This is a genomic window from Escherichia sp. E4702, assembly GCF_963883545.1.
In the GTDB taxonomy this organism is placed as follows: domain Bacteria; phylum Pseudomonadota; class Gammaproteobacteria; order Enterobacterales; family Enterobacteriaceae; genus Escherichia.
Genome location: NZ_CAWORF010000015.1, coordinates 115343 through 173013, shown reverse-complemented (window position 1 = coordinate 173013; position 57671 = coordinate 115343). Strand labels below are relative to the sequence as shown.

The following is a 57671-nucleotide window of genomic DNA, read 5'->3' as shown; positions in this document are numbered from 1 at the left end:
TGAGTTTGGCAACGGTGTGATAAAAAAGGGATCGTAAGATCCCTTACTTTTCAGAACGGCATTGATTTTCGAATGGCGTTAATCATCAACTGACAACCGGAAGAGAGTGTTGCATCTACGCGGGTCAGTATTCCAATAGGTTCGCCTGCGCCATGCCCCGGAACAGGCAGGGCCACCAGCGTGGCATGACGCAGGTCGTCTTTCACAGCGCCAGAAGGAACAAACCACACATAGTCGTATTCAACCGTAAGCTGACGTGAAAGTGATGCAGACAACGTTTCAATACAGCCTGAAGGAATTTTACATCCCTGGCTTTTTACTAATGCCTCTGAATGCTGCCGTGGCGCGGTGCCTTCTGGTGATACGACAACAGGCCATTCCAGTACCCGACTTAACGTTACGTTCTCCTGAAGCAGGGGGTGATTAGGCCTAACAACTAACTTAAGTGATTCGAGAAACAGCAGCTCGTAATTAAGTCCGGTCATCAGTTCAGGATCTGACATCCGACCAACACCAATATCGATTTCCCCTGTTTTAATCCTGCCAGGATCATCGTGTTACTCATGGTGGCAACTTGCAGTGTGGTTTCTTTTTGTTGCTGATGAAACTGACCTATAACCGAAGGTAATATCCCTAGTGCCGCGGTAGGTAGCGCGCCCACTCTGACGACATCATTGTTAAGACCTTCTTTACGATTAAGTGATTGTCCAGCGGTGTTGATGGCGTCAAGAACTCTGACTGCGTGAGTTAAAAATTGCTCGCCAGGTAAGGTGAGCTGTGCGCCTTGACGTCCTCGGTCGAACAGGCGAGCCCCCGTCAATTGTTCCAGCTCATTCAATGTCTTAGAGAGTGCCGGTTGACTCAGATTAAGGGTTTCAGCCGCGCGCCCCAAAGTTCCTTGTTGTGCGACAGCTACGAATGTATGAAGGTGGCGCAAACGGATGCGCTGACTAAACAGACTATTTTTTTCCATAAGCGATGTTAAAAACGAAGCGGTGCCGCTGACAAGTGATGTTGTTTGATTATGATAACTTGATTGCAAAATATTATTAACATTTAAAGTAATTATGTTACATCGAAATCGATAATATTGATGATTTCGCGGCGAGATCACAGTTTGTAAATTCTTCCCACCAGAGTGAATGCGGTTACCTACACTCGAGATAATTGACCACTGGGGGTAGACATTATGGCGAACAGCATCACAGCGGATGAGATTCGGGAACAGTTTTCGCAGGCAATGTCAGCCATGTATCAACAAGAAGTTCCACAGTACGGTACGTTGCTGGAACTGGTCGCTGACGTGAATCTGGCTGTGCTGGAAAATAATCCCCAACTGCATGAAAAAATGGTGAATGCGGATGAACTGGCGAGGCTTAACGTTGAACGTCATGGGGCGATACGTGTGGGAACCGCGCAGGAACTTGCCACATTAAGGCGGATATTCGCCATTATGGGAATGTATCCGGTGAGTTATTACGATCTCTCGCAGGCTGGCGTGCCGGTACATTCTACGGCATTTCGGCCCATCGATGATGCCTCGCTTGCGCGTAATCCTTTCCGCGTTTTTACCTCATTGCTCCGCCTTGAGCTTATCGAAAACAAAACATTGCGCCAAAAGGCGGCGGAGATTTTACGCCAGCGCGATATCTTTACCCCACGTTGTCGGCAACTGTTAGATGAATATGATCGGGAGGGCGGTTTTAGCGAAGCGCAAGCGCGGGAGTTTGTGCGGGAAGCCCTGGAGACATTTCGTTGGCATCAGACAGCAACGGTAGATGAAGAAACCTATCACGCGTTGCATAACGAGCATCGACTGATCGCTGATGTAGTCTGTTTTCCGGGCTGTCATATCAATCACCTGACGCCACGCACGCTGGACATTGATCGGGTACAGTCGATGATGCCCGAATGCGGTATCGAACCAAAAATTCTCATCGAAGGGCCGCCGCGCCGCGAGGTGCCTATTTTATTGCGTCAAACCAGCTTTAAGGCACTGGAAGAAACGGTTCTGTTTGTGGGGCAACAGCAGGGGAGGCATACCGCGCGATTTGGTGAGATAGAACAGCGCGGAGTGGCGTTAACGCCGAAAGGGCGGCGACTGTATGATGAACTTCTGCATAATGCCGGAACTGGACAGGATAATCTCACTCATCAACTGCATTTGCAGGAAACCTTTCGCGCTTTCCCGGACAGCGAATTTTTGATGCGCCAGCAAGGGCTGGCATGGTTCCGTTATCGACTGACACCATCGGGTGAAGCGCATCGTCAGGCGATACATCCTGGGGACGATCCGCAACCTTTGATCGAACGTGGCTGGGTTGTCGCACAACCTATTACCTATGAGGATTTTTTGCCGGTGAGTGCGGCAGGGATCTTCCAGTCCAATCTCGGTAACGAAACGCAGACGCGCAGTCATGGTAATGCCAGTCGTGAGGCATTCGAGCAGGCGCTTGGCTGCCAGGTTTTTGATGAATTTCAGTTATACAAGGAAGCGGAAGAACGCAGTAAACGCCGCTGTGGATTGCTTTAAAATCGGGCCATCCTGCTTTGCAAAAATTTGCCTGATTTTACAAATGAATCAGGCTCTTCCCATCGACATAAAAAAATTGCCGATTTATGCATATTCTCTGAGTTCAACAATTGGATTATTAATAAATATTGTCTAGAGTGAGCGGTCATAAATAAGCACTTTCTTGCCGCTGAAAACGACCAGCGCGGGACCATTCACAACACCAGAAGGACTCACTTTCAGGTATGGATCGTAGACGATTTATTAAAGGTTCAATGGCTATGGCCGCCGTGTGCGGTACCAGCGGCATTGCTTCTCTTTTTTCTCAGGCGGCATTCGCGGCAGATTCTGATATTGCCGACGGGCAAACCCAGCGTTTTGACTTCTCCATTCTACAGTCAATGGCGCACGACTTAGCGCAAACAGCGTGGCGTGGTGCCCCGCGTCCGTTACCTGATACTCTGGCGACAATGACGCCGCAGGCTTATAACAGTATTCAATACGACGCCGAAAAATCGCTCTGGCATAACGTCGAGAACCGCCAGCTTGACGCTCAGTTCTTCCATATGGGGATGGGATTCCGTCGCCGCGTTCGTATGTTTTCTGTTGATCCAGCAACACATCTGGCGCGTGAAATTCACTTTCGCCCGGAGTTGTTCAAATACAACGATGCGGGTGTTGATACCAAACAATTAGAAGGGCAAAGCGATCTCGGCTTTGCCGGTTTTCGCGTGTTTAAAGCCCCCGAACTGGCGCGGCGTGATGTAGTATCATTCCTCGGAGCGAGTTATTTCCGCGCCGTTGATGACACGTATCAATACGGTTTGTCGGCCCGCGGCCTGGCGATCGACACTTATACCGACAGCAAAGAAGAGTTCCCCGACTTTACCGCTTTCTGGTTTGATACCGTAAAACCAGGCGCAACCACCTTTACCGTTTATGCCTTACTCGATAGCCCCAGTATTACCGGTGCCTACAAGTTCACCATCCAGTGTGAAAAGAGTCAGGTGATTATGGATGTTGAAAACCATCTGTATGCGCGTAAAGAGATCAAGCAATTGGGTATTGCGCCGATGACCAGTATGTTTAGTTGCGGCACTAACGAACGTCGTATGTGCGATACTATTCATCCGCAAATCCATGATTCCGACCGTCTTTCCATGTGGCGGGGCAACGGTGAGTGGATCTGCCGTCCGCTAAATAATCCGCAGAAATTGCAGTTCAATGCCTACACCGACAATAACCCGAAAGGCTTTGGTTTATTGCAACTGGATCGTGATTTCTCCCATTATCAAGACATCATGGGCTGGTACAACAAACGACCAAGTTTGTGGGTAGAGCCTCGTAATAAATGGGGCAAAGGCACCATTGGTCTGATGGAAATCCCAACAACGGGTGAAACGCTGGATAACATTGTCTGCTTCTGGCAGCCAGAAAAAGCAGTAAAAGCAGGGGACGAGTTTGCATTCCAGTATCGTCTGTACTGGAGCGCACATCCCCCTGTTCAATGTCCATTGGCACGTGTTATGGCGACGCGTACCGGCATGGGAGGTTTTCCGGAAGGTTGGGCGCCGGGTGAGCATTATCCAGAAAAATGGGCGCGTCGTTTTGCCGTCGATTTTGTTGGTGGTGACCTGAAAGCGGCTGCGCCTAAGGGGATTGAACCTGTTATTACGCTCTCCAGCGGTGAAGCGAAGCAAATCGAAATTCTCTACATTGAACCGATTGATGGTTACCGTATTCAATTTGACTGGTATCCGACTTCGGACTCTACTGATCCGGTTGATATGCGGATGTATCTCCGCTGTCAGGGCGATGCCATCAGTGAAACATGGCTGTATCAGTATTTTCCACCAGCTCCGGATAAGCGCAAATACGTTGACGATCGCGTGATGAATTGATCGTCATTTTTCGGCACCTTCTGACGGAAGGTGCCGTCTGGTGAAACTCGATCCCGCTCGCATTTTTCCCCAAACTATCTGAGTAATCTGATGATGTGTATTTCATGTACACTTTGTCAGCCACTAACAGGGAGTGCGTATGTTTCCAGAATACCGAGATTTAATATCCCGCCTGAAAAACGAAAATCCTCGCTTTATGTCCTTGTTCGATAAGCACAACAAACTTGATCATGAGATTGCCCGAATGGAAGGATCTGATGGTCGTGGATACAATGCGGAAGTGGTCCGCATGAAAAAACAGAAGCTCCAGTTGAAAGATGAGATGCTCAAAATCCTGCAACAGGAGAGCGTCAAAGAGATGTAAAATTCCTTAAGCCGCCTGGCGGGCGGCTTTTTAAATTGCCGCGCAGATTGACAGGAGGTGACATGACCGAGACGATAAAAGTTAGTGACTCAATTGAATTACGTTCCGTTGCAGAAAATCACATCACGCCGCTTCATCACTTAATCTGTAAAAATAAAAGCTGGTTACAGAATTCGCTAAACTGGCCACAGTCTGTTAATACCGAAGATGACACGCGAAAAACGGTGCAGGGTAATATGATGTTGCATCAGCGTGGATATGCCAAAATGTTCATGATCTTTAGTGAAGATGAACTTGTTGGCGTCCTGTCTTTTAACCGTATTGAACCGCAGAACAAAGCCGCAGAAATCGGTTACTGGCTGGACGAATCTCATCAGGGGCAGGGGATCATTTCTCAGGCGCTGCAGGCATTGATTCATCATTACGCTCAGTCTGGTGAACTCAGACGCTTCGTGATCAAATGTCGGGTGGACAATCCGCAAAGCAACCAGGTAGCTTTGCGCAATGGTTTTATCCTTGAAGGTTGCCTTAAACAGGCTGAGTTCCTGAATGATGCCTTTGATGATGTGAACTTATACGCGCGTATTATCGATTCACAATAACCCTACTAGCGGCGTTCGCGTAATGCGCTCCTCGCCGTTAATGACTTTTGGACCTCGGACATGAACTGTGTCGCCATCAAAGGCTGCAACGACGGCGTGGTCGGTTAACTCCACATGGTTTTCAATCATCACAGCACCTGTAATGCGGCTGTTCCCCTGTATGGTGACGTGATTGTCGAGTAAAATCGGGCCACCACGTACGACTGCATGACCACCCACCAGAACATGATGTTTTAACACACAATTGCCTTCCACCGAGGCATGTTCCGCTACCTGCGAACTGTAATGAAGCGTGGGAATGGCATCTTCTTCTGTTCCGGCGATCACACGTGCGTGTCCGTAGACTTTCGCGCAGTCACACAGCCAGACGTTGTTCTCTTCATTACCTTCAATACTTGCAAAATCAAAAACTTCGGCGCGATGCTCAATGAACGCAAATTTCACAATGGCATCACCATATATTTGCGCCTGATGAACAATGCGCGAGGCGCTGACTCTTGCGCGATCATAAATTTGCAACAGAAGATGGTGGTCGGGCGTTAAACCTTGCGCAGCGACAACCATTGAGTTCTGATCAATGCAGACATGACCAGAAATCCTGCAATTTCCGCATATTAATGAATCATTGATTGTGACGTTGTCACTTATCAGGGCACCCTGACTGATTTTGCTATTATCGATCCAGACGTTATCCTTCGCGCAAACATCGCCCCATAGCTCGCTGCTTCCGGTGATGCGTGTATTACCGGATATCACCGTTCCGGCAAACGCGATGGCATTCTGGTCATAGATCCAACAATTTCCGTCCTGGGCCAATACGGTTTCATTATCAATCCAGCCGCCAGGCGTTCCGGCTATTACGTCATTAAAATCAGCGATGGCAATAATCTGCCGCAATAAAACACTCTTTTTATCGCTATCTTCCTGATAACTAAAAGCTCGTTGTTCTTCACTAAGACGATATTTGCGCATAGCGTTTTCCCGCAGGTGACCTACTATAACCGTAGCAAATTCTGTGACTCTGGCTATGTTTAGCAAATTTCCATAAAATGCATTTCAAATATACTTTATAAATTCAACAAAATGAGTAAGAAGATGCAGAGCGATAAAGTGCTCAATTTACCGGCAGGTTACTTTGGCATTGTGTTGGGGACGATAGGGATGGGATTTGCCTGGCGCTATGCCAGCCAGGTTTGGCAGGTCAGTCACTGGTTGGGCGATGGGCTGGTGATTCTGGCGATGATCATTTGGGGATTACTGACTACGGCATTTATCACCCGACTGGTACGTTTTCCTCACAGCGTGCTGGCGGAAGTGCGTCATCCAGTGATGAGCAGTTTTGTGAGTTTGTTTCCGGCAACAACGATGCTGGTGGCAATTGGTTTTGTCCCCTGGTTTCGTCCGCTGGCGGTGGGCCTGTTCGGTATTGGTGTGGTGATACAACTGACTTATGCCGCCTGGCAAACAGCCGGTTTATGGCGCGGTTCCCATCCTGAGGAAGCTACGACACCCGGACTTTATTTACCTACTGTTGCCAACAACTTCATCAGTGCAATGGCCTGTGGAGCATTGGGCTACACCGATGCTGGTCTGGTATTTTTAGGGGCTGGTGTTTTCTCCTGGTTAAGTCTTGAGCCGGTGATCCTTCAGCGTCTGCGCAGCTCGGGAGAATTGCCCACGGCACTGCGTACATCGTTGGGTATTCAGCTTGCACCGGCGCTGGTGGCATGTAGTGCCTGGTTGAGCGTCAACGGTGGCGAGGGCGATACGCTGGCGAAAATGCTTTTCGGTTACGGTCTGCTGCAACTTCTTTTTATGTTACGCCTGATGCCGTGGTATCTCTCCCAGCCGTTTAATGCCTCATTCTGGAGTTTCTCGTTCGGCGTATCTGCACTGGCAACCACTGGTTTGCATTTAGGAAGCGGTAACGACAATGGCTTTTTCCATACCCTGGCTGTGCCGTTATTTATTTTTACCAATTTTATTATCGCATTACTGCTCATCCGTACTTTCGCGCTTCTGATGCAGGGAAAATTGTTAATCAGAACCGAGCGCGCCGTTTTAATGAAAGCTGAGGACAAAGAATGATCATTCGTGATGAAAACTACTTCACTGATAAATATGAATTAACCCGCACACACTCTGAAGTTCTGGAAGCGGTGAAAGTGGTTAAGCCGGGTAAAACGCTGGATCTGGGCTGTGGTAATGGCCGTAACAGCCTTTACCTGGCAGCCAATGGTTATGATGTCGAAGCATGGGATAAAAATGCCATGAGCATTGCCAACGTTGAACGCATCAAATCCATTGAAAAACTGGAAAATTTGCGCACCCAGGTTGTTGATCTAAATAGCCTGACCTTTGATGGACAATACGATTTTATTCTTTCTACCGTGGTGCTGATGTTCCTGGAGGCGAAAACCATTCCTGGACTGATTGCCAATATGCAGCGTTGCACCAAACCCGGTGGTTATAACTTGATTGTGGCAGCAATGGACACCGCTGATTTTCCATGTACCGTCGGGTTCCCCTTTGCCTTTAAAGAAGGGGAGTTACGTCAATATTATGAAGGCTGGGAGATGCTGAAATACAATGAAGACGTGGGGGAACTTCACCGCACCGACGCTAACGGCAATCGTATTAAACTACGTTTCGCCACGATGCTGGCACGTAAAAAATAAGCTAACAGGGCAAGGCGCATGAAAATGCCCACGTGAGATGTTTAACTGTTTTTTTCGGTAAACATATTTTTTATCGAGGTGATGTGAAATATATCACAGTGGTTGAAGTTTTTTATTGGCTTAACTGCCTGAAATTTAACAACTGGTGATTGACTCTGCCCCCTTTTCGTCATTGACTATATTGTCAGAAAAGGGGCTGGAAAATTTATTTTCACCAACACTTTTTTTGCCACAACACGAAGCGGTACTTTTTGCTATAACTTAAAAAGTAATATAATCATCTCAGGAAACTATTCATGCGTACCACATCAATTGCGAAAGTTGCGGCTTTATGCGGCTTGTTGGCTCTGTCAGGTTGTGCCTCTAAAATCACCCAGCCAGATAAATATTCTGGTTTTTTAAACAATTACTCCAACCTTCAAGAAACAACTTCAGCAACGGGCAAACCGGTATTACGCTGGGTTGATCCAAATTTTGATCAAAGTAAATATGACAGCATCGTCTGGAACCCAATCACCTATTATCCGGTGCCTAAACCTTCTACTCAGGTAGGGCAAAAAGTTCTGGATAGAATTTTGAGCTATACCAATACTGAAATGAAAGAAGCCATCTCACAGCGTAAACCACTGGTTACTACCGCTGGGCCTCGTAGTCTGATTTTCCGTGGTGCTATTACTGGTGTAGATACCAGCAACGAAGGGTTACAGTTCTATGAAGTTGTTCCTGTCGCATTAGTGGTAGCGGGGACGCAAATGGCGACGGGTCACCGTACCATGGATACCCGCCTGTACTTTGAAGGTGAGCTGATTGATGCGGCTACCAACAAACCGGTTATCAAAGTGGTTCGTCAGGGCGAAGGTAAGGACCTGAATAACGAAAGCACACCAATGGCTTTCGAAAATATTAAGCAAGTTATTGATGACATGGCGACCGACGCGACCATGTTTGACGTTAACAAAAAGTAATGCCAGTCGCGCCATCGCAAGATGGCGCTTCTGATTATCGGCTTCTGTCAGCGATCAAATTCAATACTACATAACAGACACCACCGGCAATTAACCCCCAAAATGCCGAGCCAATACCGACCAGCGTCAGCCCACTTGCCGTTACCAAAAAAGCCACCACAGCAGCATCGCGCTCACGCTCATTATGCAAAGCCTGATACAAACTGCCTCCGATGGTACTTAACAGCGCCAGACCAGCCAGCATCTGGATCCAACTTACGGGCAGGGCAGCCATCATCCCGGTAATGGCACTACCAAACAGACCTGCGAGCAAATAGAAAATGCCTGCAACGGCAGCTGCCAGCCAACGTTGATCTTTATCCGGATGCGCTTCCGGGCTTTGGCAAATAGCCGCGGTGATTGCCGCAATACCGACGGAATAAACGCCGAAAGGAGAAAACAGAAGCGCCAGTAATCCAGTAAATACAATCAATGGCGAAACAGGAGCTGAATACCCGGCGGCTTTCATCGCCGCAATCCCTGGCGCATTTTGCGATGCCATCGTCACCAGAAAAAGGGGGAGTGCAACGCTCAAACTGTGAGCAAACGAAAATTCAGGGGCGAGATAAGCGGGGAGAACTGGTTTGAAAACGATATCTTTTGTGACAACGTCACCTTGTGCGATAACGACCACGATCCCAACAATCATCGCCGCAATTACCGCATAACGCGGCGCAAAAGCCTTTGTCGCCAGCCACGCCAGCAACATACTACCGCATAACATAAACTGACCATCCAGGCTGGCAAACGCCTGTAAACCAAAGCGTAACAAAATTCCGGCCAGCATTGCCGCTGCCAGCGAGTGCGGAATAATACGCATCAGACGGGCGAATAATCCTGTCACACCACAGAGAACAATTAGCGCATTCGTGACAATAAAAACGCCGATGGCCTGGTTTAGCGTTAGTCCCTGTAACCCGGTGACCAGCAACGCAGCACCGGGTGTTGACCATGCGGTAAGAACAGGCACGCGATACCATAATGTCAGGGCAAGAGTACTGACGCCCATCGCCAGTCCCAGCGCCGTCATCCATCCGGAAATTTGCTCTGTGGTGGCTCCAGCGACGATCGCCGCTTGCCAGATTATTGCCGCAGAGCTGGCATAGCCAATCAGGACCGCCAGAAACCCTGCAAGCAGCGTGGGAGGAGGAATGGAAAACAGACGCATAGTTACCTCGTGCGTTATAGCGTACAGGCACCGTAGCATTTGTCCGTTATAACGCACAAGTGATAAACTCCCGTTTTGCAGGAGGAGTCGCATGGAAAATCTCGCTCGCTTTTTATCCACTACGCTTAAACATCTTCGTCAGCAGCGGGGCTGGAGTCTTTCGCGACTGGCAGAAGCGACGGGCGTTTCAAAAGCGATGTTAGGGCAGATTGAACGTAATGAATCCAGCCCGACGGTCGCAACATTATGGAAAATAGCTACCGGGATGAACGTACCGTTTTCGACGTTTATTTCGCCGCCGCAGACCGCTACGCCATCCGTTTATGATCCACAACAGCAGACAATGGTGATCACTTCTTTATTTCCTTATGATCCGCAACTCTGCTTTGAACATTTCTCGATCCTGATGGCCCCCGGTGCAATAAGCGAATCGACGCCGCACGAAAAGGGTGTTATCGAGCATGTTGTCGTCATTGATGGGCAGCTTGACCTGTGCGTTGGTGGTGAGTGGCGAAGCCTTAAAAGTGGAGAAGGTGAACGCTTTGCCGCAGATGTTGCCCATGCCTATTGCAACCGTGGCGAGCAAACCGTGCATTTTCATTCCATTATCCATTACCCGCGTAGTTGAACAGGAAAACTATTTCGCAACGTCGCGCTTGTGGCTAAAATAACCGCCTTTTTTCAGCTACTGGATAAGAAAGTGACCGTATCTTCTCATCGTCTTGAACTGTTAAGCCCGGCACGCGATGCTGCCATTGCCCGCGAAGCTATTTTGCACGGTGCCGATGCTGTTTATATCGGCGGCCCTGGTTTTGGTGCCCGTCATAACGCCAGTAATAGTCTGAAAGATATCGCCGAACTGGTGCCATTTGCCCATCGTTATGGTGCAAAAATTTTCGTCACGCTTAACACCATTTTGCATGACGACGAACTGGAACCGGCGCAACGACTGATTACCGATCTTTACCAGACAGGCGTAGATGCGCTGATTGTTCAGGACATGGGGATTCTGGAACTTGATATTCCGCCGATTGAACTGCACGCAAGTACGCAGTGTGATATTCGTACTGTAGAGAAAGCGAAGTTCCTCTCTGACGTTGGCTTTACCCAGATTGTGCTGGCGCGTGAACTTAACCTGGAGCAGATTCGTGCGATTCATCAGGCCACGGACGCGACTATTGAGTTCTTTATTCATGGCGCATTGTGTGTGGCATATTCAGGTCAGTGCTATATTTCTCATGCACAAACGGGACGTAGCGCCAACCGTGGTGATTGCTCCCAGGCGTGCCGTTTGCCATACACGTTGAAAGACGATCAGGGGCGGGTGGTTTCCTATGAAAAACATCTGCTGTCGATGAAAGATAACGATCAGACTGCCAACCTGGGCGCGTTGATCGATGCGGGCGTGCGTTCTTTCAAGATTGAAGGGCGTTACAAAGATATGAGCTACGTGAAGAATATCACCGCCCATTATCGCCAGATGCTGGATGCCATTATTGAAGAGCGCGGCGATCTGGCTCGTGCTTCATCAGGTCGTACTGAACATTTCTTTGTGCCATCGACGGAAAAGACTTTCCACCGTGGTAGCACAGATTATTTTGTGAATGCCCGTAAAGGCGATATTGGCGCGTTCGATTCGCCGAAATTTATCGGCCTGCCGGTGGGTGAAGTATTGAAAGTGGCGAAAGATCATCTCGATGTTGCCGTCACCGAGCCACTGGCAAATGGCGATGGCCTGAACGTAATGATTAAACGTGAAGTGGTTGGCTTTCGCGCCAATACGGTAGAGAAAACCGGAGAAAATCACTACCGCGTCTGGCCAAATGAAATGCCAGCAGATTTGCATAAAATTCGCCCACATCATCCGCTTAACCGTAACCTTGACCATAACTGGCAACAGGCACTGACGAAAACCTCCAGCGAGCGTCGGGTAGCGGTAGACATTGAACTGGGTGGCTGGCAAGAACAACTCATTCTGACGTTAACCAGCGAAGAGGGCGTGAGCATCACTCATACCCTGGATGGGCAGTTCGACGAAGCGAATAACGCCGAAAAAGCGCTGAATAACCTGAAAGATGGCCTGGCAAAACTGGGGCAAACCATCTATTACGCCCGCGATGTGCAAATTAATTTGCCGGGGGCGCTGTTTGTGCCAAACAGTCTGTTAAATCAGTTCCGCCGTGAAGCCGTCGAAATGCTGGATGCTGCACGTCTTGCCAGCTACCAGCGCGGCAGTCGTAAACCGGTTGCTGAACCTGCGCCGGTTTATCCGCAAACGCATTTGAGCTTCCTTGCTAACGTCTACAACCATAAAGCACGCGAGTTCTATCATCGCTATGGCGTACAACTGATTGATGCGGCGTATGAAGCGCATGAAGAGAAGGGCGAAGTCCCGGTGATGATCACCAAACACTGCCTGCGCTTTGCTTTCAATCTGTGTCCGAAACAGGCGAAAGGTAATATTAAAAGCTGGAAGGCAACGCCGATGCAACTGGTTAACGGTGATGAAGTACTAACGCTGAAGTTTGATTGCCGCCCGTGTGAGATGCACGTCATCGGAAAAATCAAAAATCATATTCTGAAAATGCCGTTACCGGGAAGCGTTGTCGCATCTGTAAGCCCGGATGATCTGCTGAAAACATTGCCGAAGCGGAAAGGATAAAACGCAAGCTTTCAGGGGTATTCACAACTCATTGAATCTGCATGATATTGTTGCCGGACAAGGCGTTCATGCCGCATCCGGCAACAAACGACTCAACGTTGTCCCGTTTCTGGTTTGCGTGATTTCTGCCAGTAATAATGCTCGCGCAAACCTTCCGCCGACTCTTCTGCCACAGCACGCAATTCATCGCTGTCCGCCTCATGACGCAGTTGATGATCCACATTCTTCACCCACAAAAATTCATGTCCTTTGTGTCCCGCCATGAGCTGTCCTGAGAACAGCGCACACGTTAATAAGACAACTGATAACGCTTTCGTAAACATCCCGCCACCCGTTTATTACACTTTGCCGCTATGATGCCGATAGTTTCTTTGAGTTATTATTCTGTTTTGCAAATTAGCGCAAAGAATTTCTGGAACCTGCCTTCCTGATTTGGCACTGCTTTCCACCATTGCGGCGAATTAGTGCTATTTTCGAGCAAATTAAAAAAGGAGGTAAACATTAATGTTTACTTTGTTGATATACTCAGCGGCAGGGAGGCGATGTGAAACAAAGCGAGTTCAGACGTTGGCTCGAATCTCAGGGCGTCGATGTGGCGAATGGCAGCCACCATTTGAAACTCAGGTTTCAGGGGCGACGTAGTGTCATGCCGCGTCACCCCAGTGACGAGATCAAAGAACCATTGCGTAAAGCAATCCTGAAACAACTCGGTTTAAATTAATCGCCATCAGAAGGTTAATGACATGCGAGAGACAGTCAAAATTATGCGTTATCCCGTCACTCTTACACCTGCGCCGGAAGGCGGTTATGTGGTTTCTTTTGTAGATATCCCTGAAGCGTTAACGCAGGGAGAAACTGTTGCTGAAGCGATGGAAGCAGCAAAAGATGCCTTACTCACCGCATTTGATTTTTATTTTGAAGATAACGAGCTAATTCCGTTACCTTCGCCATTAAATAACAACGATCACTTTATTGAAGTGCCTTTAAGTGTCGCTTCTAAGGTATTGCTGTTAAATGCTTTTTTACAGTCAGATATCACCCAGCAAGAGCTGGCGAGGCGGATTGGTAAACCCAGGCAGGAGATCACTCGCTTGTTTGATTTGCATCATGCGACAAAAATCGACGCCGTCCAGCTTGCGGCTAAAGCCCTGGGCAAAGAGTTATCGCTGGTAATGGTTTAATTACAGTTAACGTAAAGTTGTCATTTTTAACAACTGATATAGACTGCCGGATCACCTGCACATAATAACGATCCAATTAATGAAAAAATACCAGCAGCTCGCAGAACTATTACGTGAGCAAATTGCGTCAGGCATCTGGCAACCCGGCGACCGCCTGCCTTCTCTACGTGAACAGGTTGCGCTTTCTGGCATGAGCTTTATGACTGTCGGTCATGCTTATCAGTTGCTCGAAAGTCAGGGGTATATTATTGCGCGGCCGCAATCAGGTTATTACGTTGCGCCGCGCACGGTGAAATCACCGCAGGCACCTGCTATTCCGGTAACGCGTGATGAAACGGTCGATATTAACACCTATATTTTTGACATGTTGCAGGCCAGTCGCGATCCGTCGGTAGTACCGTTTGCTTCAGCCTTTCCCGATCCGCACCTGTTTCCGCTACAGCAACTGAACCGCTCACTGGCGCAGGTGAGTAAAACCGCCACGGCGATGAGCGTGATTGAAAACTTGCCGCCAGGGAATGCAGAACTGCGTCAGGCTATTGCTCGTCGCTATGCCTTACAAGGCATCACTATTTCTCCTGATGAAATTGTCATTACCGCCGGGGCGTTAGAGGCATTAAACCTCAGTTTGCAAGCGGTCACTGAACCGGGCGATTGGGTGATTGTCGAGAATCCTTGTTTCTACGGTGCGTTGCAGGCGCTGGAGCGGCTACGGTTGAAAGCGTTATCGGTGGCGACGGACGTTAAAGAAGGGATAGATCTTCAGGCGCTGGAACTGGCGTTACAGGAGTATCCGGTAAAAGCCTGCTGGCTGATGACTAATAGCCAGAATCCACTCGGATTTACCTTAACGCCACAGAAAAAAGCGCGGCTGGTAGCGTTGCTCAATCAGTACAACGTGATGTTAATTGAAGATGACGTTTACAGTGAGCTTTACTTTGGTCGGGAAAAACCGCTACCCGCGAAAGCGTGGGATCATCACGATGGTGTACTGCTTTGCTCATCATTTTCTAAATGTCTGGTGCCAGGTTTTCGCATTGGTTGGGTCGCCGCCGGAAAACATGCACGCAAAATCCAGCGATTGCAGTTGATGAGCACGCTTTCCACAAGTTCGCCAATGCAGCTTGCACTGGTGGATTACCTTTCTACTCGCCGTTACGATGCCCATCTTCGTCGTCTACGTCGCCAGCTTGCGGAACGTAAACAACGCGCCTGGCAGGCACTGCTGCGTTATCTGCCTGCGGAAGTCAAAATTCATCATAATGACAGCGGTTATTTTCTCTGGCTGGAGCTTCCCGAACCGTTAGATGCGGGCGAATTAAGTGTTCAGGCATTGGCGCATCACATCAGCATTGCGCCGGGTAAAATGTTTTCTACTGGCGAAAGTTGGTCACGTTTTTTCCGTTTTAATACTGCATGGCAGTGGGGGGAGCGCGAAGAACGGGCGGTTAAACAATTAGGTCACCTTATTAAAGAATACCTGAAATAGATCCCCATTTAATTTCTCTTAGGTTGGGTAATATGAATTTCTAATACAAGCTATATTTCCTAACCCCTTGTCTATACTCCAGAAGATAGCTTCTCAAACGGCATAATGCGCGTTAGCTCACATCCTGATTAAATTTTCTCGGGGGCGAGGGTGCGCCTGCAAGCAGCCGTCTATGGTTAAACAAGGAGATATTTTTACGGCACGGCGGCTGAACAATTAATTACGACAGGAGTAAGACTTTATGAGCAAGATATTTGCCCGCAGCAGCCTGTGTGCGCTTACCATGACATTAATGACCGCCCACGCCGCCGAACAGCCTACCAATTTAGATAAACCGGAAGGACGACTGGATATTATCGCCTGGCCGGGATACATCGAACGCGGACAAACCGATAAACAATACGACTGGGTGACGCAATTTGAAAAAGAAACAGGTTGCGCGGTCAATGTGAAAACTGCGGCGACTTCCGATGAAATGGTCAGCCTGATGACCAAAGGAGGTTACGATCTGGTCACGGCGTCCGGCGATGCCTCGCTGCGTTTGATTATGGGTAAACGCGTGCAGCCGATTAATACTGCATTGATTCCCAACTGGAAAACGCTCGATCCGCGCGTGGTTAAAGGCGACTGGTTTAACGTGGGCGGCAAAGTCTATGGCACGCCATATCAATGGGGTCCGAACCTGTTGATGTACAACACCAAAACCTTCCCGACACCACCAGATAGCTGGCAAGTGGTTTTTGTTGAGCAGAATCTACCGGACGGTCAGAGTAATAAAGGCCGCGTACAGGCTTATGACGGCCCTATCTACATTGCGGATGCTGCGCTGTTCGTCAAAGCGACTCAGCCGCAGTTGGGTATCTCCGATCCATACCAACTCACCGAACAACAATATCAGGCGGTACTGAAAGTGCTGCGCGATCAACATGGCTTGATCCATCGCTACTGGCATGACACCAGCGTGCAAATGAGCGATTTCAAGAACGAGGGCGTGGTGGCCTCCAGCGCCTGGCCGTATCAGGCCAACGCATTGAAAGGCGAAGGCCAACCGATCGCCACCGTCTTCCCGAAAGAGGGCGTTACCGGTTGGGCTGACACCACTATGTTACATAGCGAAGCGAAACATCCGGTTTGTGCCTACAAATGGATGAATTGGTCATTAACGCCGAAGGTGCAGGGCGATGTAGCGGCCTGGTTTGGTTCGCTGCCGGTAGTACCGGAAGGCTGCAAAGCCAGTCCGTTGCTGGGTGATAAAGGCTGTGAAACCAACGGCTTTAACTATTTCGATAAAATTGCCTTCTGGAAAACGCCTATAGCCGAAGGGGGCAAGTTTGTTCCCTACAGTCGCTGGACGCAGGATTACATTGCCATTATGGGCGGTCGCTAACTTCGCTGGGGTGTTATATGACGTACGCAGTGGAGTTTGACAACGTCTCGCGGTTGTACGGCGACGTGCGCGCGGTAGATGGCGTCAGTATTGCGATAAAAGATGGTGAGTTCTTCTCTATGCTGGGACCGTCCGGTTCCGGCAAAACCACCTGCCTGCGCCTGATTGCTGGCTTCGAACAGCTTTCCGGCGGGGCGATTGCTATCTTCGGCAAACCGGCCAGTAATCTACCGCCGTGGGAGCGGGACGTGAATACCGTCTTCCAGGACTACGCGCTGTTTCCCCATATGTCGATTCTCGAGAATGTGGCCTACGGGCTGATGGTTAAAGGCGTGGATAAAAAGCAGCGCTACGCAATGGCGCAAGAGGCGCTGGAGAAAGTGGCGTTGGGGTTTGTACAGCAACGTAAACCGTCACAGCTTTCTGGTGGTCAGCGCCAGCGAGTCGCCATCGCCAGAGCACTGGTGAACGAACCGCGCGTGTTGTTGCTGGATGAACCGCTCGGCGCGCTGGATCTCAAATTGCGTGAGCAAATGCAGCTTGAGCTGAAAAAGCTGCAACAGTCTCTCGGTATCACTTTTATTTTCGTTACCCACGATCAGGGCGAAGCGTTGTCGATGTCCGATCGTGTGGCGGTTTTCAATAATGGACGCATTGAGCAGGTCGATTCCCCGCGCGATCTCTATATGCGCCCGCGCACGCCGTTTGTTGCGGGATTCGTCGGGACATCCAACGTTTTTGATCCGCTAATGGCCGAGAATCTTTGCGGCATGATGGGCAGTTTTGCCCTGCGGCCGGAACATATTCGCCTGAATACACCTGGTGAAGTGCAGGCCAATGGCACGATTCAGGCGGTGCAATATCAGGGGGCAACCACACGTTTTGAACTGAAACTTAACAGTGGTGAAAAACTGCTGGTTAGCCAGGCAAATGTAACGGGCGAAGACTTACCCAACACGCTCACGGCGGGTCAACAGGTGATGGTTTCCTGGGCGCGTGATGTGATGGTGCCACTGGTTGAGGAGAGGTGAATGGTGATGAACGTCTTGCAATCACCTTCACGTCCTGGTCTGGGTAAGGTGTCCGGTTTCTTCTGGCGTAATCCGGGGCTGGGGCTGTTTTTGCTGCTGCTTGGCCCGCTAATGTGGTTTGGTATCGTCTATTTCGGCTCGCTGCTGACGCTGTTATGGCAGGGCTTTTATACCTTTGACGATTTCACCATGTCGGTAACGCCGGAACTGACGCTGGCGAATATCCGTGCGCTGTTTAATCCGGCGAATTACGACATCATTCTCCGCACACTGACAATGGCTGTGGCAGTCACTATCGCCAGTGCTATTCTGGCCTTTCCGATGGCGTGGTATATGGCGCGCTATACCAGCGGCAAAATGAAAGCGTTCTTTTACATTGCGGTGATGTTGCCCATGTGGGCAAGCTACATTGTTAAAGCCTATGCCTGGACCTTATTGCTGGCTAAAGACGGTGTGGCGCAGTGGTTTTTACAACATCTGGGGCTGGAGCCACTACTCACGGCATTTCTCACACTACCGGCAGTGGGTGGTAATACGCTGTCAACTTCCGGGCTGGGGCGCTTTCTGGTGTTTCTCTATATCTGGCTGCCGTTCATGATCCTGCCCGTGCAGGCGGCGCTTGAGCGTTTGCCGCCGTCATTGTTGCAGGCGTCGGCCGATCTTGGCGCGCGTCCACGGCAAACCTTTCGCTATGTGGTGCTGCCGCTGGCGATCCCGGGTATTGCCGCTGGCTCTATCTTTACCTTCTCACTCACACTGGGCGACTTTATCGTCCCGCAGCTGGTTGGCCCGCCAGGGTATTTTATCGGCAATATGGTCTACTCCCAGCAGGGGGCGATTGGCAATATGCCGATGGCTGCGGCTTTTACTCTGGTGCCGATAGTCCTTATCGCACTCTATCTGGCGTTCGTGAAACGTCTGGGAGCGTTCGATGCACTCTGAACGCGCACCGTTTTTCCTCAAACTGGCGGCCTGGGGCGGCGTGGTTTTCCTACATTTTCCCATCCTTATTATTGCTGCCTATGCTTTTAATACTGAAGAAGCAGCATTTAGCTTCCCCCCGCAAGGTCTGACACTGCGCTGGTTTAGCGTGGCAGCACAGCGTAGTGATATTCTTGATGCCGTGACACTGTCACTTAAAGTGGCGGCGCTGGCAACATTAATTGCGCTGGTGTTAGGGACGCTGGCAGCTGCCGCGCTGTGGCGACGAGACTTTTTCGGCAAAAACGCCATTTCTCTGTTACTGCTGCTGCCCATTGCGCTGCCAGGCATTGTCACTGGTCTGGCGTTATTAACCGCGTTTAAAACCATCAATCTGGAGCCGGGATTTTTCACCATCGTGGTCGGGCATGCGACTTTTTGTGTTGTGGTGGTATTTAACAATGTCATTGCCCGTTTTCGCCGCACCTCGTGGAGTCTGGTTGAGGCGTCAATGGATCTTGGGGCCAATGGCTGGCAAACCTTTCGTTATGTGGTTTTGCCGAATCTTAGTTCGGCGCTACTGGCAGGAGGGATGCTGGCGTTTGCCTTGTCGTTCGATGAAATCATCGTTACGACCTTTACGGCAGGTCATGAACGAACGTTACCGTTGTGGTTGCTCAATCAGCTTGGGCGACCACGTGATGTACCGGTAACCAACGTGGTGGCACTGCTGGTTATGTTGGTAACAACCTTGCCGATCCTGGGGGCCTGGTGGCTAACCCGCGAAGGCGACAATGGTCAATAACCACTGATACAGGAATATGCTATGCAACATAAGTTACTGATTAACGGAGAACTGGTTAGCGGCGAAGGGGAAAAACAGCCTGTCTATAATCCGGCAACGGGGGACGTTTTACTGGAGATTGCCGAGGCATCGGCAGAACAGGTGGATGCTGCTGTTCGCGCGGCAGATGCAGCATTTGCCGAATGGGGGCAAACCACGCCGAAGGTGCGCGCAGAATGCCTGCTTAAACTGGCTGATGTTATCGAAGAAAATGGTCAGGTTTTTGCCGAACTGGAGTCCCGTAACTGTGGCAAACCGCTGCATAGTGCGTTCAATGATGAAATCCCGGCGATTGTCGATGTCTTTCGCTTTTTCGCCGGTGCGGCGCGCTGTCTGAATGGTCTGGCGGCAGGTGAATATCTCGAGGGACATACTTCTATGATCCGCCGCGATCCGTTGGGAGTTGTGGCTTCTATTGCACCCTGGAACTACCCATTGATGATGGCAGCATGGAAACTGGCTCCGGCACTGGCGGCGGGGAACTGCGTGGTACTTAAACCATCAGAAATCACGCCGCTGACCGCACTAAAACTTGCAGAGTTGGCGAAAGATATCTTCCCGCCGGGCGTGATCAACGTACTGTTTGGCCGGGGCCAGACCGTGGGCGATCCACTGACCGGGCATCAAAAAGTGCGTATGGTTTCGCTGACGGGGTCCATCGCCACCGGTGAGCACATCATCAGCCATACCGCGCCATCCATTAAGCGCACTCACATGGAGTTAGGCGGCAAAGCGCCTGTCATTGTTTTTGATGATGCTGATATTGAAGCTGTGGTCGAAGGTGTACGCACGTTTGGTTATTACAACGCTGGACAGGATTGCACCGCAGCTTGTCGAATCTACGCGCAAAAAGGCATTTACGATGCGCTGGTGGAAAAACTCGGCGCCGCTGTCGCAACCTTGAAATCGGGCGCGCCGGATGACGAATCAACAGAACTGGGGCCGTTGAGTTCCCTGGCTCATCTCGACCGCGTCAGCAAAGCAGTGGAAGAGGCGAAAGCGACGGGACACATTAAAGTGATCACCGGCGGGGAGAAACGAAAAGGTAACGGTTATTACTATGCGCCGACGCTGCTGGCAGGCGCGTTGCAACAAGATGCTATCGTTCAAAGAGAGGTATTTGGTCCAGTGGTGAGCGTGACTGTCTTCGATAATGAAGAACAGGTAGTGAACTGGGCAAATGACAGCCAGTATGGTTTAGCCTCTTCAGTGTGGACGAAAGATGTAGGTCGGGCGCATCGCGTTAGTGCACGTCTGCAATATGGCTGCACGTGGGTCAATACCCATTTCATGCTGGTAAGTGAAATGCCGCACGGTGGTCAGAAACTTTCAGGTTACGGCAAGGATATGTCACTTTATGGGCTGGAGGATTACACCGTTGTCCGCCACGTAATGGTTAAACATTAAGGATAATATTGTAGCCAGGGAGAGTGTGAGAAGATCTAACGCACTGTCAGAGAGTTGATATCTCTCTGACAGTGTGTACTGCGTGCAATATCGCTACATCAAATAAACCAACCAAATCTCATAGAGATAAGAGCAAACAATCCAACAGCAGCAAAGAGATTTATAAGCACAACAGTTCTACTGGAAACATTCATATTTTGCCACCTTTTGTCATAGCCCCTATGTGTATAGTACGGGTTAAGTAAATCCGCAATAATACTCATTCTGAAGATGGACAAGGGCAGCTCCCGGGTTATGGAAATATCTCAAATGGGTTGTAAAACTTGATGTACATCAAAAAATAACGCATATTTGCGCGCGTTTTATTCCTCTGGCTGGACGCCCGTACATGTCTCTTTATCAATACCTGCTTGTTTTTTATGCTGTTATGGCAGCTATCGCGTTTGTTATTACCTGGTTTCTTTCCCACGAGAAGAAGCACATTCGTTTTCTGAGCGCCTTCCTGGTGGCGGTGACCTGGCCGATGAGTTTTCCAGTGGCGCTGCTGTTTTCGCTGTTTTAAATCTTGAGCACTAGCTTGACGGCACAACGCAGACTTATATCATTTGGGAGAATCGATAATTTTCACAAGTGGCTAAGGAGAAAGTATGTCGCATCTGGAAGAGGTCATCGCACGCGTGGATGCAGCGATTGATGAGAGCGTCATTGCCCATATGAACGAATTATTAATCGCCCTGAGCGATGACGCAGAGTTAAGTCGGGAAGAACGTTACACTCAGCAGCAACGTCTGCGTACAGCAATCGCTCATCACGGGCGTAAGCATAAAGAAGATATGGAAGCTCGCCACGAACAGTTAACCAAAGGCGGCACTATCCTGTGATTAAAACGAGCGTCTGGCCACCAACCAGGCGCCAACCACAAGTAAAATTGCGCCACAAATTGGGCCGATCAACGCCCGTAATGGCACGCCATGGCTACGCAAAATATCCAGCACCAGCCCTCCAATCAACTGACTGGCGACCAGTACTGCAATGGTCGTTGCCGCGCCAACGTTTTGATATCCGCTGATACTGGCAAAGACAAAAAATGATCCCAGCAAGCCAGGAATCAGTGTCCACCAACGCACGCTGGAAACCAATTCGCCAAACCCTGCCATCCCTTGTTTAAACCATAAAATGGAGACGAATAGCACAATCCCCACCAGGGAGTTCAGCAGCATGGCGATGAGAATGGTTGAGGACGTCTGGGTGATGCGCACCATCAGCGTGTTTTGCACCACCAGCCAATTCCGGCGGCAATCAAAAAGGCAAGGGTGAGCGACTGATTCATCCAATCGCGTCCGGTTCAGTGCGCTCGTCGAGTTGCAACTGCATAAATGTCAGATCCAGCCAACGACCAAATTTAGTGCCTACCTGCGGCATTTGTGCGGTGACGACAAATCCCAGCGACTGGTGGAGATGCAGCGAGGCCTGATTTTGCGATTCGATCCCGGCGACCATGACATGCTTCCCGCAATCCCGCGCTTCATCAATCAATCGGCTTAACAATTTACGCCCAAGACCTTTGCCCTGATGATCTGGATGGACATAAACCGAATGTTCCACGGTATGGCGAAAACCATCGAAACTACGCCAGTCGCCAAACGAGGCATATCCAGTCACTACGCCGTTTTCCTCGCTCACCAGCACCGGATAACCTGCTAAAGTCCGCGCTTCAAACCAGGCAATGCGGTTATCTGCATCCACTGTTTGGTCATTCCAGATAGCCGCCGTATACAACACGGCGTGGTTATAAATTTCCGCAATAGCAGCACAATCGGCTTTGCAGGCAAAACGGATGGACATGTCTGGCCTCGATTAAATATTGATGATGATGTTATCAATACTATCGAAAACAGCCCGAAGCAACGGATTCCTCGAGGAAATTATCGCGTGTCGCAGAGGGGATGTGACGGCTGCAAACAAAACCAATCCTGCGAGCCTGCTACTATTGATGGATTCATGCCAAAAGCACAGGAGAGCATTATGGGGCAACAAAAGCAGCGTAACCGCCGTTGGGTTCTGGCCTCGCGTCCGCATGGCGCGCCGGTTCCCGAGAATTTCCGTCTTGAAGAAGATGATGTCGCCACACCGGGTGAAGGGCAGGTGTTACTGCGCACAGTTTATTTGTCACTGGACCCGTATATGCGTGGACGTATGAGCGATGAGCCATCTTATTCACCGCCGGTTGATATTGGCGGGGTGATGGTCGGCGGTACGGTGAGCCGTGTCGTGGAGTCGAATCATCCTGATTACCAGCCCGGCGACTGGGTACTGGGCTACAGTGGATGGCAGGACTATGACATATCCAGTGGCGGTGATCTGGTGAAACTTGGCGATCATCCGGAAAATCCTTCGTGGTCGCTGGGTGTGCTGGGGATGCCTGGCTTTACCGCTTATATGGGCCTGCTGGATATCGGTCAGCCCAAAGAGGGCGAAACGTTGGTGGTAGCTGCGGCGACAGGACCAGTGGGTGCGACGGTGGGGCAAATCGGAAACTTAAAGGTTGTAGGGTAGTTGGGGTGGCCGGTGGCGCGGAAAAATGCCGCCATGCTACCGAGGTGCTGGGCTTCGATGTTTGCCTTGACCACCACGCGGATGATTTTGCCGGGCAGCTGGCGAAAGCGTGTCCGAAAGGGATTGATATCTATTATGAAAACGTTGGCGGGAAGGTGTTTGATGCAGTGCTACCTTTACTTAATACATCCGCGCGTATTCCCGTCTGCGGCTTAGTGAGCGGCTATAACGCCACAGAACTACCGTCCGGTCCGGATCGTTTACCCCTGTTGATGGCAACAGTGCTGAAAAAACGCATTCGCTTGCAAGGGTTTATTATTAGTCAGGATTATGGACACCGCATCCATGAGTTTCAGCAAGAGATGGGGCAGTGGGTAAAAGAGGGAAAAATTCACTATCGTGAACAAGTTACCAACGGTTTGGAGAACGCCCCACAGACGTTTATTGGCCTGCTGAACGGCAAAAACTTCGGTAAAGTTGTTATTCGCGTCGCGGGTGATGACTAAAGATACGACGGCGGCGTAAAGCCGCCACAAAAATCCAGGCAAAAATCTTATTTCCAGCTTTAATTAACTAACCACATCACTGTTCGACGGCTAATAACAATAAAGATGAGTGGATAATGATTATTCAGCTTCATACACCAGGTAAACGACTTCTGCTATACCGGCAGAGTTGGAACGAATACACGTGAAGGAAATAACATGCCTGGAACGGAAAAAATACCGCATATCAGTTTGACTATGCAGGTTGAGAACGACCTAAAACATCAGCTTAGTATTGGCGCACTGAAACCTGGCGCACGCTTGATCACTAAAAATCTGGCGGAGCAATTAGGCATGAGTATTACACCTGTACGTGAAGCACTATTACGCCTGGTTTCGGTTAATGCGCTCTCTGTCGCACCTGCACAAGCATTTACAGTACCGGAAGTGAGGCAAAGTCAATTAGACGAAATCAATCGGATCCGCTACGAACTGGAATTAATGGCAGTTGCCCAGGCTGTTGAAAACATTTCCTCGCAAGACATAGCGGAACTACAGGAATTGCTCGAGAAATTACAGCAGGCGCAAGAAAATGGCGATATGGAACAACTCATTAATGCAAACAGACTATTCCGCTTAGCGATTTATTATCGCTCAAATATGCCCATCCTGTGTGAAATGATTGAGCAATTATGGGTCAGGATGGGACCTGGTTTACATTATCTTTATGAAGCGATTAATCCAGCGGAATTACGTGAGCGTATAGAAAGCTATCATGTACTATTCGCCGCGTTAAAAGCAAAAGACAAAGAGGGATGCAGACATTGTCTTGCTGAAATTATGCAAAAAAACGTTGCTATGTTGTGCCAGCAATACAGCCGTTAAATTAAAAATGCCCGGCAAATACCGGGCATCAATGTGGTTATTCAAACCGCCAGGCGAAATTTACTCCAATACCATAATTACGCCCGGGAGCTGGTTCGTAATATCGACCATTTGATTCATTAACAATCACCGATCCGACATATTCTTTATCGAATAAATTATCGACACGACCAAATAAATCCACAGTTAAACTGTGGTAATTGTATTTATACCCGGTGAATAAGCCGACGAGAGTATAAGACGGCGCTTTGGCCGTATTTTCATCATCTGCCATAATATTGCCCATATAACGCGCTTCCGTGCCTGCATACCAGCCTTCTTCCGGCACATACCCCAAAGACGCAAAGCCCATATTACGGGCGATCCCAGGCATCCGGTTACCGTTACAGTCCTGATCATTACAAACATTGCTGCGATATGTGGCATCAAGCCAGGTCCATGACGCTTTTACGCGGAAATCTCTGGCGAAACGTTGATCCCACGCCAGTTCAGCGCCTTGACGACGGGTCTTTCCGGCATTTTTATACGTGGTGCGTCCACCGCTACTGCTATCGACAACTATTTCATCATCGGTGTCGGTCTGGAACAATGCGAGACTAAGCAATCCATCACCAATACGCGTTTTACTGCCGATCTCAATCGTATCGTTGGTGGAAGGTTTTAAACCAAAGTTCATACCGCTTTGCCCATCAGCGCGATAAGACAACTCATTAATCGTCGGTGTTTCAAAACCGCGCCCGGCTGCCAGATAGATATTCCAGGCATCGGTCATCGCATATTTTAGCGATCCGGCTGGTAGCCATTTGTGATAACTGGCATCACCGCTGTCATCGCCGTTACCCGGAGTAACGTAATGGTCGTTGGAATCAAACCACACGGAGCTGTAGCGCACGCCAGCATCCAGCGACAGTTTTTCGCTCAGCTGCCACTGCGTCTGTAAATAGGGATCGACGTTCCACATCAGATTGCGTTCGTCGCGGCGCAACTCACCTTTTTGCCCGTATTCCGGCACGCCGCTATTCAGTCGGAAGTTATTGTAGCCTTTGCGGTTTTCGCTCATGTTTTCGTAGTTCAGGCCGGTAGTGAACGTGACCGGAACGCCCAGCTCGCCACGGTGTGTCCAGCGGCTGTCTATCCCCTGATAATGGCGTTGCAGAGTAATCACGCCGCCCGCATGCGACGGGTTAAGTTGTGGTGCCATCGGGATTGACTGGTACTGGGTCGTTTCTCGCTCTCCGGCATACATCATCACACTCATATCATCTTGCGCGCTCAGGCTACGCTCATAGCGCAACCCAGCCTGAGTTTGCTTGATGGTTTTTCGCGTGTCGTACTGTTCAGCGCGTGGCGCTTGTTGCGGATTCGCCTTCCATTCTGCTTCGGTTAATCCACCAGGATCATCTGCTTTGATATCCACGCTGTTGAAAATCAGGCTTAATTTGCTGGCGTCATCAATCCGTACGCCCAGTTTGGCATTGGCTAAATTTTTCTGTGCACCACTATGGTCACGATAGCCGTGAGTCGTAAAGCGTGTGGTTGAGACGGTGTAATCGACATCGCCGGGCTGTGTGCCGTCGCCCCTTGCGCCCGTTGCTTTCAGCCCATAGCGCCAGCTGCCAAAACTGCCATAGTAACTACTGGCTTCAATGGTTGGCGGTTGCTGTCCGGTTTGAGTAGTGACATTCATCACCCCACCAGACGCGTTGCCATACAGGGCAGAGAAGGGGCCACGCAGCACTTCCACATTTTGCACACTGCTTAAATCGATGTTGGATGTTTGCCCTTGTCCGTCGGGCATGGTGGCGGGAATACCGTCCACATACAGGCGAATACCGCGAATTCCGTAAGTGGAACGGGAGCCAAATCCGCGAATCGACAGCTGTAAATCTTGCGCATAGTTCTGCCGGTTTTGTACCTGCAAACCAGGCACGCTGGTCAGTGATTCAGACAAATTGATGCGCGGTGTTGCCAGGCGCATCTCCTCGCCATCCACCACGCTTACTGCTGCTGGCGTATCCAGCTCGGAAATCACTTGTGGCGCGGCACTGACAATCATGGTTTGTTCATTGGTTGCAAAAGCGGAAGGGGAAAGGGCAATCAGTGCGGGCAAAACAGTCTGTCGGATGGAGAAAATCTTCATGAAAAAAGCCAGGTTAAGAATGGGAATACGCCGTCATGGTAATAAAATTGTAAACTTATGGAAAACGAAACGGCACAATACGTTAAGTAATTGAGAAAATTGTAGTCGTAACGACAAGAAATACTCCACATTTGAGAAAATAATGATTACCATTCCCATTTATAACAAGAGTGTAACGATGATTACGCTCAGCGAAGCATTGTGAAGCAGCAAAAATATCGGTTCATCAAAGGGAGTCGTCATGCATTTACGTCATCTGTTTTCATCGCGCCTGCGTGGTTCATTACTGTTAGGTTCATTGCTCGTTGCTTCATCATTCAGTACGCAGGCCGCAGAAGAAATGCTGCGTAAAGCGGTAGGTAAAGGTGCCTACGAAATGGCTTATAGCCAGCAGGAGAACGCGCTGTGGCTTGCTACTTCGCAAAGCCGCAAACTGGATAAAGGCGGCGTGGTTTATCGTCTCGATCCGGTCACTCTGGAAGTGACTCTGGCGATTCATAACGATCTCAAGCCATTTGGCGCCACCATTAACAACGCTACTCAAACGTTGTGGTTTGGTAACACCGTAAACAGCGCGGTCACGGCGATAGATGCCAAAACGGGCGAAGTGAAAGGGCGTCTGGTACTGGATGACCGTAAGCGCACGGAAGAGGTGCGCCCGCTGCAACCGCGTGAACTGGTGGCAGACGATGCCACGAACACGGTTTACATCAGTGGTATTGGCAAAGAGAGCGTGATTTGGGTCGTTGATGGCGAGAACATCAAACTGAAAACCGCCATCCAGAACACCGGTAAAATGAGCACTGGTTTAGCGCTGGATAGTAAAGGCAAACGTCTTTACACCACTAACGCTGACGGCGAATTGATTACCATCGACACCGCCGACAATAAAATCCTCAGCCGTAAAAAGCTGCTGGATGACGGCAAAGAGCACTTCTTTATCAACATCAGCCTTGATACCGCCAGGCAGCGTGCATTTATCACCGATTCTAAAGCGGCAGAAGTGTTAGTGGTCGATACCCGTAATGGCAATATTCTGGCGAAGGTTGCGGCACCGGAATCACTGGCTGTGCTGTTTAACCCGGCGCGTAATGAAGCCTACGTGACGCATCGTCAGGCGGGTAAAGTTAGTGTGATTGATGCGAAAAGCTATAAGGTGGTGAAAACGTTCGATACGCCGACTCATCCGAATAGCCTGGCGCTGTCTGCCGATGGCAAAACGCTGTATGTCAGTGTTAAACAAAAATCCACTAAACAGCAGGAAGCTACCCAGCCGGACGATGTGATTCGTATTGCGCTGTAATCGACACAGGGGAGTTTGTCTTTCGTAGGCCGGATGCGGCGCTAGCGCCGCATCCGGCTTTAAACCGGGAATTTTTGCAATTAACTCGCCGTTTCAGGCTTAAACACAATTTCCTGTTTTTCTTCATCTTCCTCGATGACTGGCGCAGTGCTGTGAATTTCGGCAACGCGTTTGCGCACACCAAACCAACCCACAACCAGCAAAATACCGATAATCGGCAGCGCCGCGATGGTATAAGTCCCGTTCGGGTAATCGAACGCCATCAGCACCAGGACACTCAGTAAAAACAGTAATGTCAGCCAGGAAGTGAAGGGCGCGCCAGGCAGTTTAAAACTGACATCCGCTGCTTTGCCTTCTTTAATCGCTTTACGCAGGCGCATCTGGCACACGATGATAAACGCCCACGAGGCGATGATTCCCAGCGACGCGAAGTTCAGGACAATCTCAAATACGCGAGACGGCACCAGATAGTTGAGGAATACGCCAACAACATAAACGACCAGCGTCGCCAGAATCCCGGCATACGGCACATGCTGACGGCTCATTTTCGCCATAAAACTCGGTGCGGAACCGCCCATCGCCATCGAGCGCAGAATACGTCCGGTGCAGTACAGACCTGAGTTCAGGCTGGAGAGGGCAGCGGTCAGCACCACAATGTTCATAATGCTGCCTATGTACGGCACACCCAGTTTAGAGAAAAACGTCACGAACGGACTTTGCCCCGCCTGATACGCGCTCCACGGCAATAACATAACCAGCAACACCACGGAGCCGACGTAAAACAGGCCAATACGCCAAATCACACTGTTAATCGCTTTAGGTACCATGGTCTGCGGATCTTTACATTCTCCGGCCGCTGTACCCACCATTTCAATGGAGGCAAAAGCAAACACTACGCCCTGAATCAACACCAAAGCAGGCAGCAGACCGTGGGGGAAGAAACCACCGTTATCGGTAATCAAATGAAAGCCAGTCGTGTTGCCATCCAGCGGCTGACCGCTACCGAGGAACACTGTACCCACGACCAAAAAGGTCACAATGGCGAGCACTTTAATAAGCGCAAACCAGAACTCCATCTCCGCAAACCATTTCACACCGATCATGTTCATGGTGCCAACGATGGTCAGCGCAGCGAGCGCAAAGACCCACTGCGGCACGCCACCAAATGCGCCCCAGTAATGCATATACAGTGCGACGGCGGTGATATCGACAATCCCCGTCATCGCCCAGTTAATGAAGTACATCCAACCGGCAACATAAGCGGCTTTCTCACCCAAAAACTCACGGGCATAGGAGACAAAGCTGCCACTGGAAGGGCGATGTAATACCAACTCACCCAGCGCGCGCAGAATAAAAACGAAAACAGGCCGCAGATTAAATAGACCAGTGCCAGCGCTGGCCCTGCCATTTGCAGTCGGGCTCCCGCGCCTAAAAACAAACCAGTACCAATCGCGCCGCCAATGGCGATCATCTGCACCTGACGATTGCCCATCGCTTTGTGATACCCCTCTTCGTGGGCATTAAGCCAGCGGCGTTTCGCGGCGTGTTGATCTGAAGTGTCGGTGTCGTGTTTACTCATTGCTCTCCCTGATTGCTTTAATGAAAACGTCATATAAGTTGCCATGAACAATGTTTATTCATCCTGGCGATGACAAGATTCACCATTATTCTTTATGGGTATAACTGTCGGCGCAGAATCCTACCCGTTATCGTGTAACGATGCAAAATAATCCCGCTATAAATGTGTGGGGATAATGGCGGCTAGCGACAAAGTCGCAACCTGATGAAATTATGACGGAAAAACCACTTTTGGTTCGATGATACTCGACGGTCGCCGACTTTTTCACCACTCGTTCGTCGCTCTGAGCGCCAGTGGTTTCAGTGGACACTGGGGGGGTCTTCGCTGATTATCATTGAATAGTGAGGGACTAACGCATGACGGGCTTTAGGGGTAATACGCCAAATACCAATACAATTGCTGACTAGATGTACCAGTTACCGACGTTACAGAAAGTGTCAAAAAATGTAAGAGTGATATTGGGTGATAAATGCGCTATTGCCCAACAGAAACTTCTTGAATTAATCCTGTTCCAGGGACATTACAACCCTTAAAACATTACTTCAATATAATTAATGTGTATATCATTCTCGATATTAATTTATGAAGTGAATTTGATATATTCCGAATTCTTAATTTACATTACTAATGTATGGGGCATAACGTTAAGATGGCTATGTGCAGATTAAGATATCAGGGTGGGGCGGTAGCGTTTACAGATATTAATTAATTGATGAAAATTATGTTATCCGTGTAATCATTTACATTAACTATTGATATTGAAGATGGATAAATAAAGATGCTGAGAACTAATGTTAAGGAATCGTAATGGAAATCGTTGAGAACTTGCTTTGATTTCATTGTCTATGAAGATGATGCCATCAATACTGCACAAAGTAGAAATGTTGAACATCAAAGAGAACCCTATTTAATAAATAATAAAATAGCGTTTGTTTTTTATCTGAAAAATATTATCTCCAGGAGGAAGGATATGTCATTAAGGAGAATGACATCTGGTGAATTAACATTAGCCAGATCGATTTTTGAGAATACAATTGATTATAACAAAGTATGGATCCATAATGAAAAATATTTGCCAGGTCAAGGGGAAAGAACCGCGATGACCCCAAACGGGGAAATGTATTATCCTGATGCTGTTTATAGTTCAGATTTTTCATCGCAAGCAATGCCTGGTGGTCGTGAAACAGTAGCAGGTGCTTCTCACTTGTTTATTCATGAAATGATGCATGTTTGGCAATATCAGAAAGGGTATTCAGTTAAGTTGCGTGGTTTATTTTCCTGGGCAGCAAATTATCATTACGATCTTAATTTACAGTCAATTGCTTCTTATTCCATGGAACAACAAGCGTCTATAGTTGCTGATTATTGGCTGTTGATTAACTATGGACTGGTAGCTGATTTGGCAAATGTTAAGTATGTAGGTGATACAACTGAGTCAGTGAATACTCTATCGGAAAAATACAAAAATGTGCTTGGTTTATTTCCTGCGGGCGTCATATGAAGAGATTTTTTTTGTTGCTCTTTTTGTCGGGATGTACTGTTGGTGATTATGTTCGCCCATTGTTGCCTGGTAATATATATTTACAAGACGGACGGGTTTGTTCAAAACCAGACGATGGGAATATGATTTCAAATTACATTTTATATGAAGGTAAATATGGCAATGCAATAAAACTGAAAAGAGTGACTGGTCAGTTCGATCCCGTATGTATTGACATAAGTGAGCTATCTTCAGATGTTATTTATATCGGAAAATACATGCTCTCTTCCGGAAGTAAAAAAGAATACTATGGTTTTAGCATAATTAGATCAGGAGAACGTATTTTAAGACTTGATGATAATCATATCAAATGACAAATTAAATAATTCCATTGGTTTTATTAATGTGTTTCAGATGAATGTTTTCACTAGGTTAACATGACGGTGCATTCTTCATGGTATATATGGTTGATAGTTTCTTAGTAGCACTCATAAGTATTGATGTATTTTATGCCAGGCGAATATATTGCATATTTTCTTTTCTGTAAGATTTCTTATTAGCAGTGAACCATTTCTAGTTAAAAGGATTAATTATGAGTTTTACAGCTACAGATTATCCATCCGGCGCACTAGTTGGATCGGGTACACATAACGTGACTTTGAGCGGCAGCGCAGTTCCTGATGGAATGTTACTGTTTGCAAGCTTGGGGGGTACAGAAACAGTAGGGGAACTATTTACTTATTCTATTAAATTAAAAACGCCTGACACCCTGAACCTGGGCTATGTTTCCCCCGCAGCCAACCTGCAGCTCAAACCGATGGTGGGCAAAGATCTGTGCGTCCATATCGAATTGGATGGCGGAGGAAAACGTTATATCAGCGGGCTGGTGACGGCAGCACGCGTGGCTGGTCACCAAGGACGTTCGGTGGTGTATGAACTGCGGATCGAACCGTGGTTAAAAATACTGACCCACACTAGTGACTACAAAGCGTTTCAGAATAAAAACGTGGTGGACATTCTGGATGAGGTACTGGATGAGTACCCCTGGCCAGTCGAAAAACGACTGGTGGAAAATTATCCGACTCGCGCCTGGCAGGTGCAGTACGGTGAAACAGATTTCGATTTTATTCAGCGCCTGATGCAGGAGTGGGGTATCTACTGGTGGTTTGAGCACAGCGAGAACAGTCACACGTTAGTGCTGGCTGATGCCATTAATGTCCACAAGGCATGCGCAGATTCGCCGCTGGTGTGTTATTACCAGAAAGGGCTGAAACTGGACAAGGAGTTTATCCATACCATCACAGCAAATGAAAGCCTGCGCAGCGGACAGTGGGTGCTGAATGATTTCGACTTTATGAAGCCGCGTTCACTGCTGAAGAGCACCGTGGCTAATCCGCGTGAAACCGGCCTTGCTGAATATGAGCACTATGAATGGCCGGGAGACTACTTCACAAAGAGTGAAGGTGAAATGCTGACACGCATCCGCATGGAAGAACAGCGGAGCCCCGGTAGTCGGGTACAGGGCAGCGGCAATATTCGTACCCTGATGACAGGTTTTACCTTCACCCTGGAAAACTATCCGACAGCCGAAGTGAACCGGGAATATCTGCTGGCACAGACCACGCTATTTATACAGGACAATGCGCAACACAGCGGCCAGGAGCAGCACTTCTCTTACTCAACCAGCTTTGAGTTACATCCCACCAATGAAGTTTACCGTCCGCAGCGAACCCTGAGCAAACCCCACACCAAAGGCCCACAGAGCGCCATCGTGACCGGCCCGGCGGGACAGGAAATCTGGACAGATAAATATGGCCGGGTGAAAGTTCAGTTTGGCTGGGATCGTTACGGTAAGAATGATGAAAACAGTTCCTGCTGGGTCCGTGTCAGTTATCCGTGGGCGGGTAAAGGATTCGGTGGCATTCAGATCCCGCGCATTGGTCAGGAAGTTCTGGTGGATTTCAAAAATGGTGATCCGGATTTACCCATTATCGTGGGGCGGACATACAACCAGGACACCATGCCACCGTGGGGACTACCGGGCGCAGCGACGCAAAGCGGGTTTTACAGCCACACCATCGGCGGCGGCCCAACCAATGCTAACGCCCTGCGTTTTGAGGATAAAACTGGCGGAGAAGAAATCTGGTTGCATGCCGAGAAAGATCAACGCATTGAAGTAAATAATAATGAAAGCCATTGGGTGGGCAATAATCGCCTTAAAGTCATTGATAAAACAGAAACTGCGATTATTGGTGAGAAACGTTCTCTAACAGTCCAGACAGATGATATCTCTCTCGCCGGAGGGGATAAAACAATTCAGACAGTGCAGAATTTACGCCTTGCTGCGGGAGATTCCATTATTCTTAGCTGCGGAGAAACTATCCTGCAAATGACCAGTGACGGGATATTTAATATAACCTGTAAGAACTTTAATATTACTGCAACAGAAAATGGGAAAATAAATACACAATCAGGGCAGCTTGATTTAAATATGAATAACAGAGCGGCAGATATACCTCCGCCTGGAGCATTAGAGAAAACAGCCCTTCAGACGGCAATAGACGTTACCTTCATGACTAAAAAATAAATAAAAACCAATCCATAAACAATTCATTTATTAAAAAGGACTCATGCCATTATGACGGAGTATTATCTTAATGAAGCTGTTGTAACTTTTCCTGGAAATATTATTCAGGATAGTACCATTAATATGCTGCGGCTCAGCAATCCCGACGCCGCACTAATTATCAGCCGGGGCCAGATGCAGGAAGGAGACGAATTAGCATCTCAGGTTGAACAGCAAATGAAAAAGCTGGAAAAGCAGGTAAAAGAACTGCGCTACACGCCCGTGCAGGTGACCCGCGTGGGGGTTAATGACGCAGAGGAAGGGCTGGAGATACAGAGCCAGTTTCTCCGGGGTAACGAGCATGTGTACCAGTGTCAGGTGGCATTTGTATTGCCGGGTGAGCGGGTCATGATGGCCTTCACCTACGCCAGAACCACACCGCTGACCCCGGCTGATATGACGCGCTGGGCTGAAATTAAAAAGAATCTGCGCTTCAGGATACGGCAGGAAGCCAGGACGAATTAATCACACAGGGAACGGGACATGGAAGATGCATTCTGGGCGGCAAGACAGGGTGATGCCCTGCTGCATACGTCGTTTATGGCAGATGTGCTGGGGGCGGTGCTGGAGGTGGCCGCAAATGTCGTTATTGATGCCCTCATTGTCGGCGCAACCTCGTTACTGGCGGCGTCAGTGGGGTTCACGATGGGATGCACGGCCGTCGTGCTGACCGGTTTTGTGGTGGGTGTGGCGATGGTGTACACCGGCGTGACAGAAACGGTCAGCGAAGCCTGTTCAGACCTCGCAAATTTGCTTTTCCCTCCTCAGATTGAAGGTTACATCCTCACCGGCTCTGGCGACACATGGATCAACAGCAAACCTGCCGCGCGGGCAGCGGCTACTGCGGCATCGCGGCAGGACATTGAGGCGCAGGAAGCGCAGGCGAAGGCAGAACAGGAAGAAGCGCAGCGTCAGGAGGATGCCAGAACGTTCCGGGATGTCGCCGGGGAATATCTGGAAATGGCGGGGGCAATAGCCCTGGCGGTTAACCCGGTAACAGGGCCTGTGCTGATGTCCCGTGCGCTGCACGACCAGCTCAGTACGGAAGAAGGGCGTTCTGAAATGGTGGATGGCGTGACACATTTTGTGTCGGAACTATGGCAGCCCACTGTGGCCGGTGCGGCCCCTGGCTCCACCCCGACCCCTGACGATAAAATCGACTGCCATAAACATCCTTCCTCACTGACGCAGTTTCTCGCACAAAAAAAGCCGCCTTTCTGGATGACCCCCTGGGAACGGCCCTTAACCTGCTGAGTCCGGACGGTATGCTGGAAACCGCCTTTCAGGGAGTGAATGCGGTTATTGGCAGTATCAGTAATCTGTTCAAAGGCGATGACGAGCCGCCCGCGGCGGAATATATCGCGGAAGGCGCGCGGGATGTGCGTATCAACAGCCAGCCGGCGGCACGCAGCGGGGCACGCTGCACCTGCGAGGCCAGGGTGGTGAATGAGCCGGGAAACGGGGCGTTTGTGTCACCGGATGTCCGCATTGGCGGTCCGTTACTGGTGGTCAGGGATATCAGAAGCGGCAGGTCGCAGATAACCCTGGTGGCAACCGTGGCGCTGATGTTTCTTCGCCCGGGCAAAATGCTTTCTAAAATCGCCTGTTTTGCTGCCAGTGTCGGGATGAGCATGCTGACGCAGAAGGCCACCACAGCCCTTCCGCATCCGGTCAATGCCGCCACCGGGGCCAAATACCTGGCCGATGACGATGACTTCGATTTCAGCCTGCCGGGCCACTTTCCGCTGGACTGGCAGCGCGTGTACAGCAGTCGTGACGAACGCACGGAAGGGATGTTTGGTCAGGGCTGGAGTGTGATGTATGAAGTCAGCCTCGTGCGCACACCGGGTAACGCGGACGAAAACTGCATGACCTTTGTGTCGGGTATGGGGCGACGCCTGGATATGGAAGCCGTACTGCCGGGGGGCGGGTTTTACAGCCCCGGCGAAGGACTGGCGGTAAGGCGTGGTGAGCAGGGGCACTGGCTTATCAGCAGCGATGATGGACAGTGTTTTCTGTTTGAGGCCGACCCGCACCACCCGCAGCGCCAGCGGCTGAAAATGCTGGGCGACCGTAACAGCAACTGTCTGAATCTGTACTACGACGACCGGGGACGCATCACTGAAATCAGCGGTGAACAGCAGCGTCCGTGCATCCGTCTGTATTACGAACTGACGGCGCATCCCCGGCGGGTGACACAGATTTATCAGCATTTCCCTGAGACTGCACCTTTACTGCTGCGTCGTTACCGCTATGACGAGGCCGGCCACCTGAACGGCGTGTACGACAGCACGGGGCACCTGCTGCGTGAGTTTGCTTACGACGAAAACCACTGCATGACGCTGCACCGCCAGCCCGGTGGCGAAGGATATTTTTACCAGTGGGGCTGGTATGAAGGGCCGGATGATGCAGGCTGGCGCGTGACGGGCCACCATACCGACAGTGGTGCGCGATACCGTCTGGACTGGCGGATGGCTGAACGTGTGGTATGTGTGACAGACGGGATGGGCCGGACCCGCTTTCATCAGTGGGATGCACAGAATCAGGTGACGGCGTACCAGGACGAAGCCGGGCAGGTGATGACGTTCCGCTGGAGCGACGAAGAACGACTGTTGCTGGGGATGACCGACCCTCAGGGCGGCAAATGGCGCTATGTGTATGACCGGCAGGGGCATATCACGGAGACGCACGACCCGCTGGGGCGGGTGGAGCAGGCGCAGTGGCACCCGGTGTGGCACCAGCCGGAAACGGAAGTGGATGCAGCGGGGAACAGCTGGCGCTGTGAGTACGATGAACGCGGCAATCTTCTTGCCGTGACCGACCCGCTGCAGCAGAACACCCGGTATCAGTATGACCGCCACGGCCAGGTGGTGCAGATAACGGATGCGCGCGGGGGGAATAAATACCTCCAGTGGAATGAAGACGGGCAGCTCATGCGGCACACGGACTGTTCCGGCTCGCAGACGGCCTGGTTCTACGACGAACGCACGCGGCTTATCAGAATGACGGATGCGCAGAGCCACAGCACCCGCTACGGGTATGACGACAGCGGTCATCTGACGGAGGTGATACTGGCGGACGGCCGCACGGTGAATTACCAGTCAGACGCGGCGGGCAGGCTGGTAAAGTACACCAGCCCGATGGGGAGGATAACGCGCTGGCAACGCGACGGGCAGGGCCGGGTGCGCAGCCGGACGGACGCGATGGGGCGCAGGACGGCGTTCGGGTACGACGCTTACGGGCGGCTGACCCGGCTGACAAACGAGAACGGAGAACGCTATCAGTTCCGCCACGATGTGCTGGACCGTCTGGCGGAGCAGATAAACCCGGACGGTTGCCGCCAGGCGTACCGTTACAACGCGCTGAACGCGGTCACGGAAGTGGTGTTCACCGGGGACCGGGGCGGTGAAATCCGCCACCAGCTGGAGCGCGACGCGGTGGGCCGGCTCACGGCAAAGGAGACAGCCGATAGCCGTACGGAATACGTCCATGATGCGGCAGACCAGCTACTGGAAATCCGCCGCCGGAGGTCGGATGCCGGGGAAACGGATGCCCCGGAGATTATCCGTTTCAGTTACGACAGACTGGGGCGGATGCTTAGCGAGGAGACGGCGCAGGGCATCCTGACCCACCAGTACGATGAACTGGGCAACCGGACTGCCACCACCTTTCCGGACGGCAGAACGCAGCGCCATCTGTACTACGGGAGCGGACATCTTCAGCAGATAAATCTGGACCGGGAGGTCATCAGCGAGTTCACACGTGACGCCCTGCACCGGGAGGTGCTCAGAAGTCAGGGGCGACTGAGCACGCGGCAGCTTTATGACCCGACCGGGCGGCTGAAGCGCAGGGAGACATACAGCGGGATGCGCGGGGTGGTACCGGAGACGTTCACGGACCGGCAGTACAGCTACAGCGGCGAGGATGAACTGCTGAAGACGCGGCACAGCCGGCGGGGGGAAACGGATTACTTCTATGACCCCACGGGGCGCATCACGGCGTGTCGTTCGGAGGATGAGGGGTATCTGGCGAGCTGGCAGTACGACGCGGCGGGAAACCTGCTGGGGAGGCGCGCGGGGGAAAGGGCCACGGCAGAAAACAGCGTGGTGCCGTTCAACCGGCTGATGTCTTACCGTGGTGTGCACTACCGTTATGACGAATTTGGCCGTGCGGTGGAAAAGCAGGGCCGGAGCGGAACGCAGAGTTACCGTTATGATGCGGAACACCGGATGGTGGAAGTGACGACAGTGCGGGGAACGTACCGGTATGTGTACGATGCGCTGGGGAGGCGGACGGAAAAACAGCACATCAGCCCTGACGGTAAAGCGTACAACCGGACAAAATTTTTATGGGACGGAATGCGACTGGCGCAGGAGAGCAGGCCGGAGGGAACAGGCAGCCTGTATATCTACAGTGACCAGGGGAGTTATGAACCGCTGGCGCGGGTGGATAAGGCGGGCAAAGAGGGACCGAACCGGATACTGTATTTTCACACGGATGTGAACGGCGCGCCGGAAGAGATGACGGACAGTGACGGGAAAATCGTGTGGGAGACGGGGTATCAGGTCTGGGGTAACACGATACAGGAGAAGGACCACGGCAGGGTGGAACAGAACCTGCGTTACCAGGGACAGTACCTCGACAGGGAGACGGGGCTGCACTACAATCTGCACAGGTACTATGATCCGGATGTCGGGCGGTTCATAGTTACGGATCCGATAGGGCTGCTTGGTGGAATAAACTTATACCAATACGCGCCGAATCCGCTGGGGTGGATTGATCCACTTGGGCTAAAATCATGTTTCTCTAGTAGTACAGGCCAGAAACGTGCTGAAGATATTATCAAAAAGCATGGCGGGATTCAGACCGCTGAGAATCGATATCAGATGCCTAATCGTCGAGCTGCAAGACAGGCTGCATCAGAAATAGCAGGGAATCTAGGTTCTGATCGTATCATAACAAGAAAGCCTGACTTCAGAGGTGGTCCATATACGTGGAAAGATTCTCAAGGACGTATAGGTGCTACAAACGCAAGTGGAACTGCGGGGTGGCGTGATGACATTTTAGGACATCCTGAATTCGGGGCTGGTTCCCATGTCAATGCCTGGAATGAGGCAGAGGGTATTTTAAGTAATTTACATTTGGATTATTAAAATGGACAAAATTATATTTAGATCCGAGTCTAATAGAGAGAATGCAAAGGCAAGTGATACCGAAGCTATTTGGTATACAGTAGTGAATGAGCTGAAACAATCAGAACAAATGGCAAGTACAAATCCATGGAACCAAGATGATGCGATTATAAAGAAAAGATTTTGTTTATTAGATGATTGTGTTATTTCTATACGTCCGGCAAGAGCTGAAGATCGAATAGAAAAAAGAGATTATAATAAAGGATATTATTTTATTGAGATAATGAATCAAGATGAATCGATAAAATTTAGCTCACATAAAATATATTCATGGGAACAAGTTATTGAATGTGCGTCTTGGTTCAAAGGAGTATCTTTTTTAGCTGCGCAAAGAATATGGAAAGCAAAGAAGTTGTAATGAAATAGAATTGAAATAAGGGATGTTACCAGATATTATTTAGCACCCAGTGAATTGGGGTATGGTGATTGCGCCTTACTTTTTCTGAAACTATGCCTTGATGTCGCAAGGCGGGATTGCACTGCAACCTTCTGAGGTACTACGACTCGGACTGTGGAACATTTACGTAACCCGATCCGATAGGGCTGGCGGGGGGAATAAACTTCTATGCTTATGCGCCTAATCCGCTGTCGTATACAGACCCATTAGGTTTACGAAGAACGTGGTGTGGACGTCCTCAAAATAAATCAACTCGCCATTCCACAAGAAAAAGAGCGAGAGAGGCAGCGGCTCATGCCCAGGGAAAGATCATCAGAAGTACACTTTTTGTACTAAATAATTCGCATTTTATGTTTAAAAATTGAGATATTCCTCATTACCTGAAGCTGTTTTTTATTGCTTATACATGATCAAATACTCCTTACATAATTAAGGAGAACAAAATGGAACTTAAAAAATTGATGGAACATATTTCTATTATTCCCGATTACAGACAAGCCTGGAAAGTGGAACATAAATTGTCGGATATTCTACTGCTGACTATTTGTGCCGTTATTTCTGGTGCAGAAGGTTGGGAAGATATAGAGGATTTTGGGGAAACTCATCTCGATTTTTTGAAGCGATATGGTGATTTTGAAAATGGTATTCCTGTTCACGATACCATTGCCAGAGTTGTATCCTGTATCAGTCCTGCAAAATTTCACGAGTGCTTTATTAACTGGATGCGAGATTGCCATACTTCAGATGATAAAGACGTCATCGCAATTGATGGAAAATCACTCCGGCATTCTTATGATAAGAGTCGCCGCAAGGGAGCGATTCATGTCATTAGTGCGTTCTCAACAATGCACAGTCTGGTCATCGGACAGATCAAGACGGATGAGAAATCTAATGAGATCACAGCTATCCCTGAACTTCTTAACATGCTGGATATTAAAGGGAAAATCATCACAACTGATGCGATGGGTTGCCAGAAAGATATTGCAGAGAAGATACAAAAACAGGGAGGTGATTATTTATTCGCTGTAAAAGGAAACCAGGGGCGGCTAAATAAAGCCTTCGAGGAAAAATTTCCGCTGAAAGAATTAAATAATCCAGAGCATGACAGTTACGCAATTAGTGAAAAGAGTCACGGCAGAGAAGAAATCCGTCTTCACATTGTTTGCGATGTCCCTGATGAACTTATTGATTTCACGTTTGAATGGAAAGGACTGAAGAAATTATGCGTGGCAGTCTCCTTTCGGTCAATAATAGCAGAACAAAAGAAAGAGCCCGAAATGACGGTCAGATATTATATCAGTTCTGCTGATTTAACCGCTGAGAAGTTCGCCACAGCGATCCGAAATCACTGGCACGTGGAGAATAAGCTGCACTGGCGTCTGGACGTGGTAATGAATGAAGACGACTGCAAAATAAGAAGAGGAAATGCAGCAGAATTATTTTCAGGGATACGGCACATTGCTATTAATATTTTGACGAATGATAAGGTATTCAAGGCAGGGTTAAGACGTAAGATGCGAAAAGCAGCCATGGACAGAAACTATCTCGCGTCAGTCCTTGCGGGGAGCGGGCTTTCGTAATCTTGCCCTGGGCAGCGGCTCATGCCCAGGGAAAGATCATCAGAAGTACCAGGGAAAGATCATCAGAAGTACACTTTTTGTACTAAATAATTCGCATTTTATGTTTAAAAATTGAGATATTCCTCATTACCTGAAGCTGTTTTTTATTACTTATACATGATCAAATACTCCTTACATAATTAAGGAGAGCAAAATGGAACTTAAAAAATTGATGGAACATATTTCTATTATTCCCGATTACAGACAAGCCTGGAAAGTGGAACATAAATTATCGGATATTCTACTGTTGACTATTTGTGCCGTTATTTCTGGTGCAGAAGGATGGGAAGATATAGAGGATTTTGGGGAAACACATCTCGATTTTTTGAAGCAATATGGTGATTTTGAAAATGGTATTCCTGTTCACGATACCATTGCCAGAGTTGTATCCTGTATCAGTCCTACAAAATTTCACGAGTGCTTTATTAACTGGATACGTGGCTGCCATTCATCAAATGATAAAGACGTCATTGCAATTGATGGAAAAACGCTCCGGCATTCTTATGACAAGAGTCGCCGCAAGGGAGCGATTCATGTCATTAGTGCGTTCTCAACAATGCACAGTCTGGTCATCGGACAGATCAAGACAGATGAGAAATCTAATGAGATCACAGCTATCCCTGAACTTCTTAACATGTTGGATATTAAAGGAAAAATTATCACAACTGATGCGATGGGTTGCCAGAAAGATATTGCAGAGAAGATACAAAAACAGGGAGGTGATTATTTATTCGCTGTAAAAGGAAACCAGGGGCGGCTAAATAAAGCCTTTGAGGAAAAATTTCCGCTGAAAGAATTAAATAATCCAGAGCATGACAGTTACGCAATTAGTGAAAAGAGTCACGGCAGAGAAGAGAACCGTCTTCATATTGTTTGCGATGTCCCTGATGAACTTATTGATTTCACGTTTGAATGGAAAGGGCTGAAGAAATTATGCGTGGCAGTCTCCTTTCGGTCCATAATAGCAGAACAAAAGAAAGAGCCAGAAATGACGGTCAGATATTATATCAGTTCTGCTGATTTAACCGCTGAGAAGTTCGCCACAGCGATCCGAAATCACTGGCACGTGGAGAATAAGCTGCACTGGCGTCTGGACGTGGTAATGAATGAAGACGACTGCAAAATAAGAAGAGGAAATGCAGCAGAATTATTTTCAGGGATACGGCACATTGCTATTAATATTTTGACGAATGATAAGGTATTCAAGGCAGGGTTAAGACGTAAGATGCGAAAAGCAGCCATGGACAGAAACTACCTGGCGTCAGTCCTTGCGGGGAGCGGGCTTTCGTAATCTTGCCCTGGTAGATCTTATTAGTCAGGGCCGTGGACGTATGCAAAGACAAGGTGCTCCTAGCGATCCCTATAATGAGATGGGTGAGTCTTACAAGAAAGGATATGAAGTTCATCCAAATGAATCACATACGCAAAATGCACCTGAAAATGACATACCCCATGTCAAATGGAAAGATTGGGAATCGGGAAAATCTAGCGGAGGAAGAGGCCATGTCTTTTTCTGAATATGAAGAATTTTTTGAAATATGGCGTTTTGAGGATTGCTCTGAACTAATGCAAGCTGTTCAGTGCGGAGATATAATATTCTTTAATAAAGAACAGAGTAAAATTCTTTGGTCTATGTTTGTCTCACCAAATGTGAAACATCTGATGAAAATGGATATGAAAGTATTCTCGAATATAGAATATTGCGATGTCGATTTCGACATAAAGGAATCGGCTGATGATTTATTCTCGAGATTTAATGAATTATCTGACTGTCCTCAATCTGTTTTTTTATTCTTTGGTGAGAAACATCTATGTATAACTCCATATTCTCTTTTGCAGAAATATTGGAATTATTATTTTTTACCATCAGATGAGACAACTATAATTATCACACCTCAAAATAAGTATTTTCTTTTCTCTTATGAGGAGTGCTTTTTTATTGTAACCAGATAATTGCTTATAATAAATAGATAAGATAAATTATCTCCTAATGAATTTATTAATAGATGACAACAAGTCATAATGGTATAACACTATGATTTTGAACATTTATGGTTGACGTTGATGGTACAATTCGCTAAATGGGTAGATTGCGTATCCCAGGGAAAGATCATCAGAAGTACACTTTTTGTACTAAATAATTCGCATTTTATGTTTAAAAATTGAGATATTCCTTATTACCTAAAGCTGTTTTTCATTGCTTATACATGATCAAATACTCCTTACATAATTAAGGAGAACAAAATAGAACTTAAAAATTTGATGGGACATATTTCTATTATCCCCGATTACAGACAAGTCTGGAAAGTGGAACATAAATTGTCTGATATTCTACTGTTGACTATTTGCGCCGTTATTTCTGGTGCAGAAAGATGTGAAGACATAGAGGATTTTGGAGAAACGCATCTCGATTTTTTGAAGCGATATGGTGATTTTGAAAATGGTATTCCTGTTCACGATATTATTACCAGAGTTGTATCCTGTATCAGTCCTGTAAAATTTCATGAGTGCTATATTAACTGGATGCGTGAATGTCACTCTTCAGATGATAAAGACGTCATCGCAATTGATGGAAAAACACTTCGGCACTCTTAAGATAAAAGTCGTCGCAGGGGAGCGACTCTCGTTATTATTGCATTCTCAACAATGCACAGTCTGGTCTTCGGGAAGATCAAGACGGATGAAAAATCCAATGAGATTATGTGATTTCTGAACGTCTTAACATGATGGGCATTAAAGGAAAAATAATCACCACCGCTCCAATGAATGCCAGAAAGACATCGCAGAGAAGATAGCTCTGGACAAATATTATCACCCGTCAGCCCTTGTTAAGAGCGGAGAGACGTAATCTGGCCAGTCCCCTAATGCTTATAAAGCCCATCGATTTCGCCCATTTTCTTTCGCCCGGTATAACGCGGCGTCGGCATCTGAAACAATTTGTTCAGCCGTTTTTGCGGGAGCAGAACAGGCAATCCCCTGACTAACCGTAACAAATGCACTAACAGCAGATGCCTGATGCGGGATAGCTGCCAGTTTAAGTTCTTGCTTCACTCTGGCTGCTACCGCCTCAGCTTCCGGCAATGTTGCATTAAAAAGTAGAATGGCAAACTCTTCGCCACCATAACGAGCGACTATATCTTCAGGCTGGCGTATTGCGCGTTGCAGGGCGTCGGCAACTTGTATCAAACATTTATCGCCCTCTGGGTGCCCGTAGGTGTCGTTGTAGCGTTTAAAAAAATCGACATCCAACATAATGAGAGCAAATGACCCGCCGTTATCTATCGCGTCGTGTAAGATACTGTTCATTGCACGTCGGTTTGCTATCCCAGTTAAAGGATCACGATGTGCTAATGCATCGAGGCGATTAATTAACTGGTTGTTGTACTTGTTTTGTTGCCATGCTTCTTCAAACCAACGTAACAAAATAAGTCGCCCACCATATAGCGCCAGTGAAAAAAGGCTCCAGATAACAGCGAAATGAACATTCACATGCTGATTGAGAACAAGACTGGCTAACGGGATGCTAAACCATAATGGAGTGATAAATGCGAGTAATGATGGCGTGTGAAAATACAGCGCAACAACAGCACTAAGCATTAATAATACACACAGAGGATAAGCAAAAGGTAGCGTCCAGTGTGCAATGAAATAAAAGCAACACCATGACCATAACAGGCTTAGAATGACCAATAGTTGCTGAATATACAGCACTTTTTTTCGGGAGATGAGCAATAAAAGGCCACTAATCAGCAGAATGCCGAAAGATGATATATCAATAGTATGTACAAGGTTTTTCTCATTAAGCCCTGAAGTCATGTCATCATTAAACAAAATACCACGCAGCAAAATCATCGATGAAAAACAGATGTTAATCAAGGCAAACCACGGCAGGCTAATCGACATTCCGCGAATAACCATATCCTGGCGATTTTTCCACGAACAATGAGCGTTTTTTCTTTTATCAGAAACCATTTTTTATAACCAGAAAAGGGCAGGAAACCTGCCCAATTTATACTGAATTTATGGTGTCACTATATTGAACCAAAACTCAAAATTATCCATATAACCTAACAGCTCGTTGAGTTTTTCCGCATTGCCGGTAATTTTGACATCTCCTTTGTCTGTGGCTTCTTTCAGCGTCTCTTCTTTCAATACAATTTTGTTCAATACATCACGAGACAGAGTGATAGTGGCATCAGCATCCGAAGCTTCTACACCAGCGGTATGATTGAGAACACCATTTTCAAGCTCCACTTTATAGGTGCCGCCATCTTCACCAAAATCGAAATTCAACACGGCTTTGGCGTCTGCCGCTTTCTCACCATTAATATGGACGGCAAGATAATCAAAGAACATCTCTGGCGTCATTGCACGCACAGTGTCAGGGCTGGCAGTATTTGGGGTTGGTAATTTTTGTACACCGTTACGCAATTCCTGTGCGCCAGTGAGATAGAAATTACGCCACGGCCCAGATTCAGCCTGATAGCCTAACTGCTCAAGCGCATCAGCTTCCAGATTTCTCGCTGCCTGGTTGTTTGGATCCGCAAACACCACCTTACTGACAACCTGAGCAACCCAGCGGAAATTACCCTGGTCATAATCCTGTTTGGCTTTTTGTAAAATGGCATCAGCACCGCCCATATACTCGACAAATTTCTTTGCGCCTTCTTCTGGCGGCAGTTCATCAAGCGTTGCGGGGTTACCATCAAACCAGCCGAGATAAAGCACGTAAGTTGCTTTTACGTCATGACTTACCGAACCATAATAGCCGCGATTCGCCCAGGTGTTAGCCAGTGAAGAGGGCAGTTTAAAGTTTGCGGCAATTTCATCACGGGTCATCCCCTGATTTGCCATACGCAGAGTTTGATCATTGATGTAACGATACAAATCACGCTGGCTTTTAAGCAGTTTGACCACGTTATCGTTGCCCCAGGTTGGCCAGTGATGTTGAGCGAGAATAATCTCGGCTTTATCACCCCATAAATTGAGTGCTTCGTTAATATATTTTGACCACGGCAGCGGTTGGCGAATTTTGGCACCACGCAGCGAATAAGTGTTGTGAAGGGTGTGCGTGACATCTTCTGCCGTTTCGATCAGTTTCTTTTCTTCAATAAACCACAGCATTTCAGAAGGCGCTTCGGAACCTGGCGCCATCAGAAAATCATAGGTCAACCCGTCAATAGTTTCTTTTTGCCCGGTTTTGGTGATGTAGTTAGTAGGAGCAATCAACGTGACCGTTCCTGCTGAAGTGGTTGTTCCCAGTCCCGCGCCGACCTGGCCTTTAACATCAGGTTTCAATAAGTTGCCATACATATAACTGGCTCGTCGGCTCATCACATTGCCAGCCATAATATTTTCGGAAACGGCCTCCTCCAAAAATCCGGCTGGCGCATAGATTTTAACTTTGCCTGATTTAACGTCAGCTTCATCAATTACGCCGCGAACACCACCGTAGTGATCGACATGACTGTGTGTGTAGATAACCGCCACTACCGGTTTCTGGCCGCGATTTTTGTAATAGAGATCCATCCCAACTTTGGCTGTTTCTGCTGAAACAAGTGGATCAACGACGGTAATACCCTCTTTGCCTTCAATGATGGTCATATTTGATAAATCAAGGTTACGAATCTGATAGACACCTTCAGTCACTTCAAATAATCCGCTGATATTTATCAGTTGCGCCTGACGCCATAAACTTGGATTCACCGTATCAGGGGCTTTATCGCCTTCTTTGATAAAAGCGTATTGTTGTGGATCCCAGATAACATTTCCTTGTTCGCCCTTAATCACGTCCTGAGGAATAGGGGCAATAAAACCTTTATGGGCATCAGTAAAGTCAGTGTTATCGGAAAACGGCAACTGGTTATAGAGTAAATTGTTTGCTTGCTGCGTGGCTGCGGTGGCGTTTTTAGGGGCTTCCGCCGCGAGGAGAGGTAAGGAACTGGTGGTGAATAATCCCGTTATTAGCAGACTTTTAACAATATGATTAAGCTGCATCTTAAGTGTCTCCAGAATGGATTTTTATTGGGGGTAATTACGGATGAAAATTTTTAGTGAGGGCAAGAATAACTATAATGGGCGTTAACAAATTGGCAAGCCGGAAACTTGATGTTTTCTTAATGGCATGTTGGCGAAGAATATATTCTGTAAGTTAACGTTTTCATTGGCGCTTTATTTAAAAGTGTGTAGTACAAATATGTACAATTTCAAGTAGGCATTATTGCCGTAAAAACGCATTACCGGACACACGACATTCACAACGTGTGTTAATTTTACTGACATCTTTCAAAAGGAGCACAATCATGCCGCACATAGACATTAAATGTTTTCCGCGTGAACTGGACGAACAACAAAAAGCAGCGCTTGCTGCAGATATTACCGACGTTATTATTCGCCATCTGAACAGTAAAGACAGTTCGATAAGCATTGCGCTACAGCAGATTCAACCAGAATCATGGCAAGCTATCTGGGACGCCGAAATCGCGCCTCAAATGGATGCCTTGATAAAGAAACCTGGTTACAGCATGTAATGCTTAACCAGCCGTAACACGCTTGCCGCTGGTAACAAACGTGCCAGCGCCTAAATGATGCAACGTATTGAGTTTATCATCATCAAACTGCCAGCGGCCTTCGACAAAAACCTGTGCGTCTGCCGCTGCTGATACCACTTCGCCAAACAGCGTGTCGTATTTCTCTTGCGCGGAAGTCGCTGGTAGCAATCGGCACTCCATCCACGCCAGACATTTCTCTTCAACAAGTGGCAAACCAAGCACCGGACCTTTCACCACCGGAATGCCATAGCAATTAAATTTATCTTCTTCACGCCCAGATACACTTCCCACTGCCCACGTCCAGTTAGTCGCTGCAACGCCCGGGATAACGATGCCAAATTTACCGTTACGTTCAATCAACTCCCTCGTCCATGTCGATTTATCTACTACAATCGCCACGCGTGGAGGTTCAAACTCCACCGGCATCGACCAGGCTGCCGCCATAATGTTACGCCGCTGGGATTGCTCATCTAAACTGGTGATCAGGACAGTAGGGCCATGATTTAACAGACGGCTGGCATGGTGTAATTCGACGGGGATGAATCGGCTCACGGTATCGCCTCGCTATGAAGGGTGTTTTAAAAGCGTAGCTCGTAACGCAATAAGCAACGAAATTAACGGGATCGGCGATTTGCGAACGTGATACATGTCCGCGATCGCACAAAATAGCCTGTGCAGCGTCTATTCCAGGTTATAAGTTGATAAAACCACTAACGGAAACGCCTGATGACGCCCATTCTGAATCATTATTTTGCCCGCATTAACTGGTCGGGAGCTGCTGCGGCCAATATCGATACGCTTCGAGCATTACACCTGAAACACAATTGCACCATTCCATTTGAAAATCTTGATGTTCTGCTGCCGAGGGAAATGCAGCTTGATGATCAATCTCTGGAAGAGAAATTGGTGTTCGCCCGGCGTGGCGGTTATTGCTTTGAACAGAATGGCGTGTTTGAGCGGGTATTACGCGAGCTGGGTTTTCATGTACGTAGTCTGTTAGGGCGCGTAGTGTTATCTAATCCACCATCATTACCGCCGCGCACGCACCGTCTGTTGTTAGTAGAACTGGAAGGTGAACAATGGATTGCCGACGTTGGTTTTGGTGGTCAGACGCTGACCGCGCCAATCCGTTTAGTGCCGGATATCGCGCAAACAACGCCACATGGCGAATATCGGCTGTTACAGGAAGGGGACGACTGGGTTTTGCAGTTTAATCATCATCAGCACTGGCAGTCGATGTACCGTTTTGATCTCTGCGAGCAGCAACAAAGCGATTATGTGATGGGTAATTTCTGGTCGGCGCACTGGCCACAATCGCATTTTCGCCATCATTTGTTAATGTGCCGCCATTTGCCGGACGGTGGCAAGCTGACACTGACCAATTTACATTTCACCCATTATGAAAATGGTCACGTAGCAGAGCAGCAGAATTTGCCAGATGCGGCGTCGTTGTATGCCGTGATGCAGGAGCAGTTTGGACTGGGTGTGGATGATGCGAAACATGGGTTTACTGTGGATGAGCTGGCGCAGGTGATGGCAGCGTTTGATACGCATCCGGAGGCGGGGAAATAGTTTGTGCCAGAGTGCCGGATGCGGCGTAAACGCCTAATCCGGCGGTTGTAGGCCTGCTAAGCGAAGCGCATCAGGCAATTTGTTTTTCTGCCATCTATTGCAACGGTTTCAGAGTTCAATTGCCCATTCAGCATGGAAAAGAATCACCGCAGTGCCAGAAATGGTGACACTCTCCGGCTGGTTATCGCGAATTGTCACCGTCACATCAATCACTCCATCACGACCCAATGCACGCCCCTGATGGCCTTTAACACGCAACATGCTGCCATCGTGGGGCAATACGTTGTGATGTACCAACCATGCACCCATCGGACCATTGGCATTGCCGGTCACCGGATCTTCCACAATACCAATCGCAGGCGAGAACATGCGACCATCGGTTTCGTTTTTGCCCGGACGGATCTGGAAGGGAAAGAAACCATTGCAGCCAATCTGTTTGCTGATAGCGGTCAGCGCAGCAAGGTCAGGCGAAAGGGCGTCGATATCCACTTCTGTTTTCAGCGGAATCATCACTTTTGAGTGTCCTGTTGTTGCGACCTGAATTGGCAAGCCTGGCAAAATATCGTCTTCAGTGAGATGAAGCGCGTTGATAATCGCCGCACGTGTCTCACCTTCCAGCGGTGGCTCAAAGCCAGGAGAACCTTGTTCCAGCGAAATACGATAATCATCGTTGTGCTTTTCGATAGTCACGCGGTGTTTTCCTGCCAGCGACGTTTGCCAGACCGTGCAATTTCCCAAACCTAATACCTTCGAACGTACATAATGTGCTGCCACGGTCGCGTGACCGCAAATCGGCACTTCAACCGTTGGCGTAAAGTAGCGAATGCGCACATCACTGTCGTCGCTGTGCAGCAGAAAAGCAGTTTCCGAATGCCCTAATTCGCGGGCGATAAGTTGCATTTGCGCTTCGCTAAGATTATCGGCAGGGAAAACAACACCGGCAGAATTGCCGCGAAACGGTTGAGAGGTAAAAGCATCGACGTGGTAAACCTGCGGTTTCATTAACGTTCTCCTGTGGCTGGAGAACTATCATAGCCTGCAACAGGCCGGAGAGCGAAGGGCTATCCGGCAGGGTGATAATTAACGCCGCGAACGCACAATCTGATACCGACGAGTAAAGTACTCAAACGGCGCGCTCCACACATGCACCAGTCGGGTGAACGGGAAGAGCAGGAAGATAGTCATTCCCAATACCAGATGAACGCGAAAGATATAAGCTACGCCATCAAGATGCGTCGATGCACCGCCCTGGAAAGTGACGATGCTTTGTGCCCATCCCACCAGCTTCATCATTTCACTGCCGTCCGGATGTTGTGCTGAAAAGGGAATGGTGGTTAACCCAAGAATGCACTGAATTAACAAGATGGCGAGGATCAGGATATCCGCACCAGAAGACGTCGCCCTGATACGCGGATTTGTTAAACGACGCACCAGTAGCCCCGCACCGCCAATCAACGTCAATACACCGCAAATACCACCGAGCACCATCGCCATCTGCTGTTTTACCGCCACCGGCAGAAACCACGCGTACATCCAGTGCGGCGTTAACATGCCAAACAGATGACCGAAGAAGATCCCCAGAATGCCGATATGGAACAAGTTCGACCACAGCACCATCCCGCGTTTATCCAGCATCTGGCTGGATGCGGCGCGCCAGCTATACTGCCCGTAATCGTAGCGCAACCAGCTTCCGAGGATAAAAACCGTGCCACACAAGTACGGGTAGATATCGTAAAAAAAGACGTTCAGATACTGAATCATTTCCCACCTCCCGCACTGATGTCGACATACTGCGGCGCGACATCCTGGCTAAAGCGTCGCTGATATTGATTAAGCGGCGAGCTGTCACACGCCGTGGCGTTATCTTCAATAAACTTCACCTGTTCCTCTTCCCACACCGCATCCAGCGCCTGACGGGTGTCGTCGCGCTCTTCGCTGCGAATCTGTTTAGTGACACTGTCACTTGAAAGTGTACTACCCGCCAGATGCAACAGGGCGTCAAACAACGAATACCACGGTGCCTCGCGTTGTTTTAAGCGTCCGCCAAGCAGAGCGAGGATCGGCGCAACGTTGAGTAACCCTTCTTTCGCCTGATCGTCCGGCAGTACGCTTAAATACTCCAGATACAGCGGCAGATAATCAGGCAGTTCCCGACAATCCAGTTGCAGACTGACCTTTTCATACTCCGCCAGCAGGTTCACCATTGCCTGGCCTCGATCGCGGGACTCGGCATGAACGTGTTCGAACAGCAGTAGCGATGTGGTACGTCCACGGTCAAACACTTCGCACCATTCGGCCTGTTTATCCAGCAGCGGCGCGTCAAGCAGGTTACGGGTGAAATCCGTAAGCATCGGCGCGTCGCGGCGGATCAACGCCAGCGCGTCCTCCTTGCATTCCCATAACAGCTCGTCCGGATACTCCATCAACAGGCCGATCACCTTGAGGATCTGCATTATTCGCCCTCCGCTTTATTGCGTACTTCGGTAATGTCGATAGCATCAATCCGGCTACTGTTGAACAGGTTGAATTTGCTGTCCGAGCCGTGGCAACCGTCGCCAAAAGTAAAGCCGCAGCCGTTGCGTTCTGCGAAGGCGTCGCCCGCCATTTCACGATGACTGGTCGGAACGACAAAACGATCTTCATAGTTGGCGATAGCGAGATAGCGATACATATCTTCGACCTGAGCGACGCTCAAACCCACTTCGTCGATGGCGCGGGTATCCGTTACGCCTTCTACGGTTTGTGAGCGCATATAGTGGCGCATCGCCATCATCCGTTTTAGCGCCCGCAGTACCGGGCCGGTATCGCCAGCACTCAACATATTGGCGAGATATTGCACCGGAATACGCAGGCTTTCGATGGCGGGGAGCACGCCTTCGCTTTTCGGCAAACCGCCCGCATCAGCGTAGGACTGAATCGGCGACAACGGAGGAACGTACCAGACCATCGGCAGGGTGCGATATTCAGGGTGCAGCGGTAGCGCCAGTTTCCAGTCCATCGCCATTTTGTAGACTGGCGAACGCTGGGCAGCTTCAATCACATTTTGCGGGATACCTTGTTTCAGGGCTTCCTCGATCACTGAGGGATCGTGCGGATCGAGGAATACTTCGCACTGGCGCTCATAGAGATCAACTTCACGCTCGGTGCTCGCCGCCTCCTCAATGCGGTCGGCGTCGTAAAGCAGCACGCCAAGATACCGGATGCGACCCACGCAGGTTTCTGAGCACACGGTGGGTTGGCCTGACTCAATTCGCGGGTAACAGAAGATACATTTTTCTGACTTGCCGCTTTTCCAGTTGAAGTAGATTTTTTTGTACGGACAACCGCTAATGCACAAACGCCAGCCACGGCATTTATCCTGATCGATCAGCACAATGCCGTCTTCTTCGCGTTTGTAGATAGCGCCGCTGGGGCAGGTCGCCACGCAGCTGGGGTTGAGGCAGTGTTCGCACAGGCGCGGCAGATACATCATGAAGGTGTTTTCAAACTGCCCGTACATCTCCTTTTGCATGGCCTCGAAGTTGCGGTCGCGGGCGCGTTTTTCGAACTCGCCGCCCAGCAGTTCTTCCCAGTTTGGGCCCCAGATCACCTTGTCCATCCGCTTACCGTCAATCAGCGAACGCGGGCGGGCGGTGGGAATATGTTTACCTTCCGGCGCGCTATGCAAGTGCTCGTAGTCGAAGGTGAAAGGTTCGTAGTAATCGTCAATCTGCGGGACGACCGGGTTGGCGAAAATTTTGGTAATCACGCCCATCTTGCTGCCCAGACGCGGACGGATCTTACCGTTGACATCGCGGACCCAGCCGCCTTGCCACTCTTCCTGATCTTCCCAGTTTTTCGGGTAACCAATGCCCGGTTTGGTTTCGACGTTGTTAAACCATGCGTACTCCATGCCCTCGCGTCCGGTCCAGACGTTTTTGCAGGTCACCGAACAGGTATGGCAGCCGATACATTTGTCGAGGTTAAGCACCATGCCGACTTGCGAACGTATTTTCATTTTTTCGCCTCCTGTACCTGATCGCGACCTTCATCATCCAGCCAGTTAACGTTCTTCATCTTGCGGATCATGATAAATTCGTCGCGGTTCGAGCCGACGGTGCCGTAGTAGTTGAAGCCCCAGGCCAGCTGCGCGTAACCGCCAATCATATGCGTCGGTTTCGGGCAAACGCGGGTGACCGAGTTATGAATGCCGCCGCGCATGCCGGTTACTTCCGAGCCGGGGATATTCATAATGCGTTCCTGGGCGTGATACATCATGGTCATGCCCGGCGGTACGCGCTGACTAACAACCGCACGAGCTGTCAGCGCGCCGTTGGCGTTAAACACTTCCACCCAGTCGTTATCGACAATAGTCAGTTCGCGGGCATCGGTTTCGCTGATCCAGACAATCGGTCCACCGCGAGAAAGCGTCAGCATCAGCAGGTTTTCACTGTAGGTGGAGTGAATGCCCCATTTCTGGTGCGGCGTCAGGAAGTTAAGTGCTTTTTCCGGGAAGCCGTTTGGCGGGATCTGGCGCATTTCACTGACGCTGCGGGTGTCGATAGGCGGGCGATAAGCCACCAGGCTTTCACCAAAAGCACGCATCCACGGATGATCCTGATACAGCTGCTGACGGCCCGACAGCGTGCGCCACGGAATTAACTCATGAACGTTGGTGTATCCGGCGTTGTAGGAGACGTGATCGCTTTCCAGACCGGACCATGTGGGGCTGGAGATAATTTTACGTGGCTGCGCCTGAATATCGCGAAAGCGAATCTTCTCGTCCTCTTTGTGCAGCGCCAGATGGGTATGTTCGCGTCCGGTGATTTCGCCCAGCGCCTGCCACGCTTTGACCGCCACATGGCCGTTGGTTTCCGGTGCCAGCGCCAGAATCACTTCTGACGCATCAATGGCGGTGTCAATCAGCGGACGCCCCTGTGCCGGGCCATCACGCTTGGTGTAATTGAGTTTGCCGAGGAAATCGATTTCATCCTGGGTATTCCACGAAATCCCTTTACCGCCGTTGCCAAGTTTATCCATCAGTGGCCCGAGCGAGGTAAAGCGTTCATAGGTAGCAGGGTAGTCGCGTTCCACCGCCACAATATTCGGCGCGGTTTTACCCGGGATCAGGTCACATTCGCCTTTGCGCCAGTCGAGCACTTCACACGGCTGTGAGAGCTCTGCCGGAGAGTCGTGTAACAACGGCTGCAGCACAACATCCGTTTCTTTGCCGAGATGCCCCACGCACACTTGCGAAAAGGCTTTGGCGATACCTTTGTAGATTTCCCAGTCGCTGCGTGATTCCCAGGCCGGATCGACCGCCGCAGAAAGTGGATGAATAAACGGATGCATATCCGAAGTATTCATATCGTCTTTTTCGTACCAGGTGGCGGTAGGCAGAACAATATCGGAGAACAGGCAGGTGCTGGACATACGGAAGTCGAGCGTCACCAGCAGGTCGAGCTTGCCTTCAATCGCTGCAGTTTGCCACTCAACTTCTTCCGGTTGGATCCCCTCCGTCGGTCCAAGTTCTTCCCCCTGAATACCACTTTCCGTACCCAGCAGATACTTCTGCATATACTCGTGGCCCTTGCCAGAAGAGCCAAGCAGGTTAGAACGCCAGACAAACAGGTTACGCGGATGGTTGCTGCCGTTGTCCGGCTGTTCGCAGGCCATGCGTAACTCGCCTGACTTCAGTGCCTGGGCGGTAAATTCGGCGGGTGATAATCCGGCCTTGTCGGCTTCGGCTTTCAGGGAGAGCGGGTTACGCCCCAGCTGCGGCGCAGAAGGGAGCCAGCCCATACGTTCGGCGCGAACGTTGAAATCAATCAGATGACCGCTGTATTTACTGGCGTCGGCGAGCGGTGAGAGCAATTCCTGCGCGGTGACTTTTTCATAGCGCCACTGGCTGGAGTGATTGTAGAAAAACGAGGTGCTGTTCATCTGGCGCGGTGGACGGTTCCAGTCGAGCGCAAAGGCCAGCGGCAACCAGCCGGTTTGTGGGCGCAGTTTTTCCTGACCGACATAGTGCGCCCAGCCGCCGCCGCTTTGCCCGACACAACCGCAGAAGATCAGCATATTGATCATCCCACGGTAGTTCATATCCATGTGATACCAGTGGTTGACGCCTGCACCGAGGATAATCATCGAGCGCCCATGCGTTTTATGGGCGGTATCGGCAAATTCGCGGGCGATGGTTTCAATATACTGGCGCGGTACGCCGGTAATTTGCTCACCCCAGGCTGGGGTGTACGGTTTGATTTCAGCGTAATCTTTCGCGCTGCTTTCATCTTCCAGCCCGCGATCGAGGCCGTAATTCGCCAGTACCAAATCATAAACGCTGACCACCGGACAGTTGCTGCCATCGGCTAATGTCAGGTTTTTAACGGGTAATTGACGCACCAGGACAGGATCGTGTTTTACGCTGCGAAAGTGCGGATTTTCAATGCCGCCAAAGTAGGGGAAGGCCACGCCTGCAACGGTGTCGTGTTGACCGAGCAGGGTTAACGACAATTCGGTTTCCGTACCGGCGGCAATGGATTCCAGATTCCATTTGCCTTTTTCTCCCCAGCGGAAACCAATCGAACCGTTCGGCACCACCAGTTCACCTGCGGTATTAACCGCCACGGTTTTCCACTGCGGATTGTTGCTTTCGCCCAGTCCATCCACCAGGTCAGACGCGCGGATCATACGCCCGGGAACATAGCTGCCATCTTCACGAGGTTCCAGCATTACCAGCATCGGCATGTCGCTGTAGCGGCGGCAGTAGTTGATAAAGTAATCGCTGGGATTATCGAGATGAAACTCTTTTAAAATCACATGGCCCATCGCCATCGCCAGCGCGCTATCAGTGCCTTGCTTTGGCGCCAGCCACTGGTCGCACAGTTTTGCTACTTCCGAGTAGTCAGGGGTAATGGCGATAGTTTTGGTGCCTTTGTAGCGCACTTCAGTAAAGAAGTGAGCGTCTGGCGTGCGCGTCTGCGGTACGTTAGATCCCCAGGCGATGATGTAGCTGGAGTTATACCAGTCTGCGGATTCTGGCACGTCGGTTTGCTCGCCCCAGGTCATTGGCGAGGCGGGCGGCAGGTCGCAATACCAGTCGTAGAAACTTAAACAGGTGCCGCCAAGCAGCGACAGATAACGCGTTCCGGCGGCGTAAGATACCATCGACATCGCCGGAATCGGTGAGAATCCGGCAACGCGATCCGGGCCGTAAGTTTTGATGGTCCAGACGTTAGCGGCGGCAATCAGCTGGTTTAGTTCCTGCCAGTTGGAGCGGATAAAGCCGCCGCGCCCACGTACCTGCTTGTAGCTCAGGCACTTTTGCGGATCGTTCATAATCGATGCCCACGCCAGTACTGGATCGTTGTGCTGTTTAAGGGCTTCGCGCCACAGTTCAATCAGTCGTTTACGAATTAGCGGGTATTTAAGGCGGTTAGCGCTGTAAAGATACCAGGAGTAACTTGCGCCACGCGGGCAGCCGCGGGGTTCATGATTGGGCAGATCAGGGCGAGTGCGCGGGTAGTCGGTCTGCTGGATTTCCCAGGTCACCAGGCCATTTTTAACGTAGATTTTCCAGCTACAGGAGCCAGTGCAGTTAACGCCGTGGGTGGAACGCACGATTTTGTCGAATTGCCAACGCTGACGATAGCTATCTTCCCAGTCGCGGTTGCTATGCATCACCTGTCCGTGACCATCGGCAAAGGTTTCGCCCTTTTGTTTGAAGTAGCGAAAGCGATCCAAAAGTTTACTCATGACATGACTCCTGCTCCAGGAATGATTTGGGATCTGATGCCTTGTCGGATGCGACACGGTTGTACATCAGGCATCGATCTCTTATTTTTGGCTGAACTTCCGCCGACCATAAACCAGCCAGGTCAGCAGTACACAGATGATGTAAAAGATTAAAAACACTTTCATCGCGCCCACTGGCGAGCCGGTCATATTCAGCGACATGCCAAATGCTTGTGGAATAAAGAAGCCGCCCACCGCGCCGATGGCCGAAATAAAGCCCAGCGCCGCCGCCGTTTCAGTGATTGCTTCTCGCTGGGCCTGTTCATCGCTGCCGCCTTTCATCTTGACGCGATAAACCGTTATCTGGCGAAAGATGACGGCGATCATCTGGAAAGTAGAACCACTCCCCAAACCAGCGGTAA

46 protein-coding genes and 8 pseudogenes (2 of these 54 running past the window's edge) are annotated in these 57671 nt (G+C 49.4%); 36 read left to right on the top strand and 18 right to left on the bottom strand.

What is annotated here, in order from left to right; translation table 11 throughout:
* Nucleotides 1–20, top strand: a pseudogene (locus AACU94_RS09185) (methyl-accepting chemotaxis protein); it begins 1620 nt to the left of the window's first position.
* Between the two features lie 30 nt (nucleotides 21–50).
* Here AACU94_RS09185 and AACU94_RS09180 read toward each other — a convergent pair.
* Nucleotides 51–973 (bottom strand): annotated as a pseudogene (locus AACU94_RS09180) (LysR substrate-binding domain-containing protein).
* Between the two features lie 216 nt (nucleotides 974–1189).
* On the opposite strand from AACU94_RS09180, the gene hglS reads away from it, so the two are divergent.
* From hglS to rimL, 4 genes are all read left to right on the top strand, one after another.
* Complete coding sequence (gene hglS / locus AACU94_RS09175) at nucleotides 1190–2533, top strand: 2-oxoadipate dioxygenase/decarboxylase HglS (RefSeq protein ID WP_135489316.1); 1344 nt, start codon at nucleotides 1190–1192, stop codon at nucleotides 2531–2533.
* Nucleotides 2534–2757: 224 nt separating this feature from the next.
* Nucleotides 2758–4413, top strand: coding sequence for a glucan biosynthesis protein OpgD (opgD, locus tag AACU94_RS09170; protein ID WP_130219280.1), 1656 nt, complete (start codon nucleotides 2758–2760; stop codon nucleotides 4411–4413).
* Nucleotides 4414–4552: 139 nt separating this feature from the next.
* Nucleotides 4553–4777, top strand: coding sequence for a YdcH family protein (locus AACU94_RS09165; RefSeq protein WP_130259051.1), 225 nt, complete (start codon nucleotides 4553–4555; stop codon nucleotides 4775–4777).
* 62 nt (nucleotides 4778–4839) lie between these two features.
* The gene (gene rimL, locus AACU94_RS09160) at nucleotides 4840–5379 is read left to right on the top strand and encodes a 50S ribosomal protein L7/L12-serine acetyltransferase (RefSeq protein WP_130219282.1); all 540 of its coding nucleotides are present in this window, start codon (nucleotides 4840–4842) and stop codon (nucleotides 5377–5379) included.
* Here the strand turns inward: rimL and ydcK are convergent.
* Complete coding sequence (ydcK, locus tag AACU94_RS09155) at nucleotides 5371–6351, bottom strand: YdcK family protein (RefSeq protein WP_135489315.1); 981 nt, start codon at nucleotides 6349–6351, stop codon at nucleotides 5371–5373. The genes rimL and ydcK overlap by 9 nt on opposite strands.
* Nucleotides 6352–6474: 123 nt before the next feature.
* Here ydcK and tehA point away from each other — a divergent pair, with 123 nt between their 5' ends.
* The 3 genes from tehA to AACU94_RS09140 all read left to right on the top strand — a co-directional run bounded on the left by tehA (nucleotide 6475) and on the right by AACU94_RS09140 (nucleotide 9022).
* Complete coding sequence (gene tehA / locus AACU94_RS09150; RefSeq protein WP_135489314.1) at nucleotides 6475–7467, top strand: dicarboxylate transporter/tellurite-resistance protein TehA; 993 nt, start codon at nucleotides 6475–6477, stop codon at nucleotides 7465–7467.
* Nucleotides 7464–8057, top strand: coding sequence for a tellurite resistance methyltransferase TehB (tehB, locus tag AACU94_RS09145; RefSeq protein WP_135489313.1), 594 nt, complete (start codon nucleotides 7464–7466; stop codon nucleotides 8055–8057). Before tehA ends, tehB begins: the two co-directional genes overlap by 4 nt.
* A gap of 296 nt (nucleotides 8058–8353) precedes the next feature.
* The gene (locus AACU94_RS09140; RefSeq protein WP_130219290.1) at nucleotides 8354–9022 is read left to right on the top strand and encodes a DUF3313 domain-containing protein; all 669 of its coding nucleotides are present in this window, start codon (nucleotides 8354–8356) and stop codon (nucleotides 9020–9022) included.
* Nucleotides 9023–9056: 34 nt separating this feature from the next.
* Here the strand turns inward: AACU94_RS09140 and ydcO are convergent, their stop codons facing one another.
* On the bottom strand, nucleotides 9057–10268 hold the full coding sequence (gene ydcO / locus AACU94_RS09135) for a BenE family transporter YdcO (RefSeq protein WP_135489319.1): 1212 nt from the start codon (nucleotides 10266–10268) through the stop codon (nucleotides 9057–9059).
* A 52-nt stretch (nucleotides 10269–10320) separates the two neighbouring features.
* On the opposite strand from ydcO, the gene AACU94_RS09130 reads away from it, so the two are divergent.
* Complete coding sequence (locus tag AACU94_RS09130; protein WP_135404335.1) at nucleotides 10321–10857, top strand: helix-turn-helix domain-containing protein; 537 nt, start codon at nucleotides 10321–10323, stop codon at nucleotides 10855–10857.
* A 72-nt stretch (nucleotides 10858–10929) separates the two neighbouring features.
* Nucleotides 10930–12891 (top strand): 23S rRNA 5-hydroxycytidine C2501 synthase, encoded by a 1962-nt coding sequence (rlhA, locus tag AACU94_RS09125; protein WP_130219334.1) that lies wholly within the window; start codon nucleotides 10930–10932, stop codon nucleotides 12889–12891.
* 92 nt (nucleotides 12892–12983) lie between these two features.
* On the opposite strand, the gene AACU94_RS09120 is transcribed toward rlhA, so the two are convergent.
* Entirely contained in the window at nucleotides 12984–13214 is a 231-nt protein-coding gene (locus AACU94_RS09120; RefSeq protein ID WP_130219296.1) for a YncJ family protein, read from the bottom strand.
* Between the two features lie 221 nt (nucleotides 13215–13435).
* Here AACU94_RS09120 and AACU94_RS09115 point away from each other — a divergent pair, with 221 nt between their 5' ends.
* From AACU94_RS09115 to patD, 8 genes are all read left to right on the top strand, one after another.
* Complete coding sequence (locus AACU94_RS09115) at nucleotides 13436–13612, top strand: type II toxin-antitoxin system HicA family toxin (protein WP_135489312.1); 177 nt, start codon at nucleotides 13436–13438, stop codon at nucleotides 13610–13612.
* A gap of 43 nt (nucleotides 13613–13655) precedes the next feature.
* On the top strand, nucleotides 13656–14072 hold the full coding sequence (hicB, locus tag AACU94_RS09110) for a type II toxin-antitoxin system antitoxin HicB (RefSeq protein ID WP_130219336.1): 417 nt from the start codon (nucleotides 13656–13658) through the stop codon (nucleotides 14070–14072).
* 79 nt (nucleotides 14073–14151) lie between these two features.
* Nucleotides 14152–15561, top strand: a complete 1410-nt coding sequence (locus AACU94_RS09105; protein WP_135489311.1) for an aminotransferase-like domain-containing protein — start codon at nucleotides 14152–14154, stop codon at nucleotides 15559–15561.
* Nucleotides 15562–15802: 241 nt separating this feature from the next.
* Nucleotides 15803–16948 (top strand): putative ABC transporter substrate-binding protein YdcS, encoded by a 1146-nt coding sequence (gene ydcS / locus AACU94_RS09100; protein WP_135489310.1) that lies wholly within the window; start codon nucleotides 15803–15805, stop codon nucleotides 16946–16948.
* A 17-nt stretch (nucleotides 16949–16965) separates the two neighbouring features.
* Complete coding sequence (locus AACU94_RS09095; protein WP_130222682.1) at nucleotides 16966–17979, top strand: ABC transporter ATP-binding protein; 1014 nt, start codon at nucleotides 16966–16968, stop codon at nucleotides 17977–17979.
* Entirely contained in the window at nucleotides 17980–18921 is a 942-nt protein-coding gene (locus tag AACU94_RS09090; protein WP_023156078.1) for an ABC transporter permease, read from the top strand. It begins immediately after the preceding gene.
* Nucleotides 18911–19705 carry an ABC transporter permease gene (locus AACU94_RS09085; RefSeq protein ID WP_130260846.1) on the top strand — a complete coding sequence of 265 codons (795 nt, stop codon included), beginning with the start codon at nucleotides 18911–18913 and terminating at the stop codon, nucleotides 19703–19705. Before AACU94_RS09090 ends, AACU94_RS09085 begins: the two co-directional genes overlap by 11 nt.
* Nucleotides 19706–19726: 21 nt before the next feature.
* Nucleotides 19727–21151 (top strand): aminobutyraldehyde dehydrogenase, encoded by a 1425-nt coding sequence (gene patD / locus AACU94_RS09080; protein ID WP_135489309.1) that lies wholly within the window; start codon nucleotides 19727–19729, stop codon nucleotides 21149–21151.
* Nucleotides 21152–21249: 98 nt separating this feature from the next.
* On the opposite strand, the gene yncL is transcribed toward patD, so the two are convergent.
* Nucleotides 21250–21345, bottom strand: a complete 96-nt coding sequence (gene yncL, locus AACU94_RS09075; protein ID WP_074399477.1) for a stress response membrane protein YncL — start codon at nucleotides 21343–21345, stop codon at nucleotides 21250–21252.
* A 194-nt stretch (nucleotides 21346–21539) separates the two neighbouring features.
* On the opposite strand from yncL, the gene AACU94_RS09070 reads away from it, so the two are divergent.
* Complete coding sequence (locus AACU94_RS09070; RefSeq protein ID WP_130219308.1) at nucleotides 21540–21713, top strand: GhoT/OrtT family toxin; 174 nt, start codon at nucleotides 21540–21542, stop codon at nucleotides 21711–21713.
* 85 nt (nucleotides 21714–21798) lie between these two features.
* Nucleotides 21799–22032, top strand: coding sequence for a DUF2526 family protein YdcY (ydcY, locus tag AACU94_RS09065; protein ID WP_113649882.1), 234 nt, complete (start codon nucleotides 21799–21801; stop codon nucleotides 22030–22032).
* Here ydcY and AACU94_RS09060 read toward each other — a convergent pair.
* Together AACU94_RS09060 and AACU94_RS09055 are read right to left on the bottom strand one after the other, a co-directional pair.
* Nucleotides 22033–22481 (bottom strand): annotated as a pseudogene (locus AACU94_RS09060) (DMT family transporter).
* On the bottom strand, nucleotides 22478–22996 hold the full coding sequence (locus AACU94_RS09055) for a GNAT family N-acetyltransferase (RefSeq protein WP_130222672.1): 519 nt from the start codon (nucleotides 22994–22996) through the stop codon (nucleotides 22478–22480). Before AACU94_RS09055 ends, AACU94_RS09060 begins: the two are co-directional and overlap by 4 nt.
* A 180-nt stretch (nucleotides 22997–23176) precedes the next feature.
* On the opposite strand from AACU94_RS09055, the pseudogene curA reads away from it, so the two are divergent.
* A pseudogene (gene curA / locus AACU94_RS09050) lies at nucleotides 23177–24213 on the top strand (NADPH-dependent curcumin/dihydrocurcumin reductase).
* Between the two features lie 198 nt (nucleotides 24214–24411).
* The gene (gene mcbR, locus AACU94_RS09045) at nucleotides 24412–25077 is read left to right on the top strand and encodes a colanic acid/biofilm transcriptional regulator McbR (protein WP_130222660.1); all 666 of its coding nucleotides are present in this window, start codon (nucleotides 24412–24414) and stop codon (nucleotides 25075–25077) included.
* Nucleotides 25078–25114: 37 nt separating this feature from the next.
* Here mcbR and pqqU read toward each other — a convergent pair whose 3' ends face one another.
* Nucleotides 25115–27217, bottom strand: a complete 2103-nt coding sequence (pqqU, locus tag AACU94_RS09040; protein ID WP_135489308.1) for a TonB-dependent receptor PqqU — start codon at nucleotides 27215–27217, stop codon at nucleotides 25115–25117.
* A 241-nt stretch (nucleotides 27218–27458) separates the two neighbouring features.
* On the opposite strand from pqqU, the gene yncE reads away from it, so the two are divergent.
* Nucleotides 27459–28520 (top strand): 7-bladed beta-propeller protein YncE, encoded by a 1062-nt coding sequence (yncE, locus tag AACU94_RS09035; RefSeq protein ID WP_130219320.1) that lies wholly within the window; start codon nucleotides 27459–27461, stop codon nucleotides 28518–28520.
* A gap of 80 nt (nucleotides 28521–28600) precedes the next feature.
* Here the strand turns inward: yncE and ansP are convergent.
* Nucleotides 28601–30099, bottom strand: a pseudogene (gene ansP, locus AACU94_RS09030) (L-asparagine permease).
* Nucleotides 30100–31069: 970 nt separating this feature from the next.
* On the opposite strand from ansP, the gene AACU94_RS09025 reads away from it, so the two are divergent.
* The 11 genes and pseudogenes from AACU94_RS09025 to AACU94_RS08980 form a co-directional block, all read left to right on the top strand.
* Entirely contained in the window at nucleotides 31070–31600 is a 531-nt protein-coding gene (locus tag AACU94_RS09025; protein WP_130219324.1) for a type IV secretion protein Rhs, read from the top strand.
* The gene (locus tag AACU94_RS09020; RefSeq protein ID WP_130219326.1) at nucleotides 31597–31953 is read left to right on the top strand and encodes a hypothetical protein; all 357 of its coding nucleotides are present in this window, start codon (nucleotides 31597–31599) and stop codon (nucleotides 31951–31953) included. Before AACU94_RS09025 ends, AACU94_RS09020 begins: the two co-directional genes overlap by 4 nt.
* Before the next feature lie 218 nt (nucleotides 31954–32171).
* Nucleotides 32172–34166: a type VI secretion system Vgr family protein gene (locus AACU94_RS09015; protein WP_135489307.1), complete on the top strand. Its 1995-nt coding sequence runs from the start codon at nucleotides 32172–32174 to the stop codon at nucleotides 34164–34166.
* 51 nt (nucleotides 34167–34217) lie between these two features.
* Nucleotides 34218–34670 carry a DcrB-related protein gene (locus AACU94_RS09010; protein WP_135404348.1) on the top strand — a complete coding sequence of 151 codons (453 nt, stop codon included), beginning with the start codon at nucleotides 34218–34220 and terminating at the stop codon, nucleotides 34668–34670.
* An 18-nt stretch (nucleotides 34671–34688) separates the two neighbouring features.
* Nucleotides 34689–39008: pseudogene (locus AACU94_RS09005) on the top strand (RHS repeat-associated core domain-containing protein); the annotation flags it as partial.
* Nucleotides 39009–39359: 351 nt separating this feature from the next.
* Nucleotides 39360–39755 carry a hypothetical protein gene (locus AACU94_RS09000; RefSeq protein ID WP_135489306.1) on the top strand — a complete coding sequence of 132 codons (396 nt, stop codon included), beginning with the start codon at nucleotides 39360–39362 and terminating at the stop codon, nucleotides 39753–39755.
* A 104-nt stretch (nucleotides 39756–39859) separates the two neighbouring features.
* Nucleotides 39860–40012 (top strand): annotated as a pseudogene (locus AACU94_RS24705) (RHS repeat-associated core domain-containing protein); the annotation flags it as partial.
* A gap of 225 nt (nucleotides 40013–40237) precedes the next feature.
* Entirely contained in the window at nucleotides 40238–41374 is a 1137-nt protein-coding gene (locus tag AACU94_RS08995) for an ISAs1-like element ISEc1 family transposase (RefSeq protein ID WP_135489305.1), read from the top strand.
* 193 nt (nucleotides 41375–41567) lie between these two features.
* Nucleotides 41568–42704: an ISAs1 family transposase gene (locus AACU94_RS08990; RefSeq protein ID WP_135489304.1), complete on the top strand. Its 1137-nt coding sequence runs from the start codon at nucleotides 41568–41570 to the stop codon at nucleotides 42702–42704.
* A 212-nt stretch (nucleotides 42705–42916) separates the two neighbouring features.
* Nucleotides 42917–43366, top strand: coding sequence for a hypothetical protein (locus AACU94_RS08985; RefSeq protein ID WP_135489303.1), 450 nt, complete (start codon nucleotides 42917–42919; stop codon nucleotides 43364–43366).
* 291 nt (nucleotides 43367–43657) lie between these two features.
* Nucleotides 43658–44207 (top strand): annotated as a pseudogene (locus tag AACU94_RS08980) (ISAs1 family transposase); the annotation flags it as partial.
* 74 nt (nucleotides 44208–44281) lie between these two features.
* Here AACU94_RS08980 and AACU94_RS08975 read toward each other — a convergent pair.
* Both AACU94_RS08975 and AACU94_RS08970 read right to left on the bottom strand, forming a co-directional pair.
* Nucleotides 44282–45331, bottom strand: a complete 1050-nt coding sequence (locus AACU94_RS08975; RefSeq protein ID WP_135489318.1) for a GGDEF domain-containing protein — start codon at nucleotides 45329–45331, stop codon at nucleotides 44282–44284.
* 102 nt (nucleotides 45332–45433) lie between these two features.
* Nucleotides 45434–47410, bottom strand: coding sequence for an alkyl/aryl-sulfatase (locus AACU94_RS08970; protein WP_130222654.1), 1977 nt, complete (start codon nucleotides 47408–47410; stop codon nucleotides 45434–45436).
* Between the two features lie 305 nt (nucleotides 47411–47715).
* Here AACU94_RS08970 and pptA point away from each other — a divergent pair, with 305 nt between their 5' ends.
* Nucleotides 47716–47943, top strand: a complete 228-nt coding sequence (gene pptA / locus AACU94_RS08965) for a tautomerase PptA (RefSeq protein WP_130210863.1) — start codon at nucleotides 47716–47718, stop codon at nucleotides 47941–47943.
* Nucleotides 47944–47946: 3 nt separating this feature from the next.
* Here the strand turns inward: pptA and AACU94_RS08960 are convergent, their stop codons facing one another.
* The gene (locus AACU94_RS08960) at nucleotides 47947–48516 is read right to left on the bottom strand and encodes a flavin reductase family protein (RefSeq protein ID WP_130210861.1); all 570 of its coding nucleotides are present in this window, start codon (nucleotides 48514–48516) and stop codon (nucleotides 47947–47949) included.
* A gap of 174 nt (nucleotides 48517–48690) precedes the next feature.
* On the opposite strand from AACU94_RS08960, the gene nhoA reads away from it, so the two are divergent.
* Nucleotides 48691–49536: an N-hydroxyarylamine O-acetyltransferase gene (gene nhoA, locus AACU94_RS08955; RefSeq protein WP_135489302.1), complete on the top strand. Its 846-nt coding sequence runs from the start codon at nucleotides 48691–48693 to the stop codon at nucleotides 49534–49536.
* A gap of 108 nt (nucleotides 49537–49644) precedes the next feature.
* Here nhoA and AACU94_RS08950 read toward each other — a convergent pair whose 3' ends face one another.
* The 6 genes from AACU94_RS08950 to narU all read right to left on the bottom strand — a co-directional run.
* A complete protein-coding gene (locus tag AACU94_RS08950; protein WP_135489301.1) occupies nucleotides 49645–50538 on the bottom strand; it encodes a PhzF family isomerase in 894 nt (297 codons plus the stop codon).
* A gap of 78 nt (nucleotides 50539–50616) precedes the next feature.
* The gene (narI, locus tag AACU94_RS08945) at nucleotides 50617–51297 is read right to left on the bottom strand and encodes a respiratory nitrate reductase subunit gamma (protein ID WP_130210515.1); all 681 of its coding nucleotides are present in this window, start codon (nucleotides 51295–51297) and stop codon (nucleotides 50617–50619) included.
* On the bottom strand, nucleotides 51294–51989 hold the full coding sequence (gene narW / locus AACU94_RS08940; RefSeq protein WP_135489300.1) for a nitrate reductase molybdenum cofactor assembly chaperone: 696 nt from the start codon (nucleotides 51987–51989) through the stop codon (nucleotides 51294–51296). Before narW ends, narI begins: the two co-directional genes overlap by 4 nt.
* A complete protein-coding gene (gene narH, locus AACU94_RS08935; RefSeq protein WP_135489299.1) occupies nucleotides 51989–53533 on the bottom strand; it encodes a nitrate reductase subunit beta in 1545 nt (514 codons plus the stop codon). The genes narW and narH overlap by 1 nt, the downstream gene beginning before the upstream one ends.
* A complete protein-coding gene (gene narZ, locus AACU94_RS08930) occupies nucleotides 53530–57270 on the bottom strand; it encodes a nitrate reductase Z subunit alpha (RefSeq protein ID WP_135489298.1) in 3741 nt (1246 codons plus the stop codon). Before narZ ends, narH begins: the two co-directional genes overlap by 4 nt.
* An 81-nt stretch (nucleotides 57271–57351) precedes the next feature.
* Nucleotides 57352–57671, bottom strand: partial view of a nitrate/nitrite transporter NarU gene (gene narU / locus AACU94_RS08925; RefSeq protein ID WP_130210509.1) — the end only. Its footprint extends 1069 nt past the window's final position; the window shows 320 of its 1389 coding nt (coding positions 1070–1389); its start codon lies off the right edge, out of view — the gene reads right to left on this strand; the stop codon is at nucleotides 57352–57354.

Excerpts from the sequence above, each read along its gene's own strand:
- hglS (WP_135489316.1), top strand. The coding sequence starts at position 1,190 with ATGGCGAACAGCATCACAGCGGATGAGATTCGGGAACAGTTTTCGCAG.
- opgD (WP_130219280.1), top strand. The coding sequence starts at position 2,758 with ATGGATCGTAGACGATTTATTAAAGGTTCAATGGCTATGGCCGCCGTG.
- AACU94_RS09165 (WP_130259051.1), top strand. The coding sequence starts at position 4,553 with ATGTTTCCAGAATACCGAGATTTAATATCCCGCCTGAAAAACGAAAAT.
- rimL (WP_130219282.1), top strand. The coding sequence starts at position 4,840 with ATGACCGAGACGATAAAAGTTAGTGACTCAATTGAATTACGTTCCGTT.
- ydcK (WP_135489315.1), bottom strand. The coding sequence starts at position 6,351 with ATGCGCAAATATCGTCTTAGTGAAGAACAACGAGCTTTTAGTTATCAG.
- tehA (WP_135489314.1), top strand. The coding sequence starts at position 6,475 with ATGCAGAGCGATAAAGTGCTCAATTTACCGGCAGGTTACTTTGGCATT.
- tehB (WP_135489313.1), top strand. The coding sequence starts at position 7,464 with ATGATCATTCGTGATGAAAACTACTTCACTGATAAATATGAATTAACC.
- AACU94_RS09140 (WP_130219290.1), top strand. The coding sequence starts at position 8,354 with ATGCGTACCACATCAATTGCGAAAGTTGCGGCTTTATGCGGCTTGTTG.
- ydcO (WP_135489319.1), bottom strand. The coding sequence starts at position 10,268 with ATGCTACGGTGCCTGTACGCTATAACGCACGAGGTAACTATGCGTCTG.
- AACU94_RS09130 (WP_135404335.1), top strand. The coding sequence starts at position 10,321 with ATGGAAAATCTCGCTCGCTTTTTATCCACTACGCTTAAACATCTTCGT.
- AACU94_RS09120 (WP_130219296.1), bottom strand. The coding sequence starts at position 13,214 with ATGTTTACGAAAGCGTTATCAGTTGTCTTATTAACGTGTGCGCTGTTC.
- hicB (WP_130219336.1), top strand. The coding sequence starts at position 13,656 with ATGCGTTATCCCGTCACTCTTACACCTGCGCCGGAAGGCGGTTATGTG.
- AACU94_RS09105 (WP_135489311.1), top strand. The coding sequence starts at position 14,152 with ATGAAAAAATACCAGCAGCTCGCAGAACTATTACGTGAGCAAATTGCG.
- ydcS (WP_135489310.1), top strand. The coding sequence starts at position 15,803 with ATGAGCAAGATATTTGCCCGCAGCAGCCTGTGTGCGCTTACCATGACA.
- AACU94_RS09095 (WP_130222682.1), top strand. The coding sequence starts at position 16,966 with ATGACGTACGCAGTGGAGTTTGACAACGTCTCGCGGTTGTACGGCGAC.
- AACU94_RS09090 (WP_023156078.1), top strand. The coding sequence starts at position 17,980 with ATGGTGATGAACGTCTTGCAATCACCTTCACGTCCTGGTCTGGGTAAG.
- AACU94_RS09085 (WP_130260846.1), top strand. The coding sequence starts at position 18,911 with ATGCACTCTGAACGCGCACCGTTTTTCCTCAAACTGGCGGCCTGGGGC.
- patD (WP_135489309.1), top strand. The coding sequence starts at position 19,727 with ATGCAACATAAGTTACTGATTAACGGAGAACTGGTTAGCGGCGAAGGG.
- yncL (WP_074399477.1), bottom strand. The coding sequence starts at position 21,345 with ATGAATGTTTCCAGTAGAACTGTTGTGCTTATAAATCTCTTTGCTGCT.
- AACU94_RS09070 (WP_130219308.1), top strand. The coding sequence starts at position 21,540 with ATGTCTCTTTATCAATACCTGCTTGTTTTTTATGCTGTTATGGCAGCT.
- ydcY (WP_113649882.1), top strand. The coding sequence starts at position 21,799 with ATGTCGCATCTGGAAGAGGTCATCGCACGCGTGGATGCAGCGATTGAT.
- AACU94_RS09055 (WP_130222672.1), bottom strand. The coding sequence starts at position 22,996 with ATGTCCATCCGTTTTGCCTGCAAAGCCGATTGTGCTGCTATTGCGGAA.
- mcbR (WP_130222660.1), top strand. The coding sequence starts at position 24,412 with ATGCCTGGAACGGAAAAAATACCGCATATCAGTTTGACTATGCAGGTT.
- pqqU (WP_135489308.1), bottom strand. The coding sequence starts at position 27,217 with ATGAAGATTTTCTCCATCCGACAGACTGTTTTGCCCGCACTGATTGCC.
- yncE (WP_130219320.1), top strand. The coding sequence starts at position 27,459 with ATGCATTTACGTCATCTGTTTTCATCGCGCCTGCGTGGTTCATTACTG.
- AACU94_RS09025 (WP_130219324.1), top strand. The coding sequence starts at position 31,070 with ATGTCATTAAGGAGAATGACATCTGGTGAATTAACATTAGCCAGATCG.
- AACU94_RS09020 (WP_130219326.1), top strand. The coding sequence starts at position 31,597 with ATGAAGAGATTTTTTTTGTTGCTCTTTTTGTCGGGATGTACTGTTGGT.
- AACU94_RS09015 (WP_135489307.1), top strand. The coding sequence starts at position 32,172 with ATGAGTTTTACAGCTACAGATTATCCATCCGGCGCACTAGTTGGATCG.
- AACU94_RS09010 (WP_135404348.1), top strand. The coding sequence starts at position 34,218 with ATGACGGAGTATTATCTTAATGAAGCTGTTGTAACTTTTCCTGGAAAT.
- AACU94_RS09000 (WP_135489306.1), top strand. The coding sequence starts at position 39,360 with ATGGACAAAATTATATTTAGATCCGAGTCTAATAGAGAGAATGCAAAG.
- AACU94_RS08995 (WP_135489305.1), top strand. The coding sequence starts at position 40,238 with ATGGAACTTAAAAAATTGATGGAACATATTTCTATTATTCCCGATTAC.
- AACU94_RS08990 (WP_135489304.1), top strand. The coding sequence starts at position 41,568 with ATGGAACTTAAAAAATTGATGGAACATATTTCTATTATTCCCGATTAC.
- AACU94_RS08985 (WP_135489303.1), top strand. The coding sequence starts at position 42,917 with ATGTCTTTTTCTGAATATGAAGAATTTTTTGAAATATGGCGTTTTGAG.
- AACU94_RS08975 (WP_135489318.1), bottom strand. The coding sequence starts at position 45,331 with ATGGTTATTCGCGGAATGTCGATTAGCCTGCCGTGGTTTGCCTTGATT.
- AACU94_RS08970 (WP_130222654.1), bottom strand. The coding sequence starts at position 47,410 with ATGCAGCTTAATCATATTGTTAAAAGTCTGCTAATAACGGGATTATTC.
- pptA (WP_130210863.1), top strand. The coding sequence starts at position 47,716 with ATGCCGCACATAGACATTAAATGTTTTCCGCGTGAACTGGACGAACAA.
- nhoA (WP_135489302.1), top strand. The coding sequence starts at position 48,691 with ATGACGCCCATTCTGAATCATTATTTTGCCCGCATTAACTGGTCGGGA.
- AACU94_RS08950 (WP_135489301.1), bottom strand. The coding sequence starts at position 50,538 with ATGAAACCGCAGGTTTACCACGTCGATGCTTTTACCTCTCAACCGTTT.
- narI (WP_130210515.1), bottom strand. The coding sequence starts at position 51,297 with ATGATTCAGTATCTGAACGTCTTTTTTTACGATATCTACCCGTACTTG.
- narW (WP_135489300.1), bottom strand. The coding sequence starts at position 51,989 with ATGCAGATCCTCAAGGTGATCGGCCTGTTGATGGAGTATCCGGACGAG.
- narH (WP_135489299.1), bottom strand. The coding sequence starts at position 53,533 with ATGAAAATACGTTCGCAAGTCGGCATGGTGCTTAACCTCGACAAATGT.
- narZ (WP_135489298.1), bottom strand. The coding sequence starts at position 57,270 with ATGAGTAAACTTTTGGATCGCTTTCGCTACTTCAAACAAAAGGGCGAA.